The organism is Pantoea sp. B566 (assembly GCF_024793925.1).
GTDB lineage: Bacteria > Pseudomonadota > Gammaproteobacteria > Enterobacterales > Enterobacteriaceae > Pantoea > Pantoea ananatis.
Genome location: NZ_JANUQL010000002.1, coordinates 173,015 through 230,685, shown reverse-complemented (window position 1 = coordinate 230,685; position 57,671 = coordinate 173,015). Strand labels below are relative to the sequence as shown.

Genomic DNA, 57,671 nt, shown 5'->3' with positions numbered 1-57,671 from the left:
GGCGGCGCTACAAAAAGATCGTGAAAACCTGTTTTTCATTGATATTCAGGCGCGAGGTGCTTATCCCGCCTACGCTGCGCGCCTTTTCCGCGAAAAAGGGATTCAGATTGAAATGGCAGACGGTGATGCGGATATACTCAAGCATACCGTCGATTTCGTGTCGTTCAGCTATTATGCATCCCGATGTGCTTCGGCCGAGATGAATGACAACAATAGCAGCGCGGCAAACGTGGTGAAATCCCTCACCAACCCGCATATTCAGCGGAGTGAATGGGGCTGGGGCATCGATCCGCTTGGCCTGCGCATAACCATGAATATGATGTATGACCGTTATCAGAAGCCGCTTTTCCTGGTCGAGAATGGCCTGGGCGCACGCGATGAGTTAACGGAGAAAGGCGAAATTATTGACGATTATCGTATCAGCTACCTGCGCGAACATATCCGGGCGATGGCCGATGCGATCGGAGACGGTATTCATGTTATCGGCTATACCACATGGGGCTGTATCGATTTGATTGCCGCATCAACCGGCGAAATGAGCAAACGTTACGGGTTCGTTTATGTGGATCGTGACGATCGTGGAGAAGGCACGCTGGCCCGGCGGCGGAAAAAGTCCTTCTGGTGGTATAAAAAGGTGATAGAAAGTAACGGCAGGGATTTGGATTAATCGCACAGCGCGCTTCAGCCTCTTAACCGACTGAAGCGCTGCTGGCAAAACCCCCTGAAGCAGGCTGTCCTGCTTTTCAGGCGACACTGACTGTCGCCTTCAGGGCATTTACTTCTGCAGCAACCAGTGTTCGATATCGCTGGCCGGGAGCGGCTTCGAAAAGAAGTAACCCTGTATCTGGTCACAACCGTATTGCTTCAGCAAACTCAACGTGGCTTCAGTTTCAACGCCTTCTGCCAGTACCGTATAGTTCAGCTCTTTCAACATCATGATAATACTCCGCACGATGATTCTTGATGCATGATCGCCATCCATTCGGCCAATTAAAGACATATCGACCTTAATGACATCTAGCGGTATTTCCTGCAGATAACTGATATTACTGTAGCCCGTACCGAAGTCGTCCAGTGAAATAACAAATCCCTGAGCTTTAAGCGCCTCCAGCCCGTTAATGGCGATATCACTCTCCGTAATGAGCTCGTTTTCCAGACACTCAATGCCCAGTAGTGCTGTCGGCAAGGCTGCCGCCTGCATTTTACTGGCTAAGCCAGAAGCAAACTCTGGTCTGGAAAAGTCACGCTCGCTGACGTTCACGGATACCGGGATAAGTTCAAACTCGTTGTTCCATTGCTTAAGCTGAATAATGACGCGATCGATAACCCAGTCAGTGAGGACAGAAATCAGGTTGGTTTTAATGGCCAGCGGTATAAAGTCGGCCGGAAACAGTTCGCCTCTCTCCGGGTGGTGCCAGCGGATCAAAGCCTCAAGCCCTACGGTTTTTCCCGTTTTTAAACAGACCTTTGGCTGATAAGCGAGGTACAGGCCTTCATCTTTTTTAAGCGCCTGAGCCAGATCGTTCATAATCAAAAAATCTTCAGTGCGACGCGAATCATAAGCATGATCGAACGTCATGGCGCCCATGTTTTGATGGATACATTCGTGTAATGCACTAACCGCCTGGCGCACCACTTCATTCGCATCGATGTCGCGGGAAACAAACTCTGTCTCACCCGTATAAACATCAATATCAATCGTAATGTTATCCGCTAAATCTGCTTTAAGGCTGGTTAATACCTCAACGGTGCTTTGCGCATTATAACCACCAAGATAAGGTTGTATTAACGCAAACCGGCCGGGCGCAAATGAATACAGCATGTCATCTGACTGCAGTTGAAGACGAACACCGACCAGTCCGGCAATTTGTCTGAGCAGGTTTTCTACCGGCGCAATGCCAAAAGTACGGGATAACTCATACGCCTGTGGAATATCAAGACAGTCGATGAGGATCAGGCGAAAACGACGATCGGGATTATTGACGGCCAACTGCTGCATGTCGCGAATAAGTCGGGGCCGGTTGGGTAAAAGCGTGATCAGGTCCGTGAAACTGGCAAGATTCCAGGCATCCAGAAAAGAACTAACCAGTTTTGCCAGCGACTTTAAGGTGTCCAGTTGCTCATCACTAAACATATGAGGCTTTGTGTCGGTCACGCAAAGCGTGCCTAAAACCAGCCCTTCCAGATTAGATAACGACACGCCTGCATAAAACCGAATGTGCGGCTCACCCTCAACAAGTGGATGAAAGGTAAAGCGGTTATCCTGTAATGTGTCCTGCACAACGAGCTGTCCGTCACCGTCAATCACGTGACGACAAAGGGAAACTTCTCGTGCGGATTCTTTAAGATTGAAATTACGGGAAACCTTAATATATTGATTTTTATCATCAATAATAGAAATAAAACTGCCTGAAATGCCCAGTACCTGCGCGGCAAGATGAACAAACTTTTCCAGCACCTCATCCCTGGTGACATCAGGTGACAAAAGTGCTTTAACCGCTTTGAGACGATTTTCGTCATTGCCACTTTGATTATTGTGCACAACAGCCTCCCCTTGTGCGGGTGCAAAAACGCAGAAACTAATTTAGCCTAAATTTAAATATTTAGCGCCCTGTTAAAGGACGATTTATCGCAAACAAGGGCTATGCGAGACTGTATAACATGACCGGAACTTTTTTCTAAGATTTTTAACGAGAAACCGCGTCGTCCGCTATGTCGATAGCACACATGAGTGCAAGCCAAAGTGAAGCAATCGAATAAACGACCTGATTATTCCGGGCATATTTATCATTCACCTCATCAAAAGCGCAGCTGCCTGCCTGAATAACCGCAGGCTATAACATGAAAATGCGTTCAGCTGTTGCGCTTACCGCTCTTTCAGCAATATCTTCAGATCGTTTTGTGTAACGCGTTACCGCCTCATTCTCTGAGCCTGACGGGGCGGAAGCGAAAATGGCGGCTCATGCACAAGCGTAAAACGCGCGCTACCCTGTTGCTGAAGCCAACAACACCAACCGCGATCATATGGCTATAAATAGTCAAGATGTCGCAGGCCACCTGTCGCGTCTTTTCTGTCTGATTTATCGACGCATAAGGTAACGCCTGTCCTGCTGCCCTTTCCTTTCTTCTGCACCGCTGTCAACAGGCCTTCGAAATCTGTCCTTCCCGTAGTAAGCTACGCCCTACAGCCAATATGGGTCATGTCCATTGAGCGTTGAGCGTTGAGCGTTGAGCGTTGAGCGTTGAGCAATGACGAAAGCTGACGGTAACCCGTTTGACTATAATTAACAGATTTAAAACCCCTGCCAGATGGCTTCGTTTATGGGCTGGGTGTTCAGGAATGGAAGTATGCTGACTGAAGAACAGTTGAATCACATTGTCACCCACCCCGACGACGTTTCTCATCAGGTTGTGGCAATGGCAAAAGAGTTACTGGCCTACCGGGCCGCTTTCGCGCGGCCCTATGCAGTCATAGAACCTTTGGGGATGACCTACATCGGCGATGAAAATGCAGCCATGGTCTGGCACCCAAAACATGGTGAAGACGGCGATACACGCTTGTATCTCAAACCCCTGATAGACGAGTAACGCTCGCTGGCGGGATAACGGTTGCGTGACCCAGGCGCGTATTTTATCAGCCGGTTCAGCGATGTCGTGTTCTGGCGCCAACCCTGGTACCTGCCTGACGCATTTATCCTGTCGCAAACCCTTAATCCTTTCTCAGCCGCGCGCTCCTCTGGGCAAATCTTGATGCCATGCCCGGGCAATAATCTGTGCCACGCGGTTAACGCGCTGTTCCGCCACGCACTCATCCGCACCCGATGGGTCTGCAACACCGCCATAGGCAACGGCGTGTTACACGGGTTCCGCGATCGTCAGCGCAGGGAGTGGGTTTGACAGCAACCTTTGCCGGATCTCATTATCCAGGTTGGCATCGGTGACAATATCCGTAAGCTCCTTCAAATGCACCACGTTGAACAGCGACCATGCGCCATATTTTGAGCTGTCTGCCAGTAAAATTCGGCGCTGGGCGTTCCTGATCAGGTCCCGTTTGAGCGCGGCCTTTTCTTCTGTAGGCGACGTCACGCCCTTAACCCCATCCCATCCGTTACCGCTCAGGAAGGCAATGTCCGGATGAATATTATTAAGCAGTTTTCGCCCGTGGTCACCAATGCACGACTGGCTGCTTTCATCAATGCGACCGCCAATAATTGTCACTTCAATCTGTTTGAACTCAGACAAAAACAGCGCGATATGGAGATCGTTGGTGATCACACGCAAAGGCATATGGGTAATCTGTCGCGCCAGCTCAAACATGGTAGTACCGGCGTCCAGTATCACCGCATCACCGGCTTTGATAAAACTGGCCGCAACGCGGGCAATCGCGTGTTTCTCAGCCAGATTGCGCGACGACTTTTCCAGCGTCGTGGGCTGAGAAGGGATAAACCGGTTCAGGGTAACGCCGCCATGCGTGCGACTGACGACACCTTCGTGATCGAGTTTAATCAGATCGCGTCTTATGGTCGCAGGTGACGCACCGGTCACCGTAACAAGCTGTTCAACCGTGACCAGATTGTTGCCTTTAAGATAATTCATGATCGATTCTAAGCGACTGTTTTCTTTCATGTTATGTGTACCTGAACAGGTTTTTATTTTCCGTAATGCTGCCATGATCGCAAACTGTGCTTTTTGTGTCCAGGTAATCTCTGGAAAGGTGATTAACTCAGCTCACTGGTGAGTAATACCGCTTTATGCGCCCGCCTCCTGACCACCCTGCTCAGACTGTTCAGGTAAAATCGTTTTAATTTCTCTGACGAAAAGTGGAGACATTAAATATTGTCGCGGAGTACGAGGAATCGTTATTCATCCCTTTCGCAACACCACACCAGCACTCTTGCTGGCTGCCTGACGATTAACAATGACTCGCGATAGAAGATAGCGGATCGGTAAAAATGGCGATATTCAGGCTGAATTCAAAATGCGTAGCAGTAAAGAAGGATAATACAGGGCGGGGACGTAGAGCATAAGTGGAATAACAGCAGCGTTCCGTGCTGCCAGGAATAGATTACCGATAAACGTTCAGACTATGACGTTATAACGGCATGAGCATACTTACATGGCGTCACGATATTCTGGCCAGGCAACCGCATCGGACTGCCCCGAATCTGGCGACGCAAACAGACTGCCCTGAAAGTTGATCACGCCCGCGGCCTCCAGCCACATCCACTCTTCCGCTTTCACGATGCCTGCGGCAATTACCGTGATTTCTAATGCTGAACAGCATTTGATGATCGCCTGAACAACTGCCTGTTTCGGGCCGCTTCGATGAACATCCGTGGTGATACTGGAATCAATACGAATGCGATCGGGCTGAATGTGGGTCAGCAATGACAATCCCGCCGAGCCCGCACCGAAGTTATCAACGGACAGGCTGATACCGGCGGCTTTAAGCTCCCTGACAGCCACGGAAAAGGCTTCCAGCCGTGAAATAACTTCGGTTTCACTGACGCCAATGACCACCTGCTCCGGCACCAGACCTGAGGCGTTGATGGTTGCAACAATTTTGGCAACGGCGTCCGGCACGACCACCAGCGTCATAGGAAGCAGGCTGACATACAGGGTCATTTCATCCGGACAGGCCCTGCCTGCCATCTCGAAAGCTTTAATCACGGCATCAAGGTCGGCATCATGTAACTTTTTATCCGACCCATTGGGATCGCTGCCGCTGTGGCGCGTATCCGTAATCGCCTCAATAGCCGTCACCTGCCTGGCAAGGGGATCAACAACCGGTCGGAAGGTGATACCCGAAGGAGAGGATTTTGCCGCGCTTGAGGCAGGCGCTTCAGGAATGAATTCCCAGTATTCTGACGGTAATACCTCGTAGTAGTTTTCTTTTTCACGCGCTTCTACGAAGGTACGCAGGAACTGCAGCGCTCTGTCAGCATAGGTTAGCTGATATTTGGAGGTGCCTTTATCGAGAACCGCCTGAAGTACGGTTGAACGATCGTGTTCACGCAAATCGAACAACTCCATTCCGGCGTTACCGAAGCGACGAGATGGCGCGTAGTCACGCATCAGTTCTACCACGTTGTGATGTCGGCGATCGGCACAGATACGTTGGTAAATAGCAAGAACGCCCTCTTCCGGGCCTTCCAGCAACTGGAAGAAATGTGTGCCATTAAACAACAAAATGCCTGTCACTTCATGGGAAGCATTAAGTATGCTGGCATCATCCACCATTCCTGGAAGCGTCTTAACAGGAACGTCATCCGAAATGTGGCTGCGATAAATAATGGTAATCAGCAAAGGGCAGCTCCAACGTCGTCGTGATTGTAGAAGATAGCTTATCAGTTATTGTCCAAACATGCAGGTATCGGTTCGCGAACAGGCACAATAATTTACATTAATATACTACGGTGACGACGCTTCATCGCGGCACGATCCGGATTAATCTTGTGGCGTCGTGAAACCTATTCATTAAGGTTATTTATTTAAAAATGCCTATTCACCGTAAAGATCCCGACATAGCTTATTGGTTGACTTTAACGCCTCGTTACCGCCCGCCATTGAGACAAGATAATGCCTTGTATTAGCTTACATTGCAGACGTAACCATTGAGTGCCATCCCGTCAGGCGGCGTAATGCACAACGCATAAATGACATAAGACCCGGTATGTATACATTAAAAAAAACGAACAATACCTGAAATTTAATTTAGGGCTGAATGATAAAATAAAAGTGAATCGTTTGATTAAAATGGCCGCACTATTATTTATAATATTTCAGCATCAAACTTCTTAACCAAAAAACAACGCCAAAAAAAAGGATACAATTTGCATTAAGTAAAAAGACATGAAAACTTTATAATTCCTACCCTCACTCTCCACAAGAAATAAATTAATTGCTTTTGCCTTTTATATTGATTGGGTTTTATTTCCAGCATTTGTCGTACACTCTTTTTTTGCAGTTCTATTCAGCAAACGGGCAGGAGCGGGAATGTCTATGGAATACACTAAAAAGGAACCTCACCGCACCAGTGAAAAAAATGCACTCAGCATTTCCGATCGCGGCCGGGATGAAGGTCTGAAGAAATTTCTGCGTCTGGCCAGCCAGCTGCTGGGCACCCATGGAAGTTATATTACCGTCCTGACCGATGAACAGCATATTGTTCGCGCCAGTTATAATATTGAGCTGCAAGATTCATCTCGCGAGCAGGCCTTGTGCCGGCACGTGGTCGAAGGCGGCGCAACGGTCGTTGTCACGGATACCTGCCGTGATGCACGTTTTGCTCATCATCCGTTAATAACGCATGCGCCTTTCATCCGCTTTTATGTCGGCACGCCGCTAAAAAACAAAAATGGCCTGATGCTGGGGACGCTGTGCGTAACGGATACGGTACCGCGCCCTTTCGACAACCAGCAAAAAAATATCTTTGAATCCCTGGCAGCGTTAGTTGTCGCATTCCTTGACGCCTGGCACTCTGCGGCTTTTGTCGAACCGGTTACTGGCCTGGCGAATCGGGAACGTCTTGTTCGTGATATACAGCTCCTTGCTAATCTGAACGACACGGCTTCTCGCCGTCTGGTGCTGATTGACTGTATCGATATGTCACGCGCGTTCGAATTATCCCGATCGTTAGGTATGGCATCGCTGGAGTCGTTGCTTAAAGATGTGGCGACGCTTCTGCCTTTACGCCTTCGACCAATCAGTGGCGGCCTGCTTTATACTATCGCCACCGGGCGTTTTGCGATTTTAACCCATACTGACAGCCACATCAGTGCGCGCTGGGTGGTCGAGCGTCTGAATGGAATCAGTGCTGATGTCGGTGATGGTCTGACTATGGCCCTGACCACCTGCGTCGGGCAAACAGATTTTGTTGCCGGTGATGCCCCCGCCCATGAGGTTCTCCGACGAGCAGTCAATGCGCTGGAATATGAGAGTGACCAAAAGGTCTCGCCGTTTCGTCTTGATGAATTGAGCGATTCAGGCCGTGCGCCAGATTTTACCCTGATGAGTGAACTGGCAGAAGCCTTACGACACAATCACGGTTTATATTTAGTTTTCCAGCCCAAGGTATGCCTGAAAAGCGGCAAACCTGTGGGCCTTGAAGCACAGATGCGCTGGCACCATCCGTTGCGCGGCGACCTGCCGGCAGATAATTTTGTCACGCTGGCTGAGGGAACAGAGCTGGACAAACAGCTCACAGCCTGGCTGGTCGACCGCGCTATTTGCCGCCTTAAGCGTCTCCGGCATCACCCTATTCAGTTACCTGTAACGATAAGTCTTCACGAGCGAGATGTTGCTGACGTCGCTTTTGCAGAAAAGCTGGCGGAGAAAATGCTAAAGGCAGGGCTGCCGGTCTCACTGCTCATCATCAAGATAGTGAAAACGGAGCATATCATTGACAGTCCGGCCGCCATGCTGGGGCTGGAAATGCTCAGACGTCTGGGATTCAGTATGTCGTGGGAGGATGCCGCTAAAGGCTATAGCAAAATACGCTACCTTCGCCAAAGCCCGCCTGTCATCATCAAGCTTAATAACGTCCTGGCAAACGCGATCAATGCAAAAATCACTTCACGTCTGATAGCGCACAGTATTTTTAGCACCTTAAAAGAGTTTAATACGATCGTCTTAGCGGATGAAACCGGCTTTCCCGCTGCGACGTCACCCCTTGCCGCTCCCCCGCAAGATAATGATGTCGCATATGAATATTTCAATATCAAGCCCATGGCCGAAACTGAACTGGATGCCTGGCTGCGTTGGAAGTTACCTGGCGAGCCTTCCGGACACTAACGGTTTACCCTTCTGAACGGATTGCGAGGAGAGGTCTGGCCGATTGTTTATTTCTTTGCCAAATAACGTTTATTGTCACGCGCCTGGATACGCGCTTCCACGGGCGAGGGAAAAATATAATTATACAGGTCACGATACAGGCTCAAATGCTTGATCACGCCTTCACGAATGGTTTTTGTCATATCATTCACTAAAAAGTCACAGGCAGTCTGAAAACTTCCCATTTTAAAAAAGGCTTTATCAAAAACCGTGACTGTTCCTTCCCATTTCATCAGGTACTCATCTCGCGTCGCATCGTGGCTGGCAATAAACAGACCTTTATGGGATTTAACACCGTGGTTGCCAACATACGTCACCGGAGAATCATAACCGCGTTTGCTGCGCCAGCGGCAAAATTCATAAGGAACATCATAATGCGGCAAAATAAAATCGGGGCAGCGAAAGTGCGCGTCGCTTAATAAGCCATCGAGCGTGACAGAAAAATGCAAAAAATCCTGCATGAAATCGAACTGCCGCGTTTTAGTATATTCAACATGGATGTTGAAATTACCGGATAATACGTACCAGTAATTAGTAAATCCGTTGACCAGAATACAAAAAACCTGCCAGTCACTGAGACGACGATCCCCCGCTAACCCTCTGAAACGACTGATCATCAACCTTGATTTTGGATGCTGATACGCTTTAAGTAACGGATCATTCATACCTTTCAGTAACATCAGGCCCACTCCTTAGTAATTTGGCTTATCCTGCCATGTCGTTTTCATCCTGAAAAGGTGGCGTCTTCTGATTATGCGGCCTGAGGCACTGGCCTGACGCTTTCTCGCACGCATCGGCTGTTCCCACATGCTTTATCTCATCGTTTCAGGCACTTTCGGCAAACGCCAGTACGCGCTTGCTGCTGAGTGAAAAAGTGTAGAGGGCAGAAACACAATTTCAGAAAAGTTGCGGGTAATGGAGAGCGAGGCTGTGGAAGAAATCAGAAGGGAAAGAGCGCCAGTGCGCGTTGCTGATGAAACTGAATAAAATCATGTTTCAATGCGCGATAGATCTTCATATCGCCCTGGCAGGCACGTTGTGCGGCGTATTTGACCGCAGCATATTCATGGCGAATCGCGGGAAAGTGTCGCAAATAATCCCGGAACGCCAGGTGCCGTATGATATGCGGACTCCCCGGGAGAAAAGCATGAATCTGGTGGGTCCGCGCCTGAACACCTTTAGTAAAATAGCGTCTTCCCGGAATACCGTTTTCTCCGCGCGGTTGATAGCCTGCCTGTATTAGCCCAGACTCTGCTGTTGGCGCATCAGGATTCATCACTTCTGCCAGAATATCGATGACAGGTTTGGCTGATAACCCTTCAACAGCCGTACTGCCAATGTGGTGGATAGCCACAAGATGCTCACCCAATGCCGCCGCGATAACGGCAGCTTCGGTAGAAAAGTGATCCGTCCATTCGGGCCGGTATTCACGGATAATCAAAGGGAAACGACTCATTGATGCGCATCCGTTCTAGCGCCCTTTTTTCTTACGACCCGGCTGGGTAAAGCGCTTGCGTGACGCCGGTTTATCCTCTGACTTTTCGCCCTGTTTAACGGCATTTTTTGCCGGTTTCTTTGCCGCCGGACTCTTCTGTGGTGTTTTCTTCGCTGGCTTGTCTTCTGAAGAGGAATTTTCGAGTAACTTAAACAGTTCAACCCGTTCATCATCCGTGAGATCGCGCCATTCTCCTAAAGGGATCCCTTTAAGATTGACGTTCATGATGCGCGTGCGTTCAAGCTTAGTCACTTCATAGCCAAAGTGTTTGCACATGCGACGGATTTGCCGGTTAAGCCCCTGAACCAGCGTAATACGAAACACGTAAGGCGCTTCTTTCTTTACTTTGCATTTTTTGGTTACCGTACCCAACATGGGAACACCTGACGCCATGCCCGCGATGAATTCGTCGGTAACAGGCTTATCGACGGTCACCACATATTCCTTTTCGTGGTTGTTGCCGGCACGCAAAATTTTATTGACCAGATCGCCATGGTTGGTCAGGAAAATTAGGCCCTGAGAATCTTTATCAAGCCGACCAATAGGGAAAACGCGCTTGCTGTGATTGACAAAATCACTGATGTTATCGCGCTCGCCTTCTTCCATAGTGGTAATAATGCCGGTTGGCTTGTTCAGCGCAATCAGCACCAAATCATCTTCATCACGTGGCTCAATTAACTGACCATTCACTTTTACGACATCGCCTGCAAAGACCTGGGCACCTACCGCCGCGCGCTTGCCATTGATGAAAACGTTGCCTTGTTCGATAAAGCGATCGGCATCGCGGCGGGAGCATATTCCGCTCTCACTGATGTATTTATTGAGCCGTGTAGATGATTGGGTCAGCATGGTTCCTCCAAAAACGCGCACTATACCTTACCGAAACCCGCTTGCGAAGCGGGATCCGTCAAACTTTCTGAGCCGTTCACCCTCCCTCAGCCAGGTAACGATTTATCTCGTGGCGATGACCTCAGGACACAGGCCGGGGTATCCGTCAGTCCAGCGCCCGGGTTCATGAGCAAGCAAACCTTTATCGCGTCCCTGCGACAACATCCTCTTAAAAACGAGCGCTCAGGCCCAGGTTCCATGTGACGTCGCGATAATCACGGTCACCCACTACCGTCGAAACAGCGGCAAATGCGGTCACCGCCTCGCCCAAGGGCACATTGGCGCCAACGGCCATATCCACCCAGTCTTTATCCTGGCCTGCGCTGGTGCGCCGGAAGGTCGTGCGGGTAGATTTTAACCCCGCGCTCACGGCTGAGTCGGTGTCGCCAAACTGGTGGTTATAGCTGACCTGCGCCCAGGGGTTTATCCATAATCCTTGGGTGTCGATACGCCAGCCCGCTGCGCCAATCTGTGAGTGCCGCGTTTGATCGGAGAAACGCATGGCGCTGCTGCTGTCGCCCCGTTCCTGATAAGCATCTGCCTGCACGTAGTCCAGTGCATAGCTGGCTACCGGACCGGTAGTGATGACCTCGCCTAACGGTAAATCCCAGCCTGTCTGGACGCGCAGCCCCATCAGTTTACCCCCGCTGCTTCCCTGCTCCGTTCGCGTTGCAGGTCCAAGTTTTATCCGCCGTTCTATTGCGTCGTAATCCAGATCCGCATAGTGGACGTCGGCGTTAAGCCAGAGCCGATCCATCAGCTGCAGCTGGCTCCAGAGCGCAACCATATTGCCACGCAGTCGGTAATCATACCGATCAGAGGGATGCTGGCGTTGACTGGCGGTCGACAGCAACGCACCGGCCTGCCAGTTATCGCTCAGTTGATAACCGATGCCCACAGACAGGTTGGCGGTATCGGTGTCGCCATCATTGAAAACATCGTTTTTATTGCGGGCATGCTGACCGGCATAACCGCCAAATACGGTGAACTCACCGGCCTCAGCGGGTTGCTTGCGCTGCTGCTGAAGATGGCCATCCAGTGTGTTGTGCATGTCATGCAGCATGGCCAGCGGGGCCTGCGTCAGCACCGCAACCTGCGCGGGTGCATCCAGAATTGACTGAATGTAGTCGGCAATGATGGCATGTACCGCCGGACTGGGATGAAGGCGATCGGCGAACAGATAATTTTGCTGGGACGAAAAACCTGCTGTTGATGAGGTACAGTCAACGGAGGAGGTTCCGGGCGGACAGGCCATGCCTGCGGTATTACTCAATCCATAAACCGCGGGGTTGTCGATGACTTCACTAAAGAGCCCATTAATATCAACCCGGACGATATTTCCCTGGGTATTTGCCAGCGCGTTTTCCTCCAGCTGATTGTACCGCGCCGTCAAGGCTGCCGCCTGAGCGCTCAGCTGTTGCCAGGCGGCGAATAACTGCTGTGCAATCAGATCGCGAACCGCCGGGACACCGGAGAGTTGTCCGGCTGCCTGATTGAACGCAGCCTGAATAGCCTGCTGTCTGGCGGCACTGTTGGGCGTTGCGGCAGCATCCAGTGACTGAAAGGCAGCGGACACGGCTGCGGCACTAAACGGCTGAAGAATCGCCTCGATCAGCGCGGGCGTGGCGCCTACGTTAGGGATTGTCGGCACAATCACGGTGCCAGCGCCAGCATTGAGCAGCGCTTTCACCTGACTGGCGGCCGCACCGGCACTGTTGTCAATGAGGGTGGTTGCCAGCGGAGGAAGCGCAACGGCTGCGGCCAGGTCGTTACCGCCTATCCAGTGAATATATAATCCGTTGGGATCGGCCCGACCGTTGTTCGATGCGAGGTAACGCGCCACCTGATCCTGAGTATTAAACTGCGGATTAATAGCGGGTACGGCAACGGCCCCGCCTGCCGCGTAGTTGCTGCCGCCCTGGGAAGAAGGCTGGAGGGTAAGCCCTGCCTGCCGCGCAAGGATTTCGTCATACAGCGGATTGGTTGCAGAATTATAGGTAAACCGACCCACATTTCCGGTATCGCTCAGGCTGTCACCGAATACGGTAAGACTGTCCCATGCCATGGCCGGCAGCGGTGTTGTCAGGGCACTCACCGTGGCCAGCGCCACTAAGGATACAGGAAACCACACACGCGCTCTCTTCATCATTTGCTCCGCTCAGGGATGTAACAAGGATGGATAAATCGAAGAACAGCAAATAACATCACGGCTCAGTAATAGCCGTTGAGAGTAAAAGGCTCCAGGTGAAAGCTGGGGTGCGCTCGCAAAAACGAAAACTTTTTTTATAATTCCGAAAAGTGCCAGCCACAGCCGCACCTGAGCCCGGAGCGCGAAAAACGTGCCCGGCGAGGCCAGGACGGAGGCAATGTCGTCAACCCTGGCGGCCGTGGACAGGCCTCATCAGGTTGGAGCTGTGTGACACCCAACGAAGGCGCTATTTTTTAGCCGCAGGCTTAAGCCCGCGGTAAAGGTCCTGCAGTCTTTTCATGGTTTTCACGGTGCGGTCAGGCAGGGAGGAGGCAACCGACAAAATCATCATCTCCAGGCAAACCATTACGGTGCCATGGAGCGGAATTCGCCCCTTCTCTCCACCGCGTGGAACGTTGATTACCACATCCGCTTCGCGGGCAAAAAAGGAGTCAGTGGCATTCGTGAGTAAAATAATGGGCACGCCGAGTCTTTTGGCTTCACGCACCACGGTGCTTCCCTCACGGTGGGCAGACTTCTGCGCCATCATGATCAGCACATCGCCGCGCTGCAAGGCCAGCATTTGCTCCGCCAGCGCTATCCCTGCCCGATTAAGTGAAAATGACGCCAGGCCGATTCGGTTTAACAGACGGGCGCTGTAGTCCGCAAGGATGCCTGAGGCATTGATGCCAAAAATGGCAACCTGACGGGCTTCGATCATCAATCCGGTAGCCTCGGCCAGCGCCTGACGGTTTTGCTCAGAGGATAAAACATGGCAGGCATGAAGATGCCCCTGCAAAACAAAGTCTATTGACGAGGTGACATCACGCGTTACGTCATTGACCGTGGTTGTCATCTTCTCCTCTGACGACATGCCAGGGCCGAACCAGGCCTGCAGCACTTTTTTCAGATCGCGTAAGCCCGAAAACCCCAGCGCCTGGATTGCGCGGATAACGGTGGCGTCAGAGGTATGATTGGCGTCAGCAATATCCATCGCCGTGCTGTCAAGCACCGTTTCCCGGTTGCTATTGATGTAATGCGCGACAGCCAGAAGGCGTGGAGAGAGTTGATGCTCACGTGACCGGATACGCTCACCCACGATATCAACGCGGCTTTTAGTCTGCATTGCGATGATCGTCCGCCTTATCATTTTCACTAGTAAACATGTGATGTTATTCCCGCACGTATTGATCCTGAAGCGACATGAGTGCCGGAAACATGAATGCAGAAGGCCCCAATAAGCCGGATAAAGGATAATGTTTCTCATTTCCCGCCTGCAGATAATGGCCCTGCACAATGTAGTCAGCAAGCAATTTTATCGCACACAGGATCCTCCTCTTGGGACAGCTTACGCGTTCACTCGCCCAGCATGAATTAAAAAAATCATTAAATTCAATATATAAAGTCATTCACGCACCGCTTTTACTGCATGCCAGGTAACATTTCAGAATGTAGTGAAAACCCTCTCTTTTCTGTTTACTACTACATCAGCCAATGATTGAATGATTATCAATTACAAAAAAGCGTGGGCGAGGTGATGCGGTTATCTGCCCGTCGCTGAATAAATACACGCAATACACAGGGTTATTCCCTTTATTTCTGTCATTGATGATCAGCGAAAAAATAATGAAAAAACGTTCCAACGAGATTAAAAACCTGGGGATCCAGCAGGCAGTCATGCTGGCGATGTGTTCTGGCGCGTTGCTTGCCCCGGGTAAAGGCCTGGCGGCGGTCAGTGATAATACGGTGACGGTAACCAGTGACGCAGATCGTCACGATGGCTACACCATCCCCACCACCAGCGTGGCCAGCAAAGCCCCGGTGGCGCGTCTGGATGAGGCACAGTCTGTCAGTACCGTGACACAACAACAGCTTGATGACTACCAGGCCAGCAGCCTGAGTGATGCAATGCGTTTTGTCAGTGGCGTGTCTGAAGCAAACACCCTGGCAGGCACGGAAGATGGCTTTGTGCGGCGCGGTTTTGGGAGTAATTCTGATGGGTCTGTTTATCGCGACGGCATCCGCAGCAGCCAGGGACTCAATCTGGATGCCACCACGGAACGCGTCGAGGTGCTAAAGGGTTCGGCTTCGTTACTCTACGGTATTCAGAATCCCGGTGGGATCATCAACGTGATCAGCAAAAAGCCGCAATATTCCTGGCACTCAGCGGTCAGTGGCCGCTACGCAAGCGAAGGCGGCGGTGCCGGTACGCTGGATGTTACGGGCCCACTGGGCAACGGCGTTGCCTTCAGGCTCATCGCGGAAAAACAACGCCAGGATTACTGGCGTAACTTTGGCAGTGATGAACACTCGCTGCTGGCTCCCTCTCTTCAGTGGTATGGGGAGAAGGCCAGCCTGTTAATCAGTTACAGCGATTATCGTTATGATATTCCCTACGATCGCGGCACAGCGTTTATCAACGGCTCACCCCTCTCACTGCCCTACAAACAGCGGCTGGACGATAAAGCCAATCATGCCTGGGGACGCAATCAGGCGCTGAACGCCCATTATGACTGGCAGTTCAACGACAGCTGGAGCACGCGCCTGACGCTTGGCTGGAATCAGCGCCGTTATGACAATAATGAGGTGCGGGTAACGGCCATTGATCCTGCCAGCGGCGTTGTCACCCGGCGCGCGGATGCCAATCGCGGCTTTAATCAAAAAACCAAATACGTTTCCTGGGATGTTCTGGGCAATCCGGAACTTTTTGGCATGACGCATGCGCTGGTGTTTGGCACCGATTATGAAATGAACCAAACCTACCGGGCGCATCAGTATCAGGGCAAGAATGACAGGCGCTTCAACTATTTCAATCCGGTTTATGACATGCTGTCTCCCGTCACCGACAGCACGACAGAGAATACGGCGAATGCCAACAACTTAAACCGTATCCACAGCCGCTCGGTTTATGTCAAAGACAGTATTTCGCTGACATCCGACTGGATCGCCGTCGTGGGCGGGCGTTACCAACATTATGAGCAACGGGCTTCAAAAGGTTTTAACCCGGTCGTTCAGACACTGGATGATGAAGGGAATAAATTCCTGCCGCAGGCCGGGCTGATTTATAAAATCACGCCAGATATTTCGCTCTACACCAGCATAAGTAAATCCTTTACCCCGTCAACCGATGTTGATGATGCGGGCAATGTGAGTCAACCCGAACAGGGAACGACATGGGAAGCAGGGAGCAAATGGCAAATCACCCCTCGCCTTTTCGCCTCGGTCGCCTTCTACAACATTGATGAAAGGCAGATGTCGTTGAGCATTAACGGCACCACCCGCCCTATTAACAAGGCGCGGTCTCAAGGGGTTGAGCTTGAGGTTAATGGTGAAGTGGCGCCCGACTGGGACATCAGTGCCAATTACAGTTATGACAATGCCGAAATCGTCGATGACAGAATTAATCCGGCCAACAACGGCCATCGCCTACAGAATGCACCTGAAAATGCCGGGGCGCTTTACCTCAGTCATAACCTGGTGATAAGCAGTTTACCCGGTGATTTTCGTGTAGGTGGTGGCGCACGCTATGTTGGCAGTCGCGCCGGCGATCCGGATAACAGCTTCTCTTTGCCGGATTACGTTGTCGCTGACGGCTTTATTGCCTGGAACAATCAGCTACTGGGTAAAAAAACGCAGTTAAGACTGAATCTTAATAACCTGTTTAACAAACACTACTACACGTCGAGCGGCGGTAACCTGCGCGTACGTGAAGGTGAAACCCGTAACCTGATGGTGCAAGCCCGTGTTGAATTCTAATCCCTGCAAAACAATCTGGCGGCTCCTGCTCCTGCTGCTCTCCATGACAGTCAGCAGCGTCGCCTGGGGCAAGACGATTACTGATATTAATGGCGATCGGGTTGATATTCCCGATCGTCCTCAGCGTATTGTTCTTGGCGAAAGCAGAATGTTGTACACCTTCGCCATGCTGGAACCCGGCAATCCGTTCAAAAGGCTGGTCGGCTGGCCACAGGATCTGAAGAAGTATGACCGGCAAACATGGAATATTTTCGCGCACAAATTTCCAGAGATGCTCAACATACCGTCGTTAGGTTTTGATGGAATAAATGATATTAATCCTGAACAGGTGATTGCGTTAAAACCAGACGTGGTGATCCTGCCCGAGCTCGCCCGCAGCAGTGACGCCGGGCAACGGCTGGAAAAGGCGTTGAACGCGGCGAACATTCCCGTGGTTAAAATCGATTTGCGGGTCCATTTACTGCAAAACACCACGCGGAGTGTTGCCATCCTTGGGGATGTACTGGATCAGCCACAGCGTGCATCGGCGTTCAACCAGTTTTATCAGCAACATATGCAGGTTATTCAGCAGCGCCTTGCCCGTTATCAAGGCCCTAAACCTACCGTGCTGTTACAGCTCCACCTGGGCCGCCGCAATGAATGTTGCGTCACCGCTGTGAATGGCAGTCTCGGCGAGGTGTTGTCGCTGGCAGGGGGAGATAACATTGCCGGTAAAACCCTGGCTGGCGTTTTTGGCCGACTGAATGAAGAAGCCGTGATTGTCGCGCATCCGGATTTTTATTTTGCGACAGGTAGCGGAGACAGCGGCGATTCATCGGATCTGAAGATCGGTCCCGCCATCAGTTCGGCTGAAACACGCGCGTCCCTGATCCAGCTGACTGCGCAACAAAATGGCCTTAAGCAGCTTCAGGCCCTTCATAACGGTCATGCTGCCGCGCTGTGGCACAACTTTTATCTCAGCCCGTGGCACGTTGCGGCAGCGGAATTTTTTGCTAAAACCCTTTATCCGGATCGGTTTAAAGACGTTGATCCGGAACACACCCTGCAGCAGATATTCACCACGTTCCTGCCTGTTCCCTATTCAGGAACCTACTTTTATTCGCTGGAGAAAGCATCGCCTTAAAGCGCGGTCTGGCGGCAGACTGAACATCGCGCAGCCAGAACCGGCTGGTATAATATCAGTGTTGGTTTTTGACCCTTACGATATCGGCCATCACTGATAACGCTATCTCCGCAGGCGTTTTACTGCCAATGGCCAAACCTATCGGTGCCTGAATCCTGGCCAGCTCATCCTCAGCCAATCCGGCTATCGTCGTTAAGCGTGCCTTACGCTTAACGCTGTTTTTTACCGATCCCATGATGCCGATATAAAAAGCGTGCGTGTTGACCGCTTCCATCATGGTTAACTCATCAATACGGGGATCGTGTGTTAACGACACAATGGCAACAGCAGCATGGGCACCGTTTAACTCCAGCCAGCGCGCAGGATGCTGCGGCACAATCGTCACGTTGTCTTCACCCGAAAAATGACGCTCCAGTTCACTTAACATTGCCGAACGGTGCTCACAGACGCGCACATGAAAACCCAGAAACTGCCCAAGACGAATGCATTCAAACGCAACCGTGGAATACCCTGCCACCAACAGTTCAGGAATCGCGCCGACTGGCAACACGATGTCGGGGTCCTGATAGCTAAGCACGGGTAACGCGGCCGACGTTGCAACCCTCTCCCACGATGCGCGCTCGCCCACGGACAACTTTTTGATCATCCGGGTTTGGCCGATAAGCGCCTGATGCATCGCACTTAACAACGCGCCGCTGAGCATGTCAGGAAGCAGATGTTCCACCAGCACGTCCAGACGGCCGCCACAAGGCAACTGCACCCGGGTTTGCCGTCCGCCATCACCATATCGGACAACCTGGCTGCTTATCCGGTAATGCCCTTCCGCCAGACGTGCCAGGAAATCTTCTTCGATGCAGCCGCCAGAAAGCGAGCCACAGCAATCACCGCAGGCGTTAATCGCCATCATTGTCCCCGGCGCGCGTGGGGACGAACCCCAGGTGCGAAGCACGGTGCACAGCCAAATCGCCTGTCCCGCCTGATGCCAGTTCAAGGCCGTTTCGATAACCCGCTGATCCAGCGTAATCATGAGCTGCTCCTTACTCGCAGTAGGTCTTCCGGGTAATCAATATCCTCCAGGCAGCCCCGATCGCTGAGCGGCACATAGCGGATTTGCTGGTTTAACAGCAAATGTTGTGCCCCCGTATCGCCTGAAAGCTGTTGCAGCGCGGGAAAAAATGCTCGCTGGAAACCAACCGGATGGCCTGGCTGTCCTTTGACCCACGGGCGTACAAGCGGTGAAGCATGCAACGCCTGCTCCACCGCCTGATAGCTGTCAGTCGTGACAAAAGGCATATCGCCGAGCGCGATAATGACGGCATCATAGTCCAGGCAGGCGCTGACGCCTGCTGCTATGGAATCTCCCAGCCCCTGACTGACACAGAAAACAGCACGCACGTTGTCCAGCAGCACATGAATAGCCTTATTTTCCGGGCGCGTCACAACAATGATATCCATACCGCTTGCCCTTGCCTGTTCCAGCGAATGCCGGAGGACGGCTTTTCCTTGCAGTACCGCCAGCAGTTTATGCTGGCCGCTTGCCTGTCGAAACCGGCGGCTCATCCCCGCCGCCGTGAGCACAATCGCCGTCTTCACATCCGCCTTCCCGGCAACCTCGCTACCCATATTTAAAGGATTTTATCCAGCGTGATGGGTAAATCCCTGACGCGCTTACCGGTCGCGTGATAAACCGCATTGCTGATAGCCGCAGCCACGCCCACGATGCCCAGTTCACCGACCGTTTTCCCGCCCATGCTCGTGGCCTGATAATCAGGTTCACCGACATCAATGGTGGTGATCTCGGGAATATCCGCATTCACTGGAATCAGATAATCGGCAAGATTATTGTTAATCACCCGACCATTACGCGGATCGATAATGCCACCTTCGAGTAATGCCTGACCTACCCCCATGATCATGCCGCCCACCCACTGACTTCGGGCGAGTTTGGGATTATAAAGTCGGCCACTGTCGAAGGCCGCGACCATACGTTTCAACCGTATGGTGCCAAAGTCTTCGTCCACCCGCACCTCAACAAACTGTGCGCTCCAGCTGTGGGCCGAGACCGCATCCGGTCGGCTCATTTCATTCAGGCTACCAGTAACGCTGTCCCGTTCCTGCGCAGACATGTTCGGTGAAAACGTGCCGCCTTCAACGCTGAGCCCATTAAGGTTAGCCAGCTTAAGCAGCGCCCCCAAATCAATGGCCTGAGACGGTTTAGCCGTGAGATGGATGCCACCCTGGGCCAGAGTGAGTTGGTCATGCGAAATGCCGGCAAGAGGGGAACCTGAGGTCTGACTGGCCAACGCCAGTAAACGGGCGCGCAGCTTTTTCGCGGTATCGTCTACGGCAGCGGTCAGATTCCCTGCCAGCTGGGAGCCGCCCGCAACGCCAGCCCGGGGCAGTTGCGTATCGCCTAATTCAACATCAATGCGCTGTGAATCAACGCCCAGAATGTCTGCGGCGGTTTGCGCCAGTATTGTGTAAGTACCGGTACCAATATCCGCTCCTGCGCACTGCACAACGAACTGACCTTGCGGAGAAAGCAGGATTTTAGCTTCCGCAGGCATGGTGTTGACCGGGTAGGTCCCCGAGGCCATTCCCCAGCCAATCAGTTCGCGTCCTTCACGCATCGATCGGGGCGCCATGACGCGTTTATCCCAACCAAACGCCTCAGCCCCTTTTTGGTAGGCCTCTTTAAGCCGACGTGAACTCCAGGGAAGATCTTTTTGGTAATCACGATCGGCCCAGTTAAGTAGCCGAAAAGCCAGGGGATCAAGATCCAGTGCGTAAGCCATCTCATCCATCGCCACTTCAAGACCGAACGCGCTGGGGTTTTCACCCGGTGCGCGCATCCAGCCAGGCGTCACCGTATTAATAGGTCTGACCTGATGTTGGGCAGAGAGGTTTTCGATGGCATACATGCGGCCAGTGACCTTGCTGCAGTTTTCGGCGAACACGTCAATAAGTGATGTCTCACTAAAACTGCGCAGGATAACGGACTGAATCTTTCCTTCCCGCGTCGCCCCCATTTCCAGCTGTTGTGAGGTTGCCGGACGTCCGCCCAAACCCGTGAAGGTTTGCGGTCGCGTCAGTGACACACGAACCGGACGATTGAGCGCGCGCGAGGCCACACAGGCCAGCGCAACATGTGTGTAAGGCACGGGCTTAGAACCGAAGCCGCCCCCCACATAGGGCGAAATGATACGCACCTGTTTGGGTGAGATGCCCATCCATTCCGCAATTTCGACCTGGGCGCCCATCACCCACTGGCTGGGTTCCCAGACGGTCATATGATCGTTCTCCCATTGTGCAATACAGCCATGGGGTTCCATGGGCATATTGTATTCACGCGGGGTCGTGTAGCGCTGATTGATGCGGACTTCAGACTGGTTCATGGCGCTCTGCGCATCACCCATCTCAATATCCTGAGGTGGGAGCGGCTTGGGTTCCACCCCTTCATCTGTCGGTGATATCAGCGCAGGCGTGGTGTCATAGTCAATCTCTACCAACGAAGCTGCGTAAGTTGCCTGTTCGAAGGTTTCGGCCACCACCAGGCCAATGTTCTGACCGTTGTGAATAATCACGTCATCCTGGATCGGCGTGTAGGTTGTCTGCGCGGCGCCCCCGTCAGCGATTGCCGTCGGCTGATGAATTTTCAGTGAATTGAGATGCGTATAAACGGCAATAACACCCGCTGCGCTTTCTGCTTTAGTGGTATCCATGTGTCTGATGCGACCGCTGGCGACGGTGGACTGGATGACCACGCCGTGCACAGCATTCTCGGGTGTATGTTCGATCGCGTAACGCGCTTTTCCTGTCACTTTAACCTCACCATCACCCCGGGTGCGCGGCGTTCCCAGTCCTGACAGGCTTGCGGGTGCGCGGCGATAGCGTTCGTTGTGATCGCCTATGGAATCCACGGCGTTCCCACTGTGAAGCAGGTCGTTTTGGTCATGGGTCATACAATTTCTCCTGCCGCCATCAAGGCGCGTGCGATTACCCGCGGTGTAAGCTGTATTTTATGCGCATTCCCGGAGAGCGCCTGAGTTTCCTGGTTAATCAGCTCTGCAGCCTCATACAGCGTTTGGTGCTCAAAAGGCTGTCCTGTCAGTGCCTGTTCAATGCGGCGCGCGCGCCAGGGTTTTGTTGCCACACCACCTAAAGCAATATGGACCGTTTCGATCATTCCCTGATTAAGCGTGAGTCCAACGGCTGCACTGGCGCTGGCGAATTCGTAGGAGGTGCGATCGCGGACTTTTAAATAGTGAGACTGCTTAAGCGCCGGGGAGCATGGGATCTCAATGGCTACGATGATTTCATCCGCCAGCAACGCATGTTCTTGATGGGGTGTATCACCTGGCAGAAGAAAGAAATCTTCAATCTGAATGCGTCGGCTCTGCTGCTGGCTGTTTTGCACCACAACCGTTGCATCGAATGCCGTCAGAGCGACCGCCATGTCGCCGGGATAAACCGCCACACAGTGGTCGCTGTTTCCCAGAATAGCGTGGTTGGTATTCACACCATGCCGCGCAGCGCAGCCGGAGCCAGGCACGCGTTTATTGCACGCAGAGAAGGTGGCCGGATCGCGATAATACGCGCAGCGTGTGCGCTGGCATAAATTGCCGCCGATGGTAGCCATGTTGCGAATCTGAGGCGACGCCGCCTGCCATAAGCTGCCGTACAAAGCCGGCGCCTCGCGTTCACAGGCCGGATGATTCGCCAGCTCACTCATAGTGACCAGAGCGCCAATGGTGATGTTATCCTGACCAAAATCAATCGCAGACAGGTTGGGTAATCCAGCGATATCAGTGAGCCGGGACGGCGTAAAGACACCACATTTCATTAAATCGAGTTGTGTCGTCCCACCCGCGATAAGATGATTTTGGGGATGTTGTTTGGCGCCAGCAGCATCCTCAACGGACTGCGCAACCTGCCAGTGAAATTCATTCATCGTGCCTCCTCCGCCATTTCCGCCGCGGCCTGTTTAATGGCATCAAGAATGAAAGGATAAGCACCGCAGCGGCAGAGGTTGCCACTCATATATTCCCGAATTTCGTCGTCAGAACCGGTATGGCCTTCTTTGATGCAGGCCACCGCAGACATAATCTGACCTGGCGTACAGTAGCCGCACTGGAAACCATCATGCTCAATAAAACAGCGTTGCACCGGGTGCAGTTCACCCGAGGACTGTTCCAGACCTTCAATTGTGGTCACGGCTTTACCTTGCGTCTGCACGGCCAGTGTCAGACAACTCAGTACCCGCTGCTCGTTTACCAGTACGGTACAGGCACCGCACTGCCCCTGATCGCACCCTTTCTTGGTACCGGTCAGGTTAAGATGATCGCGCAGCGCATCTAATAAGGTTACGCGAGGATCGATGCTGATCTGTCGGGTCTGACCATTGACCTGCATCGTTAACGGTATTGTTTCTGACATTGTCTTTTTCCCATGGTTGCAGGGCCGGTTAGGTGATCGGTTACTTATACATAACGGGCGAGATAAGAACGGGGAAAGCCGGATAACCCTGATGTTTACATGCGTATGTACGTCATTAGGTTTAGCACTTATTTTCAGGGTAAGAGGTAAAAAGACGACGATTGCGTTAATTAACACGGCTGGTCGCCCTGTTCATTCAGGCGACCAGCACAGTAATCAGCAGGAGGATTTAGACAGGCGAGAAAGTTTATAGTGAGTGGTGATAAAGCTGACGATAAAGACCAGAGCGAAAAGCACCACAATAGTTGGTGCGGGAGCACTGTCAATAAAAAATGAGAGATAAACGCCGCAGAGTGAGACAACCAGCGAAACAAACGTCGCCAGTATCAACGCATGGGAAAACCGATCCGTCAGCAAAACGGCAATCGCTCCGGGTGCAATAAGCAATGAAATCGATAAAATAATCCCTACTGCCTTAAGCGTTGCCACAATGGTCAGAGACACCATACACAACAGGCTATAATGCAGCCAGCGCACCGAAAGCCCGCACACCTGAGCCTGTTGAGGATCAAAGCTGAACAGCATGAAATCGCGCCATTTCAGACCGACGACAGCGACAATCACAGCGGCAATGCCTAACGTCTGAAAAATATCGCTTTGGCTGATCCCCAGCATATCGCCGAATAAAATATGGTCAAGGTGGATCTCCGGTTTCAGGGCGATGTACAAAATCAGGCCAACCGCAAACATCCCGGAAAAAACAATACCCAGAACCGTGTCCTGCTTGATTCTGCTGTTCTCTTTAAGGTAGCCACTGGCGACAGCACAAAACAAACCGGCACTGAATGCGCCCACTGCCAGAGGTAATGCCATCATCCACGCCAGCACTATGCCTGGAAAGACAGCATGACTCATCGCATCACCCATCAACGCCCAGCCCTTCAGGACCAAAAAGACTGACAGCAGCGCACAAGGCACGGCAACCACCGCCGCGATGAGTAAAGCATGATTCATAAAACCAAACTGAAAAGGTTCCAGCCACATCATCTTGTCTCCCGCACAGCATGCGCCTGGGCACGACGACGATTCGCCAGCACACCGTGCTTAGGCGCAAAGATGAAGGCCAGTAAAAACAGTAACGTTTGCGCAACGACAATAATGCCGCCCGTTGCGCCATCGAGATAATAACTTGCCCACGCGCCCATGAAGCTCGTGATGCTGCCAATGGCAACCGCGATGGCAAGTAGCCGGGGAAAGCGATCGGTCAGCAACCACGCCGTTGCGCCTGGCGTGACAACCAGACAGATAACCAGAAACGCGCCCACGGTTTGTAACGCAGCCACGGTCGAAACGGCCAACAAACTGAAAAATAAGATCTTAAGACGCACCGGATTTAAACCAACGGCGCGAGCATGGTTTTCATCGAAAAAGGTGACCATTAAATCTTTCCATTTGAAAAACAAAATGGCGACAGAAGTCAGTCCGATAATAAGCAGCTGAATGATATCGGAAGGCGCAATAGCCAGAATATTGCCCAGCACGATAGTCTGAATATTTACCGAAGTGGGATTGAGGGAAACCATAAACAGCCCAAGGCCGAAGAACGAAGAAAAAATCAGGCCGATGATGGTATCTTCTTTCAGCCGCGTGCGCTGGTTGAGCAACAGCATGCTCCCTGCCGCTAAGCCCCCTGATAAAAAAGCGCCCAACGCAAACGGCAGTCCGAGCATATAAGCGCCCGCGACACCGGGAACAATAGAGTGTGACAGCGCATCACCAATAAGCGACCAACCCTTTAACATCAGATAACAGGACAGAAAGGCACACAGCCCGCCGACCATGGCTGAAATCCACGTGGCGTTCAACATATATTGATAACCAAAAGGTTCAAGGAGCGCGGTCATCGTTTACCCCATGATGAATCCGTGTCCGTGGATGCATTAACCGGCCGTTCATTATCGGAGATAACCTGCGTGATACCGCCCTCATTCATGACATGGCGCAGTACGCCACTGAATGTGCGCTCCAGATTCTGCTGCGTAAACGTCGTCGCCGTGGGGCCGCTGGCAAGAACCGTGCCTTTAACCATGACGGTGTAATCACAAAACTCGGTCACGGAGCCAAGATTATGGGTCGAAACCAGCATAGTTTTTCCTTCCTCCTTTAGCTCACGCAACAAGCTAATGATTTTGGCCTCGGTATGAACATCAACGCCGGTGAAGGGTTCATCCAGTAAAATCACCTCGCCCTGTTGCGCAATGGCCCGCGCAAGGAAAACGCGTTTCTTCTGACCCCCGGAAAGCTCACCGATTTGGCGATGGCGAAAATCCAGCATGTCAACGCGTGCCAGCGCGTCAGTCACCCGATCGCGATCCTGCCGTTTAGGGATACGCATCAGGCCCATATGTCCATAGCGCCCCATCATAACCACATCATCCACCAGAACCGGAAAAGACCAGTCAACCTCCTCGGCCTGCGGCACATAGGCGACCAGGCTACGGCGAAGCGCCTTACGCGTTGGCAATCCCAGTACGCTGATATGGCCCGATCGCGCAGGCACAAATCCCATAAGCGCTTTGAAAAGCGTAGATTTACCCGAACCATTTACCCCGACGAGTGCAGCAATTGACCCTGCTGGCACGCTAAAGCTGGCGTTGTGCAACGCTGTATGCCCGTTACGGTAGGTTACCGAGAGGTCCGAAACGACAATTGTGGGGTTCATGGTGTTTTCATCCCGTCCTGAATGCCGTTTACCAGCGTTTGGGTGGTAACTTTCAACAGGTCAAGATACGTTGGCACAGGCCCGTTGACCGCGCTTAATGAGTCAACGTATAACACACCGCCATAATGTGCGTGCGTTTCGCGCGCGACCTGGCGTGCAGGTTTATCGGAGACGGTGCTTTCACTGAAGATGACGGGAATGGCATTCTTTTTCATCTGATCGATGACGTTCCGAACCTGCTGTGGCGTTCCCTGCTGATCGGCATTGATTGGCCAGAGATAAAGTTCTTTAAGCCCTAAATCACGTGCCAGATAGGAAAAAGCGCCTTCGCTGGTCACTATCCAGCGTTTGTTTTCTGGTATGGCGGCGAGTTGCTTACGAACAGGTTCGAGTGCTGCAACGATCTTTTGCTTATAGGCGGCTGCGTTCTGCTGATAGGTGCTGGCATTGGCCGGATCGTGCTTTACAAGCGCATCACGAATATTATCCACATAGATCAGTGCGTTATCCGGTGACATCCATGCGTGAGGATTGGGTTTGCCATTATAAGGTCCTTCCCCTATTCCTATTGGAGAGACGCCCGTTGAAACAACAACTTCAGGAACGCCTTTGAGATGTTGATAAAAACGTTGAAACCACAATTCCAGATTCAAACCATTAGCCATCACCAACTGTGCACCCTGTGCACGTTTAATATCGCCCGGGGTCGGTTGATACTCATGAATTTCGGCACCAGGTTTGGTGATTGACGTGACCTCAGCCGCCTCCCCTGCCACATTTTTTGCCATGTCAGCAATAACGGTGAAGGTGGTGACGACCTTTAATTTATCAGCCGCATAGCTGTTGAGGCTAACAAAAACACTTAACATCATGCCAAGTGTTGAAACCGATAATTTACTCACCATGTTCGTCATCCTGAGATTAATGAAAAAAGCGCCAATAATTTAGCCCGTGCTAAATTTTATAGCACAGGCTATAAAATTCACACAGAAACACTTTGTGAAGTTTTTTAATGAAATGAATGGAAGTTCTAAGTTTTGTAATGCAGAGTGGCTAATTAGTTATTCTGAAAGTAAAAGTCCAGCAGTGTAGCGCCATCGAATAATGAAGAAACCGTCCTGATGCAGGTCCATAAAGTGGATGGATCAACGCTGAGCGCGCGCAGGGCAAAACAGGAACGCTATTCTTTGCTAAAATAAACTTGTCGTATGAAAGGCAAAGGAGGTCATTTTGTTACTTTCCCAGCAGCACCTGACAAACACGATCATCGGCGAAGCCGCTCTGAACCTGATCGCCATCAATCAGGACGTCAGTGTGGAGTCTCTTGTCGATGAGCTTAAAGTAATGACCCGGTCTGAAGTGGATGAAGCCAGGCTGTCACAACTTGATGATGCAACCAAATGGCTGATGGGTTTCAGGCAAATTGGTTCGCGCCTGACTTCAGGCAGAGGCTGGTCTGCACGCAAATCAGCGTTTTCAGGATCTTCAGACAACGACGGCGATGACATTGTCATAAAATAGTTCTATGCTCATTTTTTACGCATTGTGTTAACTTTTAAGCTTAATTTTGGCACAATGCTTGATAACATCCGCCCTACTTCACACCTCTGTAACTCTCTGTTTTTAATCAATTAGCATTTTTTGCACAAAAAACTCCCGTTAAGAACATCAAAATTCTGTACAAGTTTTTGAAAGATGTATAACTTTCGCTCTATGGCAAAGTACATTTTAACCACCTGAGGATAATCGTATGCGTCAGAACGGACATGCACCGGATAATACCAGCGACATCGCCCGTTACTTCAGCCAGGCAAATTTGCCCTCTCAGCAGGAAACGCTGGGTGAGATTGTTGTTGAGCTACTGCGCGCAGGCCAAACACTTTCACGCAAAGCAATTTGCAGTAAATTGCTCCATCGTCTTGACGGTTGTGATGCCACAGAGCAGCAAAGTCATTACCAGGAGCTGATTGGATTACTGTTTAGTCGCGAAAGCTAATATAAATTTAACGCTTTAAAATTAATTCGTTACCTGAAGTAATTTCTGATCGGGCAGTACCATGTTTACTCACAGGGATAGTACTGCCCACAGCTGACGCGGGAAGGTTAGCTGTCCCCCGTCATCGTAGCCGGAGCGTGGCTACAAATTCGTAATCAGAGAAGCCAGTATGTACAGAAGTGAAGAAGAAAAAATAACGGATGTCATGATTGGTGAGGCCGTTCTGATCTTACTGAAATCAGAAAGTCCGATATCCAGCAATGCACTTATTGCTCAACTTGAAGCAATGGCAAGTGAAACCGAGGACGCAACCAGGCTGAAAGCCATCAAAGTTGCGATTGTTGAAGTACAAAAAGGCATGGCCACAGCGAATAGTCGCCGCCGGGTGGATCTTCCCGAGCGCGATAAACACCGTTTGAACAACGACGGCCCACCAGAAGGCTCTAAAAAACACTGACGCTGGCGTCTAAGATTTAAGCTGTGCCAGCGAGAGAAAAGATGGGCATCAAAGTGTGTTATGCCTGGTAACCCTTACTACTTAATGACCTTGTCGGCTGACTCCTTAAGACGCAACTGACGATTCTTAGAGAATGATAACTATGCAACAGAGCACATCAGATTTAGCCATCATCGAGTTTTTTCGCAGTGAGGGAGAGCATCTTGCTCAGGAGACTGAGCTGCTTGGCAGAGTTATCAGAAATATTGTCAGTGACGAAAAACGCGTAACCAATAAAGCGATCATCCTGTACCTCATCGCAGAACTCGAATCGACGGATGATGAGTTCCACATCGAACTGTTACGCAGAACTCTTGAAATCGTGGTAGGACGTACGCCAGACGATGCAGGTGTGTAGTTTCGCATCTGACATCTGTGGTGAGGGCGTTTATCCTAAGTCAGCGTGAGTTTGTTGACCTGCAACGCAGCCAGATTGCAGGTCACTCTTAATGCATTTTGCGTGAGAAAAAATGGATTGCGCGCTGGCAAAGTACTTTAAATCTTTTGTCTCGGCTGTCCTGACTTAAACGAAACAATGCATCTGTGATCTGGTGAAACTGCACGGGCTCACCTACCTTCAGAAGTTCACTCACCACCGCCCCAATCAGCGCACGAATGTCGTTGTCTTCATGGTTATTCACATAACCTCCAACCGGTGTATGTATATACAGACTAACACTTTTGTGGTCAGGAAAACAAAGCCAGCAGAGGAAATAAACCTTAAGCGAAGCGGTAGAATCTACTTATATTATTGATTTAGTTATACAATAATTTTATTTTTCCACGACCAATCTAGTGAAATGGTAATTCTTTTCTAAATCGGATAAAACGTAAATTTCTATTACTTTTTGTCAGTTTTATGGACTTGTTCACCGGTCATATTCTGGAAGTTAATCCCTCTATTTAATTTGCTATACCACTTTTAAAATACAGTCTTAAATTAATTATTCCTGCTAGTAATGGCGGCACCTGAAATAAAATCTCACGAAACCGCCATTTATAAAAATCAACTAGTAAAGCTTTTTTGCATTATACAATGTAATAACAATCGCGCCAGCTGCAAGGGCGATGAGGAAAATTCCCAGTCCAATCATAGCGTTAAATGCATAGGTTTTAAACAGTAATAGTCCGACAATGCACCCCGTTAAAAAAGATAATACCGTTGTTAAATGTGTATAGAGCTGCTTCTGGGCAAATCGTCTGTCGCAAGGTTCTGCCCGGGATATAAAAGATGATAAATAGGAACCTAATGCAATGCCTGCGTCAGTTAGCGTACCGGTAATATGGGTTGATCTGACACGGCCGTTCGACAGTTGCGTAGAAGTTGCATTATGTAAGCCCATCAGGAAGCCCAGCATCAACAATACTTCACCGTTGTAGCTGGGTGAATAAAACCATTTTTCGAAGAGTGACGCTGCCGTCAGTGCAAACCCTTCAGCCAGAATGATCAGGCAGAAGATGGTTCTGATTTTCCGTCTTTCGCCGGCAATAATGAACAATCTCGCGGTAGTACAACCGATCACAAACGCAGAAATCAGACCCGCAAGGAAAACCAGACTATCAAAGTCAGAAGTGAAAACTTCGTTAGAGATCTGAGAAGTATTACCGCTCATGTGTGACGGAAAAAAACCAAACGCGCCTAAAGCCATTGCGTTGAGTATCCCGGCAGTCGTTGCCAGTGCCAGAGCCAGATATCTATCCTCGGTATGTGAACGTATTTTCTTCTTCTTTATCAGCACGCGGTTCCCCTATAAATGTGCATAAATATCAGTCTGGATCCTGAGGCTCCAGACAACTAATAGTAGTATGTTTTTAAAAACTCAGCGGTGAATACAGATAAGTCTGGGTCTGTAACCTGTTAATTGTATTGATTTTTATAGTTTCATTGACTGATTTCATAAAACGTCAATGCCGGTCATATTTTTTATGCTGCTTATGACGAGGGCTGGTGCCTGGCGTAACCCGATAGCCTAATCCAGGCAGAGGATTTAACTAATAGCGCTATTTATGGCAGGATATGCGACCGGACTGATGCCCCTGTTGGCCAGTGAGAAGAATGACTCTGGATGGATAGATGACAGTACTAAAACCCGCTTTTCTTATCCCTGCCGCCCTTGTCGTTGGGTTCCTGGGGTGGTGGCTGACACCTCATTATGACGCTGAAGATGAAAACTACTACATTTCAGTGCTCTGCGCCGTACCTCAGCAAAATGAGCAACAGCTGCAGAAAGACATGAAAAACGTTATAGAAGGCAGTAATTCAGACTATGCGTTGCAAAAAATACATTTTGTTCCTGGCCTGGCCGCTCGGGTGATCGACAACTGGAAAAGTCTGACTCAAGAACAGCAGCAGCAGGCAGCACTTAGCAATCATGCGTGCTCGCAGCTGCTAATGACCAACAAGTAATATATTGGGAGTTAAGCAATATGATGCCTGTACGGAAAAACTATGCTTCGCTTGGGGAAGTCACTGCCCCCTATGTCCATGCCGTCAGCCACAATCAAACACTCTATGTCTCAGGCTTAACGGCGTTTGGCACGCCTGCAAACCAGGGGGATATCGCGGCGCAGGCTGAAGTGATTTTTGATCAGCTGGAAAGCATAGCGGCGGCTGAAAACACCTCTCTGCAGCAACTCATTAAGGTCACCCTCTTTGTAACCTCTTTTAAAGATATTGATGCACTCCGCAACGTGCTGTTTAAACGTTATGGTGATTATTTACCTGCGAGCGCATTGGTACAGGTTAGTGCTCTGTTCTCACCTGACTTGCTGATTGAGATCGACGCAATCCTGGGTCTTTGAACATTTATAAACCTCATTTTCTGGGTTATGAAAAGGCCAGAAATTGAGGTAACGCAATGATGTTCGAGACAGTACTTAATCCAGCGCAACTCACTGGCAATGGGAGCAAAGTTTCATTTCGCGCAAAGCCGTTCAAACCACGCAGAGCGACCTGAACCTTTACCGGCTGTTATCGACGGATATATCAGATGACGACAGATGTTTTCAGGCCTGGCATCTATTCCGGCAAAAAAGACACAACAAATTCTGATCATAGGGCATGATTAACATCTGATTATGATCGTCTTTCCCTTCTCTCATCCTTGACCCAACGTTTTATACTTCAGTTGCCGCACCGTCAGATGGCATTGAACGAACAGGTTTATGCGTAAGTGGCACAGTGCTGAAAGGCTATAAATGCCCCCGACGTTAGTGATGCTGAGTAATCTGGTGGAAGTTCTGGAATCGTTGAGTAACAAAGCCCCCTACCCTTTACTTACCTGAAGCTCAGTGCTGGCTAATAGCCACTGACCATTATTGCCTTGAAACGCGCATGATACATGAATTGTCACTGAACTCTCATCTCTCCATCTCCACCCATTACCGCTTTCACTCTGCGGTCATGCTGGCAAAGACATTTTCGTCTTGAGAGATACGTATGTTGTCGAATCGCCGCTTGTGCCTTGTCTTCGTGAACGCTTACGCCAGTCGCACTCCACGCCGGGCTGAACAGTTTCAGTTAACGAGGAAGGCTGCGCGCTTTTCGGCTTGAATGCTGAACCAGTGGCTATCTGCTCATAAAAAGAAATCGTGTAAGACTCCCATTTACACAAGGCTGATATACGTGCCGCAAATTGCCATTAGGTGCATAAGATAAATTTCAGCCTGAAATCGCCAACATTTAGGTGTTACTGATTACAGTGAACGTTTAAGTGGCATTCACTGTAATCAGTGAAAGAGGAAATAAAAACCAGCCAGAGGATGAATGATTTTTTTGAACGTCAAAAACACAGGCAAACCTGTATATTATGTTAAATAATCGGGCACGGTCGCAAATTTTCGCCCCTGAAATCGTTGATGTCCTGAGAAGACAGCGACGTATTTTTCCTTCGATTTGGCTAAAACACGTTAATACCGTCACGTGGATTTCCCTTCGTGGCGAGTCGTCATTTTTCTGCTTTAAAGCGATTTTAAGCCTGTTAAAGACAGTTGTCCCCAACCCGCCATCATATGAAGAATACTTTTAACCCGGGTGAGCAACGCATCTTAACCGTTCACTGTACACTGCAACCCAGATACCTATGTAAAGCCTGGATGATGCGATCAAAAAACCCTGCCTAAATGGCCACTCGCCAGCGAGGCTTGCCTGTTTTCATAATGACTGCTTTCAACAATTTCATGCAGCAAACCCATTGATAAGTATGAATTTCAGCCTGAAATCGCCAAACAGGTCATTTGCGGTTGCTGATTACAGTGGTTGTGATTCGCTGTAATCAGTATCGAAAGTCATTCCCGTGATTGAAGCGGGATGTAGCCTCAGCAGGATGAAATAAACAAAACTCAGCCAACATGAGCATGTTATGAGTGAAGACCAGAACAGTTAATCTCAAAAGAATCTCGTTGCCGATTCACTGTAATCAGTTTTTCATCATGGATGGGAATGTGACAGTGCCACACACAGTCGATAATCAAGCCTATGACCTACGTTTACAGATTACAGTGAACGTCGGGTTGGCCTGAATGCAGTTTGTAGTATTTAGTAAAAACATCATGCCAACGCCAGAAGCCGTTAGCTTTCGCCCGGGCATCACTGTTCTGTAAGGAATGGCGTTTTCTCCTCCTGCAGGCACTGATGCGAATTTGATAAAATGCTGTACAGCATCAGGCTTTTACTTTCATTAGCGCCTAACAGAACGCTTTCGCTCTCCAGCCTTGTCTGTTACTGATTCGAATAATACCTGGGCTGAAACGGGTTTTGTATGATGACTGCACCGACTTCAGCTTGTCGCTGTGCATTCTGTCGTCGTGTCAGCGCTCGTTTTCATTAAATCGTTGTTTTATCAACGTGAGGGCAATTGCCAGGTGTGAATCTGTTCCGATTAAACGAAAGGCCAGAGTCATGATGCAAACTGCGACATGTTTTTTAGCATCGGGGCATGAAACCAACTCCATGTGCTTAACTTACTTACTCCTGAAACGCCTATCAGTAAGGCGAAAGATTGGCGCATGTCTCTGTCATTAAGGCTTTCTCAACTTATCCACTTTTTCTGTGGATAACTAAGGGATATTTTCTGTATATCAATTTAACCAGAGTTTGACCGGGACGTTCGTCTTCAAAAAAATAACAAAGCAAAACCCTGACGCATTGACTTCTCTCAGAAACCGAGGGATTACTTTTTATCTCTGACTGAATTTCAGGCTGAAATCGCCATCATAAAAACAATATTTTTCATGAAGATAGGGTTGAAAAAAGCGTCGCTTTCGCCCTGACACCGATAATCCACACACTGCTAAATCTCTTATTGCAATCACAGCAACACCGCTAATTGAGATGCCGTCGAAAAATTGCTGTATCCGTCTCTGTTTGTGTAAATATCGCGCAGACTGCATCCAATAAAAATCATCGACGTGATTTGCCCCCACAGCATTGAGCACAATAGACCGTTAGCCATGTCGATTGGGTTACCTTCTCTGTTAGCATTTTCCCAGCCCACTGCTAACCTCGCTGACGTCAGATAAATCACTCAGGAATGAGGCTGAAACGCTTATAGTCCTTCCGCCAGTCGTTAATGTTTTTTTTGGGTGAACACTTTCGCTTAACCCGAGCTTAATCTGACACGCCTTTAGAAAACTACCATTTAAGCTTTCGATAACCCCATAGGTATTTGATCGCCCGGCTGAATAAGCCGAAGCTTAACGCCATGCGCAAAGGTCCACTGGTTCAGTGCCCGCCAGGTAAACGCTGGTGCAGAGTCTGGTCTGATCTGGTCTGGTCTGGTCTGGTCTGGTCTTAACGTTACCGGATAGCCATGAAATAGCACAATACTGTCCAGAATACGTGTGACCTGCATACCAGATATACCTGAGGTAAGAGAAACTGACAGGTATTCATTGGTAAAATAATCAACGCAGATATAACACTTTATTCTGCGTCAGGATGCCTGTGCGTCCATGACGAAATACGGTGACCACGACAGACCAGGAGCAGCAAGACGGAGCAGAGGAAGGCGTTCTGTAATCCGTACTCTACGACCTCGCCTGCAATTAACACCCGGGCCGCTGAGATGGTAAAGGCATCACAAGTACTTGTGATTAACATGCAGGCCTTCTCGTTGCCGTAGTTTCCCGCTATACGGCGCTAACCGAAACGCCGTCGCTCAGGTGGCAGCGCAATCGAGCGCCCTGAAAAATTCGCATCTGCCACCGGAGGCTGCTTCTCATGGCAGCAAGTCGACAGGAACAAATCAGCATACGTGCACGCACGAGGTCGTGACAGACTCATCACTTCACACCTCACTGCAACCGCTTCCCGCTTGCGATCTGTCGTCAGTATTATCGGCTCAACCACCTGTAATGCATCTTCACTCAGGCATCACTTCTGCAAGTCACTTCCTGAGACGGGCTCTCTCTTCTTCAGACGTTTTACTTCAGGGAGTGCAAAGCCATTAAATGTCTTACGCCAGGCGCAAAAGTTTGTGTCAGAAATAATATGCTTATGGGAGGAAGTGCCAGCCTCGGCTATGCAAGCGATACTGATGATCTGTTCGTACAAAATCTGTCTTCATTGGGATGTCCTCGCGTTGTTATAACATCATGTTGTGGCCAGCAACGGGGAGCAGGTCAGTCGAATCAAAAATCCTTTAGCACCGAGGCAGACAACCACATTAAAACCACAGGCGGCAGGCGGCAGGCGGCAGGCGGCAGGCGGGAAATATAGCGAATTTCATTTTGGGAAAGTAAATTAAAAAATTTAAAAAACAGTATCTTAGAGATAAATTTCAGGCTATTTATTTGGCGATTTCAGCCTGAAATTCGCTATAGCGATATCGAATATTACAGGGATAAAGGAAATATGAGGGAATAAAAAACCAGACAATCAGTTTGCCTGGTTTGATATGTTTCATCGGGTCATATACTTCTTTAATGTCTCAGCAATGACCTTATCAAGCTCGTCCTGGAGTTCTTTCGACTGGCGGTTAAACTCATAGCTAAACATTCTTCCTCGCGTTTTTTTGCGCGCAAATCGATCCTTATCAGCAAAGGACCAGAGAGCCACCGCTGTGGTTTTATCTTTCTCAGGTTCTTTAACAAGCGTCTGGCTACCCTGACGAATCAACCTCAGAATCGTGTTTTTTAACTCGTCCTCAGCCAAACCATCACGAGCCCTGACAACATCGATTTCAGCCGAGATAGCGTTTATCAATGCCTCGACGGTTTGCCCGGTCTCACTCAGTTTATCCGCAGCCTGAAGCAAGGCTTTATAATCAGGATAAGTCAGCTCTGACTGATTAGGAAAAAGAGAGATCAAATCAGCGGGAACGCTGGCAGCTTGTAAAGCACGGGTGACCTTGGCTTGCGACAGACCCTGATTTTCAGCAATCTCTTTTTGGGATAAGCCGCCGTCTTTGAGCGCCAGTAATCGCATCCCGACTTCACGCAAATTATGCTCACGAGCCGTCTGAATATCCTGCGCAAGCCTGCGTGCCTCATCCGGAGTGATGACCGCATCGGTCACAAGAATATCCAGACCGGTTTTACAATAAAGTGCTGCCGCGCGACGTCGTGAGCCGTCCAGTATCTCTATACGTTCGCCCTGCATCACACCAATGGCAGGGAAAAACTGCTGAAGCTTAATCGTGCGGATAATATCCCGCAGTGAGTCAGGCGTAAGACCAGACTGATCGCGACCATTCGTTTCCATGGTCACAAAGGTTTTGCTTTCTATCTCATTCGCAGGAATGTGTTCAAAACGGAATACGGCACGTTTTCCTGTGGCAAGAACAAACGTCTGCGAAGGGTTATCAGAGAGTTTTTCTGTGTTTAACGGTGTCTGGCTGAAGGTTCTGCCGATCGTTATTCTTTTCGCACTCATAAAAACCTCAGTTCAGGCGGATAAATTCAATGCGGTCAAAAACCGCTTTAGCGAAGTCTTCGGCGGCAGAACGAGCGTTTTTCAGCGCCTCACTGCTACCTACATAGGTTGACGGGTTAGCCGATATAACCGTGTCAAACGACTCACCGCAACGCTCAAAACCATCCAGACGGGGCAGGGTTGCGTCCAGCATGTCGCCGCCGAAAATTTCTTTAGCAAGGCTGTGGCAAAGTTTATGGTCTGCTTTGTTAGAGAGCTTTGACATAAACCCGATATTGCCCTGGAGACGGCATACGGCTCCCGACTCTTCAATAATGCCAATCAGCTCTGGTAAACGAGTCAGGTATTTGAGGGTAGAGTGGAAATCAACCTGTGCCGGTGGGACTGGAGTCATCAGGAGATCGGATGCGGCGATCGCATTCTTTAAAAATGCATCCAGATGTGGGCCACTGTCGATGAAGATGAAGTCGTAATCTTTTTTAAGCTTAGACACGACATTATCATATAACACCGAATGAATGTTTTGCCCTGGCAAATGAGTGGCACACAGCTGATCCCAACTTGATGCAATAAATGCGTCATCTATTGATGCAGGTAATACGTCCACACCAGGAATAATGGATGAAACGATAAATTCACTTACCAGCTCATCCCGTGTGACGTTTTGTAGCATCGCCTGAGCGGCAGTCGCCTCCACGAGCCCGACAGAACGCTCGTGATTCAAAAACATCGTGGCAGAAGACTGTGGGTCGAGATCAATCACAAGGATGCGCAGGTCTTCATATAAAAGGTGAGGGTGAGCCCGAAGAGCGTGAGCCAGAGAAACAGTAGAAACCGTCTTGGAAACGCCACCTTTAAGATTTCCCACAAATAAGGTAAAGGCTTCAGTGTGACGATCGCGATATTTCGGCACGCCGCGATGATGATAGATATCAATAATGTTCTGAATGGACATGGCGTACTTCACCGAGCTACCGGCGGCGCGCTTATCGAACTGATAACCACTCTCTTCCATTTCGTTTACGGCATAATCAACGCTGGCGCGGGTCAGTTTTGGCAGTTTAGCCAGAGCCGCCTTGGCATAAATTTGGTAGTAGCTGTTTTCCTGCAACTCAAGCTTTTGTGCCTGAATTTGTTCAGTAAGGCTCAATAACATGCGTTCGGAACGCTGAGCAACTTTCATGACCTGACTATCATCGTTAGCCATACTTACTCCAAATGTGTAGGATTTATGAATTTATACCTAAATCCTGCACACAAGGCAACAAGTTATCATATCAACGCAATACTGTGTTAAATGTAGGACTCCTGATTTCTGTGACTTTGTTCGCACAATTCACTGTGATGAGCGGGACACATCTTGAGCTCGCGCACTTGAAATACCGCCAATTCATCTTTACAGCCTTAACCTTGACGCTTGATCCAGCACACGATAAAGCTGACAAATTCTATCCCCTGTAAAAGCTGGTAAGAAAAGGCATCAATAACAGTGTCGAACGTTCACTGTAATCAGTGAATGAATGCATTCGAATTTTTGCAGACCTGAAGGAGGTCAATTCAGTTCCAATACGTGTTAACCGTAAGCAGGAGGGCCAGGCCAATATGCTGATTTAAGCGCATGTCTGGAGCACAGATTCATGCCGGTTGGCAGCGGTAAGATCGCTAAACTGAAAGATTCACTATAGTCAGCAAAAGATTCACTGTAATCAGTAACGAGGGATGGGTGCATCATGAGTTCTGGCCGATGTGTGACCCTGCTGTGAAGCCGGTAGACAAAAGGGTACTGAGTTGAACGCACTGGCAACTGGCAACTGGCAACTGGCAACTGGCAACTGGCAGGGTGTCATATCCCGTTTTTCAACGAAAGAAAAGGGGAGTCATTTCACAGGGCGCCAACAGAGGATTCACTATAATCAGCAAGTGCAGCGCTCAGTATATTCACTGTAATCAGTAAAAGTTATGGGTAACTTTAGGCATTCACTGTAGTCAGTAACCTTCCGCTTTCATTTTGATGGCCCCTTTACGAGGAGTCATCAGGCTGGCCTTTCCCACAGCCAGACTCTAACTTAAACGCAGAACGGCTATGGGACTGAGTTTCAAACATTCACTGTAATCAGTAAATACACATCCAGCCAAACACCTCATACGGGGTTGAATGCTAAACAACTCAATCGACTTCCACCAGCCCCAGCATGGTCAGAGCATTCACTGTAATCAGTATACTTCGTAAGTCCTGACCCGCGGGTCAGTGACCAGAATCAGGCCACGTCTCATCATGGGCGGGCTTACGGGTGAGAGGGGATTCACTGTAGTCAGTAAAACATTCACTGTAATCAGTAAAAGAAGGAAAGGAATTCGGTTGGCTGCAAACGGAACCTGGCCGCGTCAGATGGGATGTTCACTATAATCAGCAAACGTGATTTTCATTTAACCTGCCAGTATCTCAACATTCACTGTAATGAGCTAAGTGTTCACTGTAGTCAGCTGACTTCGTGACAAATGCTGAAGCTTCATCCCAAACGGCACACATCATTCACTGTAATCAGCACTGGCTTAACCCTGTCACTTTTTTTTTAGCGGAAAAGCACCCAATTGGAACAGGAAAGGCAGGGCAAATAGCCAGCAAAACAGAGGTAAAAAAAGACACTATTAAACAATGGGTTAACTCTAACATTCACTGTATTCTGTAAATAACAAAGCTCAGTAAATTCACTATAAACAGTATGACGACGCGGAGGTTTGCTTTCGAGCCGACATTCACTGTAATCAGTAAAAGCGGTTTAAACGCACGGAGAAAGGTGATCTAAAAAAGGTTAGTAAGTGCAAGCTAACTTATAAGCTATTGATAAAAATGCACTTAAAAAAGGGACGGCGAAAGTAGAGATATGGACCAGCTCACTTCTACTGATTACAGTGAACACGACTGATTACAGTGAATGGCCAGCCAACTGCCTGGAGAATTCAGACGAAAGTGATAGGCATACGTGTCACTTTTTAGCAAAAGTGACACTGCAACGCGAGGAGTACTGATTACAGTGAACGTTAGGATCAGTCTTCAAAATCGATGTCATCGAGCGTATCGATTCCTTCCAGGTTACTGATTCCATCGAGTTTCGGTGTTCTGCTGTGAATGATGAAAAATACGGAGCGGCCTCGTTTGACTTCAGAGTAATCAAGGTAGCCAATCTCTTTAAGCTGTTCCATCGCGCGCCGTACCACGTGATTCTGTGTGGTAATCTTTGAGCCAAGATTGAGCCGCATACGTAAGCGGGCAAGAGAGATAGGCGCAGGGTTGGTCGGCAGGCTCTCCAGGAACGTATAAAGCGCCTGAGCCGATTCTTTACGCTTAAGGCGTGAGATAGCCCTCAGCTGCAGTAAAACCTTGTGGTCGAAGTTATACAGCTCAAAGAGCTTGGGATCAGCCTGTATGCGGACAATGTCTTTTTCACGATCGTAATAAGCTGACTGTACCAGATGCGTATGATAGGCCTTACCGTTACCTTCAAAAGAGAGAGTGTTCGTCGCAATACGGCGTAACGAAGCGTCGAGTCGCTTACGCAATGCGGCAGAGGAGTTGGCGGAGGGAATACCGCACATCTTCACGAAATCAATAAAAGGCAGGGTTACCGTATCACCCTGTGTAGGGTAACGGGAAAAAGACTGAATAATACCGGCCCAGGTCTTAAAGTCATTATCCATATCCAGTCTGGCACCGGTGATGGTAATCTTTTCATAACCTTCCGCTTTAACCAGAGAGAGGTTTTTAAGCTCTTTGGTGGCATCGGTTGAAGCCATAGCACCAGAAATGCCCCGCGCTGTGGATTTAAGCGTGGGAACAAAGAGTCCCAGACGCATTAAGGCCACGGGCTGAACGGTATTATTTTTGTTGGGATGAAGCTGAATAACTTCACCACTGTTTTTGGTCACAGACAGAAAAGGCTCTAGTAACGCTTTGTTTTCACTATCTTTATCTGCCATTGGATAAGATCTTCATTCTGTGGATAAAAAGGATCGTTTTCTGATTACAGTGAACATTAGCACTGATTATAGTGAACATTCTACTGTGTATAGTGAATAAAGTACTGATTACAGTGAATACTTTACTGATTACAGTGAATGCAAACACCCTCTCAGCCCTTGTGTGGTGCGGCCTGCGACGATCGGGGATCTCTTTGGATCTATAAGGGATCTCTTTATGATCGTTATATAGGAACTATTCACTGTATAAGTGGATAACTTGCCTGAAACACATATGGCATTCACATTATTCAGCCGTCTGTCCGGATCCGTTCTGCCAAAATAGTTACGTGCTGCTCGTCGTGTTCGCCTGAGCGAAACCTGGCGTGATAAAGCTAGCACTTCATTTTTTATAAACAACTTGCTCAGCATTATTCATTTTTCATCAGCATTATCCCGGCGTATGGTGACAACATCACTTATTGAAAAGGATCGAAACCATGACTGACTTTGCCGTGTCACGTAATCCAACCACGGGCGACATTCTCGCCAGCTATCCCATGCAGAACGCATCTGAACTGGAACAGGCATTAAGCACCAGCGCGGCTGCGTTTAAAAAATGGCGAAAAAGCAGCATGGCATCACGCGTAACGGTGCTTCGCCAGCTCGGTCATCAGCTTCGTGAACGCGAGCCTGAACTGACACGCATGATTACCTTAGAGATGGGTAAACCCGTGGCGCAGGCGAGAGCGGAGATCCTGAAATGCGCCAATCTGTGTGACTGGTATGCAGAATTTGGACCTGCGATGCTGGAAGACCAGCCATCACAGGTACCTGATGCGTGGCAGTCCTTTCGCCCAATAGGCGTAATACTGGCCGTCATGCCGTGGAATTTCCCCTTCTGGCAGGTTCTGCGCGGCGCCGTAGGCATGCTGCTGGCGGGTAACACCTATCTGCTTAAACACGCGCCCAACGTCATGGGAAGCGCAACGCTGATGGCTGAGTTATTTGATGCAACCGACCTGCCAAAGGGCGGTTTTAATCTGATTAACGTTGATAACGAAGGTGTCTCAACCGCTATCAAAGATGATCGTATTGCTGCAGTCGCAGTAACAGGCAGTGTTCGGGCTGGTGCAGCGATCGCAGCACAGGCGGGCGCAGCGTTGAAAAAGACCGTGCTGGAACTGGGCGGATCAGATCCTTTCATCGTGCTGGCTGATGCAGACCTCGATGAAGCGGTGAAATCTGCGGTGACAGGCCGTTATCAGAATACCGGACAGGTCTGTATGGCGGCTAAACGGTTCATCATTGAGGCATCCATCGCAGAGGCATTTGAGGCCCGTTTTGTAGAGGCTGTCAAAGCGCTTAAAATCGGCGATCCTTTGAATGAGGACACCTATATCGGACCAATGGCCCGCGCCGATCTGCGTGATGAGCTGGATCAGCAGGTACAAGCCAGCCTGCGTGAGGGTGCCCGGTTGGTGTTAGGCGGTGAGAAAATAGCAGGGCAGGGCAACTATTACGCCCCCACCATCCTTTCAGACGTCACCAGCGAAATGACCGCCTTCCGGCAAGAGCTGTTTGGTCCGGTAGCGGCGATTGCCGTGGCCCGGGATGCGGAGCACGCTCTGGAAATCGCTAATAACAGCGAGTTTGGGCTGAGCGCGACCGTCTGGACAGGCGATGAGCATATGGCTGCCCGGATGAGCGAAGAGCTGGAAGTGGGCGCTGTGTTTATTAATGGCAATGGCGCTTCAGATCCGCGCGTCACCATTGGTGGTGTGAAAAAGAGTGGCTATGGCCGCGAACTGTCACATTTTGGTGTGCATGAGTTCTGTAATGTGCAGACGATTTGGAAAAACCGTCGGTAATCCACGTTCTGGCTTCTGGCGACAACAACAATAAAACAGGCGCATGACAATGCGCCTGTTTCTTATCACTTTCAGCCTTCATGCAGAACAGACAAACGGGTTTTCTATTGCGAGTCAGAGGATGCACTCAGGATATAACGATCAGGAATCAGCATCACCAAACCAGCCCGGCATGGGATCCGGAAGCGTTACCCAGTATTCGGGGCCCTGAGCCATTTCCAGCGGCGTTAACAGCGCAGCGTCAAGCGCGCTGCGCACCTGATCTTCATCCATTTCAATGCCGATAAAAACCAGTTCCTGTCGGGCATCGCCAATCCCATCCAGCCAGTTCTCAGCAATAAAATTCAGAGACTCGCTGTCTCTGGGCCATTTGTCCCGCGGAATGCTGGCCCACCAGCTCCCGGCATAACCATGCTGTGCGACCGCACCGGCCTGTGACCACATCGCCGCATATTCCGGACGGCTGGCCAGCCAGAAATAGCCTTTCGAGCGAATGACGCCATCAAGCTGGTGGTTAACAGCATGCCAGAAACGTTCTGGATGAAAAGGGCGCCTGGCACGGTAAACAAAACTGCGAATACCATACTCTTCTGTTTCAGGCTGATGCTCGCCGCGCAGCTCTTTCAGCCAACCCGGTGCCTGTGCAGCCTGATCAAAGTCAAACAGACCGGTATCCAGTACCTGATCAAGGGGAACGTTACCAAAGTGGCTGGTGATGATACGCGCTCGTGGATTCAGCGAATGTAACATCGCTTTAAGCGTCCGTTGCTCATCCTCCGTGATGAGGTCAGTCTTATTAACCACCAGCACATCACAGAATTCGATTTGATCGACCAGAAGATCGACGACAGATCGCTCATCTTCTGCCCCAAGAGATTCTCCTCGTGCCTGAAGCGAGTCGACCGAACGGTAATCCTGAAGGAAGTTATACCCATCTACGACGGTGACCATGGTATCTAACCGCGCAATAGTGGATAAACTCTCCCCGTCCTCATCGGCGAAGGTGAAGGTTTCTGCAACCGGAAGCGGCTCAGAGATGCCGGTCGATTCTATGACAAGATGATCAAAGCGGCCTTCCTGCGCCAGCCGTTTGACCTCCAGTAACAGGTCTTCACGAAGGGTGCAGCATATGCAGCCATTGCTCATTTCCACCAGCTTTTCGTCGGTACGAGAGAGTTCAGCTCCGCCATTACGCACCAACGCCGCATCAATGTTGACTTCAGACATATCGTTAACAATCACTGCAATGCGTCGACCCTCGCGATTATTAAGAATGTGATTTAGCAGTGTCGTTTTACCTGCGCCGAGAAATCCTGACAGTACAGAAACAGGCAAGCGGGGATCGGGTGAGTCCGGTAAGGAATGAAGCGCCATGAGAGATCCTTAAAATCAGTGTCATTTAATATGTTATAACATAACAAAATGGCGGTGATTTTCAACACTGTTTGTCAGGAATAGCAAAACACAGGATCGTGAAACTGCTGAGTGACTATCCCGTTTTCGACTCGACATGTTCAGATGGGTTTTGCTTTGGGTTGATATGTTATAACATAATATTTCTGGGTAACATTATGTGGTTAAAAGACATATTATGAAACAACTTAAGCACCTCCTTCACAGCACGCTTGCGTGCCTGTTATTTGCCTCCTTGAGTGCCGGTGCTGCCGAAACAAAACCGGTCCGTATTGCCGCCCCATTTGAAATTAAGGGTGCCGATCCCGCTCTTTCGGGTGATATTTTACTCCGCATGGATGTGGTGGAAACGCTGGTGGAGACGGATGCTAAAGGAGCCCCTGTTCCAGCGCTGGCTGAGAGCTGGCAGGCTTCTCCGGATGGTCTGCAATGGCGCTTTACACTGCGTCCAGGCGCCCATTTTCACGACGGTTCCCCTGTTACTGCTGAAAGCGTGGTGAAATCACTTAACATCGCCCGCGGTAAGCCGGGCTTGCTGGATAAGGCACCGATAACGTCGATTGTGGGTGAAGATCGACAGGTCACCATCACACTCAGTGAACCTTTTACACCGCTACTGGCGGTGCTGGCAGAAAGTCGTTCACAAATTCTGGCGCTGGCATCATGGGATAGCACGAACGCTGTCACGCGGATCATTGGCAGCGGTCCGTTTCAGCTGGTAAGTTTCCAGCCGCCTCAGGCGCTGAGCGTAAAGCGATTTGAGGGTTACTGGGGGGAAAAACCGGCCATCGCTGGCGCTGAATTTTTATCTGCGGGACGCGCTGAAACACGCGCACTGCTGGCTGAAAGCGGAGACGCCGATTATGTTTTTAACCTTGATGCCGCCAGTCGGCAGCGCCTGTCACATAAAAGATCTCTGCAGCTGCTTACCGTTTCCGTTCCGCGAACGGTGATGCTCAAACTGAATCTGGCACATCCCTTTCTCAGCGACCACACCACGCGTGAGGCGTTAAGCCTGGCGATTAACCGGAGTGCGCTTGCTAATGCGGTTTTGCGCTATCCGGGGGCGGCGACACAGATGTTCCCGCCTTCGATGGCCGAGTGGCACAATCCGGCATTGCCCACGCTGGATTACTCACCACAGCGTGCAACAGCATTGCTTACGCAGTCAGGCTGGAAAGCCGGTCAGGATGGGATACTGATCCGTAATGGACAGCGTTTTACGCTCACGCTGCTGACCTATCCGGACCGTCCTGAACTGCCGCTCATCGCGATGGTGATCCAACAGCAGCTGCGTCAGATCGGAATCGATGTCGTCATTAATTCAACTAACTCCAGTGAAATCCCCGCTCGTCATCACGACGGGAGCCTGCAGATGGCGCTTTTCGCCCGTAATTTTGCCTTAACGCCCGATCCCACCGGTACGCTGCTTCAGGATTATGGCCCTCAAGGCGGTGACTGGGGAGCAATGAACTGGCACGACAAGGCCTTTAACGAGGCGCTCGGTACGCTATCGCAGAGTCATGATCCTGCGGTGCGACAAAAGGCCAGAGAGGTCATTACTACGGCTTTCCAGCGCGATTTGCCGGTTATTCCCATCGCCTGGTATCAGCAGTCAGCGGCAGTTAATGCCAGCCTCACCTCGGTCACGCTGGATCCGTTTGAACGCCATTTTGGCCTGCGTGATATGCAATGGGTGAAATGATGCTTAAACAACTCAGCTGGCGCCTTTGTCAGGCCGCCTTCGTCATTCTCGCGGTCGGGATCTTAACGTTTGTTCTGGTACAGGCATTACCGGGTGATATGGCCTGGCGTATCGCATCGGGACGTTATGGTTATGATAGGGTCGATCTGGCAGCGGTAGCCCAGGTAAAACAGCAACTGGCGGATATGACCGCCCAGGGAAGTGCGCTGGGGCAGTGGATGTGGGATCTGCTGCGCTTCAACTTTGGCCGTTCACTGGTATCGGGTGAGCCTGTCAGTGGCGAACTGGTCTGGCAATTGAAACAAACGTTCGCCCTTGCCGGCTTTTCTCTGTTACTGACCCTGCTGCTGATTATTCCACTCGGGATTTGGGCAGGCTGTCATCCCGGCCGTTTCCTGGACCGGGCCATTAACGGCGCTGCCGCCATTCTCAAATCGGTTCCGCATTTTGCTCTTGGCCTGCTGCTTATCGTTTTGTTTGCGCTGCGTCTGGACTGGCTGCCCAGTGCCGGGCAGGGGAACTGGCGACATTTCATCCTGCCGTCAGTGACGCTGGCGCTGCCGCTAAGTGCCGTGGGCGCTCGGGTCGTACGTGAGGCGACATTCCAGGCTGTAACGGCCAGCTGGTATCGCTGGGGGGCACAAAAGGGTCTCTCTCAACCGCGTCTTTTCTGGCGTCACGCCCTGCGTAATCTCAGCGTTCCGGTCGTGACCTGGATCGGCATGCAGTTCGTCTGGCTGGTGGAAGGCGTGGTGGTGGTGGAAACGCTGTTTGCCTGGCCAGGCATTGGCCATGCGCTGGTCCATGCGATTTTTGCCCGGGACGTGCCCGTGATACAGGCCAGCGCAATGGTACTGGGGCTGACGTTTGTCACCCTGAACATGCTGGTCGATGGTTTGTGCTATGTGTTGGATCCAAGGGGGAAACGCATATGACCTTTCGTCAAAAAACAGGTCTGGCAATTATTCTGGCGTTGCTCGCGTTTGCCTGGCTGGTGCCGCTATTCGGGGCTGGGGATCCTGTGCAGCAGGACCTGTTGCAGATGTTACAGCTTCCCTCTGGGCAGGCCTGGTTGGGCTATGACCATCTTGGCCGCTCAATGCTGGCCCGGTTAAGTGCGGCACTCAGGTTATCACTGGGCCTGGCAGCGATATGCGTTATCACGGCACTGATAATGGGCACGCTGGCGGGGATCATGAGTGCCTGGCGCGGCGGTTGGGTGGACAAGGTGTGCAACGCATTAGCGGATATGTGCCTTGCGCTTCCCGGTCTGCTGCTGGTGCTGTTGTTAGCGGCTATCTCACCTGACTCGCCAGAAATGTTGTGGCTGGGGATTTCACTGGTGCTGTGGGTCGAGTTTTTCCGCGTGACGCGAGCCACCCTGCGACCCGTTGTTACGTCTCCCGCCGTCCAGTCCTCTTCACTGCTCGGTTTCTCGATACGCTATCTGTTTCGCAGACACTTATGGCCAGCCATGGCGCCCTTGTTGCTGACGTTAACGGTCTATGCGTTTAGCAGTGCCGTTATGGCGGTGTCCGCATTGGGATTCATCAGCGTGGGGGTTCGCCCACCGACACCAGAACTGGGGCTGATGATGACAGAACTTTTTCCCTATGCCTGGGAAGCGCCCTGGCTTCTACTCCAGCCCGTGCTGGTGCTTTTTTTGTTACTGACTGGCATGAATTTATTAGTGAATAAGGATCGGATATGACGGGCATAGTAATTAAACAGGTCGCCGTTTACGCCGAAGACTGCATCGTCGAGCCCGTGAGCATGGTCATTCAGCCGGGCAAACCCATGACGCTGGTGGGCGAAACCGGATCGGGAAAAAGTCTGTTCGCCCAGGCCATCATGGGGGCGTTACCAGAAGGACTCCGTGCCACAGGCACGGTTGAGATTGACGGACAACGTTATGATCTCCAAACCGATCTGGCCCGTCTTCGCGCTCAGTGGGGGCATCGCATCGCGTCTTTGCCCCAGGAACCCGGGCTGGCGCTCGATCCAACAATGCATGTCAGCGCTCAGGTCGCGGAAGGTTACCGGTACGTGCGGGGCTTAGCCAGGAGGGATGCACAACAGGCCGCGGCACAGGCACTCGACCAACTGGGGCTTGCGCATGCCTCTGCGCGTTTTCCCTGGCAGCTTTCAGGGGGAATGGCCCAGCGGGTTTGCTTTGCGGCTGCTCGCGCGGGGGGCGCGACGCTGCTGATTGCAGACGAGCCGACTAAAGGGCTGGACGTCGCGCGGCGGGATGAAATGGGTAACCTGTTAAATACGGCGGTGGCTCAGGGTGAAACCTTGCTGACGATCACGCACGACATTGCACTGGCCCGGCAGTTAGGTGGTGAGGTCATGGTGATGCATAAAGGCAAAGTCGTTGAGCAGGGCAGCGCCGGGCAGGTGTTATACCGTCCACAAGCGCCTTACACCCAACTGCTGTTGGCGGCCGATCCTGAGGCCTGGGCGCCAGGCTCGCGCGTACCCTGTGATGAAACCATCGTGTTACAGACAGAGGGCCTTTCTCTGAAACGGTCAGGGAAGCAACTGTTTCACAATGCCTCGCTAATCTTCCGGGCCGGCGAAATCGTGGGGCTTTACGGCGAAAGCGGCTGCGGTAAAAGTAGCCTGGGGGATACGCTATGCGGTTTGATAACGCCCGATGCGGGCAAGGTCGTGCGTCCAGGGGCTGCCAGTAGGTTACGTTATCAAAAACTTTATCAGGATCCCTCAGCCATATTTCCACCTGATATCGCGATGGTCAGGGTTATCGATGATGTGCTGCGGCTGCACCACGCCACGGTGAAGCGACGTGATGAACTGATGGCACAACTGGGATTAGCGCACGCGTTGCTGAACCGTCCGGCTTCGGGTTTGTCAGGCGGCGAGCTTCAGCGCTTTTCACTGCTCAGGGTGATGTTACTGGACCCTGTGTTTTTATTTGCGGATGAGCCGACGTCGCGCCTGGATCCTGTCGTTCAGCAGCAGACGCTGGCGTTGATTAGCGAACTGGCCACACAGCAACGCTGCGCCATTTTGCTGGTCAGCCACGATCTCGCCTTACTGGAGAAAAGCGCGCATCGTGTTATCTCACTGGCTTCCCTCAGCCAGAGCGCCGCAATAGCCCAGGAAGTCTGTGTTTAACCGAAGGCAGGGAAACCTGCCTTCACACATGCTCCATGACCAGCACAGCCAGCGTATCTGGCTCAAGCGCACGAAAAATATGCTCAGTGTCGCCCGGGTAGCTGATGTAATCGCCTACCTCAAGCTCAACGGGTGAATCAACCGGTCCAACCTCTGCGCGCCCTTGCGTCAAAATTAAATGTTCGATGGTATTCGGTGAATGCGGCTGTGAGCAGCGTTCGCTGCCGGGCTGTATGTGCAGCAGATAGATATCCCGTCGTGCGCCCGGTGGACAGGTAGCCAGTAAGACGGCTTTGTAATCAGCCTGCTCAGCAGCCACCGTGGGGCCTTCTCCGCGGCGAATAACCTGTAACCGATTCGTTTCCGGCTCCATCAGGCGTGCAAATGGAATATTGAGCGCGACACAGAGCGACCACAACGTCTCAATACCCGGATTGCCGTTACCGGCTTCAAGCTGAGACAGGGTCGATTTTGCAATCCCCGCCCGGCGAGCAACTTCAGCCAGCGTCAGGCCGGCACGCTGGCGTTCTCTTACTAAACCTCGGGCAATGATATCAATGGGCGTGCTCATCACTTTTCCTGTTCGTTAAAATGAACGTATCGTTCGTCTTGTAATACATATCCGATGTTCATTATAATGGATTTATCGTTCGTTATGGGATTCGATGTTGATGCTGGCAAAAAAATTCACGCTGGATAAAGGCGTTATAAAAGCAATTTTTCTGGTCTGTATCGCAGATGGCATTGTCGGCCTGTCTTACGGGTCGCTCGCCACTGCTGATGGCTTTCCGTTTTGGGTACCGCTGGCGTTATCAACGCTGGTGCTGGCTGGCGCATCGGAATTCTTATTTATTGGCATCGTTGCCGGCGGTGGCAGTCCGTTAACCGCGGCGGCGGCAGGTTTGCTGGTCAACGCCCGCCATCTTCCCTTTGGCATTGCGGTTAAAGACTTAGTGGGCAGAGGCTGGCGGGGGGCGCTCGGCTGTCACATTATGAACGATGAAAGTGTGGTGTTCGGCATCTCTCAGCCGCAGCTGGCTCAACGCCGCAGTGCGTTTTGGCTGTGCGGCATCGGTATCGGATTGATCTGGCCGTTCACCGTCATGCTCGGGGCCGCGATTGGCCAGTTTATCCCGAATATTTCCGTTATCGGTCTGGATGCGGTTTTTCCCGCCATTCTTATCGCACTCATCTTCCCGGCGTTACGCAAACCCCGAACCCGCATTCCTGCGGCTACCGGCGCCGTGCTGTCGCTGGCGGTCACGCCATTTGTTCCAGCAGGGATGCCTGTTCTGTTTTCGTTGTTAGGGCTGCTTACGTGGAGATCGCGTAAATGAATCATCCGATGATAATTGCAGGCATTGCCTTGCTGGCTGCCGGAACCTATGCCATTCGTTATGCGGGCGTCAAACTGGGTAACCGGTTGCCTGTCAGTGAGCGCACGCAAAATGTGTTATCCGATGCGGCCACGGTACTGTTACTGGCCGTTGCAGCCACCACCACGTTGTTCGAAGGTCAGCATTTTGCCGGGATGGCAAGGCTGCTGGGCGTGTCGTTTGCCATTTTTCTCGCCTGGCGCAGGGCGCCGCTGATCGTCATCATTTTTGGCGCAGCCTGTATGACCGCTCTGCTGCGTTACCTGAATGTGCCTTAGTCGCTAACGACAAATTGCTGCATCAGCCTTGACGTAAGGCGCGGCTTAAAATAAAACTAGAACCCGTCAGGGGAGTCTCGCCAAAGAGACTGAGAGGCTAATAGCGCAATGCGCGGCTTAGCGACCCTTAGAACCTGACCCAGTTGATACTGGCGTAGGAAGACGGGTATCTTTGCCCCAGGCAGATACTTGCCGCAGAGTCTGCTTTTGCCGGGCTCATGCTTTTTCCCTTCTTGTATCACGGGTCTCTGACTGTTAACAGAGAGGCCAAAGTGAAAATCCTGTTTCTGATGTTACCCTGTCAGGTTGGCTGGCAATGAGCCGCTGGTCAGTGCTCGGCAGCGGCGTGTCCGGATTGTGTATCGCCACGCTACTGGCGGAGCAAGGTGAACCTGTCGAAATCATTACCTTACCGGACTGCCGCGCGGCATCGCACTGGGCTGGCGGTATGCTGGCGCCCTGGTGCGAAGCGGAAAGTGCGCCACAGCAGGTCGTTGACTGGGGTCAGTATGCTGCGGCATGGTGGTCGGCCCGGGTCAGCGGCGTGGAACAGCAGGGTACCCTGGTGATTGCGCCCCCGCGCGACAGTGCTGAGTTAACGCGTTTCGCTAACATGACCTCATCACATCAGTGGGTGACGCCGGCAGAGATTGAACCTGCGCTGGAAGACCGTTTTGCCCGTGGCTTGTTCTTTGCCGCAGAAGGTCATCTTGATCCCCGGCTGGCAATGCAACAATTACAAACGCGTTTACTGAATGCGGGTGTCCGGTTTCACCCGGGTAAACCCAGCGGGAAAATTATCGATTGCCGGGGTATTCATGCCCGGCAATCCCAACCCGAATTGCGTGCCGTGCGCGGTGAAATGGTTATTCTCCACACCGACGAAATAACGTTTTCCCGTCCTGTTCGCCTGCTGCACCCGCGTTTTCCCTGTTATCTGGTGCCCAGGGCACAGGGGCATTTTATGCTGGGCGCGACCATGGTCGAAAGCCAGGATGACAGCCCAATCAGCGCGCGCGCTATGATGGAACTGTTAAGCGCAGCCTACAGCATCCATCCCGCCCTCGCCGAAGCACGAATTATTGAAAGCGGCACAGGTCTGCGTCCGGCTTACCGCCACAATCTGCCCGAAGTGCGTTACGAAAATGGCATTTTTTCTATTAACGGCATGTACCGTCACGGCTTCCTGCTGGCCCCGATGATGGCCGAGAAGCTTATGCAACAACTGACGTCCGAGGGAGTGCGATGAAAATAGAACTGAACGGCCTTGCTATTGAAACCGAAGCCCACACGCTGGCTGAATTACTCGTGGAACAACATATCGATGCTGGCTGTGTCGCCAGTGCCGTGAACGGCGAATTTGTTCCCCGGGAGCGCTATTCCTCAGAGCCGCTTGTGGCGGGTTGTCGTCTTGAAGTGTTATCGCCGATGCAGGGAGGCTAACGATGTTTTATGACTTTAGCGGACAGTCACGTTTTTTACTGGGCACTGCAGGTTATCCCTCGCCGGATATTCTGCAACAGGCCGTTGGCGCATCCGGCGCCGAGATTATTACGGTGAGTCTGCGTCGTGAAGGAAGCCAGGGTGGAGCCTTTCGCGATCTCCTGAAAACCTTAAATAAACGCGTTTTACCCAATACCGCAGGCTGCCACACGGTGAAAGAAGCCGTGACGACTGCGCATATGGCGCGGGAATTGTTTGCCACGTCCTGGATCAAGCTTGAGGTGATCGGTCATGCCGATACCTTACAGCCCGATCCCTTTGCCCTCGTCGAAGCAGCACGTATTTTGTGTGCAGAGGGTTTCCACGTTTTCCCTTACACCACAGAAGATCTGATTGTGGGCGAGAAACTGCTGGACGCGGGCTGTGAAGTGCTGATGCCGTGGGGGGCGCCCATCGGCTCAGGCCAGGGATTACGCAATATCGAGGGCTTACGCACGATGCGTGCCTGGTTTAAGGACGTTCCACTCATTATTGATGCCGGGATCGGTGCGCCGAGCCAGGCGGCTCAGGCGATGGAATTGGGGTTTGATGCTGTGCTGTTGAATACCGCCGTGGCGAAATCCAGCGATCCGGTTGGTATGGCTGGCGCATTTGCGCGCGCCATTGAAGCGGGATATCAGGCACGTCAGGCTGGCATGATGGAGCGTCGCGACATGGCTGCCGCCTCTACGCCCGTTTTCGGCCTGGCGCAATTTCGCTAAGGAGCAGAGATGGCACGTTATCAACGACAGACAATGCTGCCAGAAGTGGGCGAGCAGGGGCAGCAGGCTTTGTCCGCTGCCCGCGTCTTAGTGGTTGGCGCGGGTGGACTGGCTTCCACGTTATTACCGCTCCTGGCGGGCGCTGGCATCGGTTATATCCGGCTCTATGACGACGACGTCGTGGCGCTGCATAACCTGCATCGTCAGACGCTATTTACGACTGCCGATATTGGCGAGCCAAAGGTGTTTTGCGCCCAACGTGCGCTGGCACAGCGTAATCCTGATACGGTGGTTGAAGCACATCCCGTAGCGTTACAGGCAAGTCGTATTGAAGAAGCACTGGTGGATATTGATTTAGTTATCGACGCTGCGGATAACTTCGCGGTGACTTATCTGCTTTCCGACAGCTGCTTTGCCCGTAACCTACCGCTGGTTTGCGCTTCGGTGCTGGGGCGACAGGGTTATGCAGGCAGTTTTTGCGGCGGCGCGCCCAGCTATCGCGCACTGTTTCCACAATTACCCAAAGCCTCAGGTAACTGCAACACCGCAGGCGTGCTGGGACCGGCGGTTGCCACCCTTGGCGCCTTACAGGCGCAGATGGCGCTCAGCATTCTGCTGCACCTTTCGCCCTCACCACTGGGCTGTATGATCAACTGTGATTTTGTCTCGTGGCAACTGCGTCAGTTCCGGTTTGATAATGCGCCTGAGCCCGAAAAGGCCGGCATCCCGTTTATCGATCCTGCTTTGCTGACCCCCGATGACTGCGTGGTGGATCTACGGGGGACAGAGGAAGCACCTGTCAGTGTCAGCCAGTATGCACAGCGGATATTGCCACAGCACATTGCCGGCTGGCAGCCGCCCGCGGATAAACGCATTGTTCTGGTCTGTGCCAGCGGCATGCGTGCTGCTCAGGCCGCGTTGGCCCTGGAGGCGCGTGGCTGCCAGCGGCTGGCGATTATTGCAGATCGGTAATACAGGCGGCTGATTACGTCTGGGCATCGCGGTTGGCCTGATAAATATCGGGCCGGGTGATTGTCCAGGCATAGTCGGGTTTGTTTACCGGCTGGTAGCCAAATTTTTGATATAACCAGGGCGCGGTTGAGGTGAAGAGCAACAGCCGGCGCAATGTGTTAACCACGGGATGTGACTGACAGCATTCGATCAGCCATCCGCCCAGTCCTTTGCCCTGGCATTCTTCAAGTACATATACATCGCACAGGTACGCAAAGGTCGCGTAATCAGTAATGAATCGCGCAAAGCCAATCTGCTGCTGCTGATGAAAAAGCCCAAAATTCAGGCTGTTTTCAATTGACCGCGCGACCGTGGCGTAATCAATTCCCGCTGCCCAACTTGAACGGGTGAGGTAACGGTGTATTGCCCCGATATCCATCTGCGACTTATCCGTCGTAACGGCATACTCGCCGTTATGCCAGTGCTGAACAGGTGCCATCATTTTTCCCGTATTCCTTGTTTAAGTATGAGAGTCGGTGGCGAAAGACCTGTCAGGCGATAAGAGTGCGTACGGCAATGCCGATAAGCAGTAATCCACCACCGATATTGACGTAGCGTTTCAGCGCGACAGGATTGATTTTTTGGGCCGAGAAGACCAGCGCCTGGCTGAAGAGCGCTAACCACAGGCTCATCACGACAATGTGCACTGTTGCCAGCGTCAGAAAGGCATCAATACCGGCCCTGTCGCCAACAAACTGTGAAACCACCGTCAGGTAAAACAGGATAGCTTTGGGGTTAGCGACATTAGCCAGCCACGCACCTTTAACGGTAATTGCGCTACCCGTTGTCTTGAGCACGAATGCCCTGGTCCTGATGCCAGTGATAAATAAAAGGCCGCCCAGCCAGAACAGGTAAAGTACGCCAGCCATTTTTAACAGGGCAAACAGCGCGGGGGACGCAACCAGCACTGTCGACAGGCCCAGACCGATCAGCAAAGCATGCGTATAAATACCCAGCGCGGTACCAAGCAGCGTTTTCACCAGCCCCCTGCGGCCAGCCGTAAGCGCGCTGTTCATCGCCAGCGTGAAACTCGCGCCGGGAGAAAGGGCAATCGGTAGAAGCGCAGGCAGAAACCCTGTCAGGTTAATCTCCATCCGCCACCGGCTTGTGGGAGCGCTTCAAGGCGCACATCAAATTCGTTAAAAAATTATGCCGGATTATAAAAAGCACACAGCTTATTGCCGGTTGGATCCCGCAGATAGGCGACGCATCTTCCATCCGTTTCTCTGACATGAGGCGGTGTTTCAGCCGAAGTGCCGCCGTTTTCGAGACCTTTTTGATACCAGTTGAAAACGTCTTCAGAGGAGGCCATGGTAAAGCCAATGGTACCCCCGTTGGCAAAGGTCGCGGGCTGGCCATTAATGGGCTGAGTGATAATAAAACGCTGGTGATTTTTAACGTAAAAAGGGCGCCCCAGGGCATCAATGCCCTGATCTTCGCAACGGATCACAGCAAAAACAGCATCGTAGAATTTTTTAGCTTGCTCAATATTATCCGTACCAACAACCATATGGCTAAACATATATAACTCCTTTTTAACATTGATGGCGATATACTTAGCACACCCGCTATGTGTGAGGAAGTGCTGATGAATGACCATCCCGTTTTAGAGGTTGTCAGGTTATGCGACCGGGCGATATCAGCCGGTAATTATGATGCCCTGATGAAACACTATGCTGCCGATGCCAGCCTGGTTGTGAAGCCCGGAATGACCGTTACGGGTCGCGTAGCCATTCGTCGCGCCTTTGAAGCGATTGCAAATTATTTTCAGCATCAGCTGGTGGTAGAGCAGGGCAGGATGGAGGTCATTGAGGGCGCAGGCACCGCGCTGGTGATTATGGAAACTGTGCTGCGCTATCCCGATGGGCAGGGACAGTCCGTAGAAAGCACCCGCCGTGCCACCTATGTATTTCGGCTGGAAAGCGATAACCAGTGGCGCTGCACCGTGGATAACTCCTATGGCACTTCGCTACTGGATCCTTTACTGAGTGAGCAGGGCTGATTATGGTATGCACTGCGCGATTTAGGCCGTTAATCCGGACAGCGTGCGGATTAACGGCTGATTCAGATGATTTCAACAAGTTGAAAGGTCTCAAATATCAGTTCCATTTCAGTGCTAAATCCACCGTTACGCTGAAAAAAGCGTTGATGTTCACGCTGCCAGTACTCAAGGCTCAGGTCACCTTCGCCTTCCATCATGGCCATCTCCGGCGTAACGCGATCGAAGCGTGTTACAAACAGCCCCGTCGTCCTGATGACGCAAACCGGATTATCCGCGCCGTTTAAGATGATGCTATAGCCGCCGGGTTGCGGTTTCACGTCATCTTCATACCAGCCTTGCAGAGAACTGCAGGTGGCGATTTTTTTGCCGGTAAGGACCAACGTGGCCAGTTCATTGGCCAGATCGGGTGAATCGCCAAACGACCAGGCCAGTGCGTCAGGGTATTTCGTTTTAATCTGTTCAAGCGTCATCGTCATATTAAGTCCTTTTACAGCAGGGCCTGAATGGCTGCTTTTGGGCAGCAAGTCTGTCAGGCCAGAATACGTTTTGCCCACTCATCAACCGTATCACCACTGCCGATATCGGGCTGCACCAGGCCATTAATCATAAAGGTGGGTGAAACATGAATACCGTTCTGGCGGGCATATTTACAGTGCCATTTGATCAGGTTTTGCAAATCAGGCCGGTCAAATGCCGCATAAGCATCGACGCCGCTGTACTCCCTGAGTCTGGCGAGAAGCTGATTAGGCGTAACGTCTCGGTTTGGACCACGACAATGGTCTGTAAACTCAAAGGCTTCCCGATGATCGGCAACGGCCTGCAGAACCGCTTTAGCCGCCGCTTTACTTTCTACCGATGCCGCGAGGATGTAGCGCACGATTACGCCAGAGTACATGTGCCAGGGCTGCGACTGAAGATGAATTTTGAGTGTCATTTTATCTTCACCAACCTGCTCTAACAGCGCATCGAATTTGTTAAACGCGCGTACAGAGAAAGGGCAGGTGGGTTCGATAAAAACCTCAAACACCTGTGGACCTTGTCCCCAGACAAGAGGTTCAGCCTGTAGCTTGTCATTGTTCATAGCAACTCCCGTTACGATGGTTAAAATTCTGCTTCACTGACTGTGACAAACTTACGCTTATTCTGCCAGGTGATCCTGCCAGCAGCCGTGAATGCAGACTGATAAGGATTAGTCTTATTTCTCATCTTTCATACCAAACCGAACTAAAATTATCCCTTCAGCGGTTCCGCTTGTCGTGCAACCTGTTTAAAATTTCAAGATTGTTAAATCATGATATTAAACACTATTTTGTCAAGCTAAGGCACAAAGCGGCAAGTTCATCTGAGATAAAAACCGCTAGAGTACCGGGTTCATCAACCTGCAAACCGGGTGTACTGGCGTTATATTGCCTGACCCAGTCATTAAGGATTTTCGAATGTCGCACTTTCGTCCTGTTGCGCTGGAACACGCAAGCCGTTTGCTGAACCACGGACCGACTATATTAATAACCAGTCGGGATAGTCAGTCACAGCGTCGCAACATCATGGCCGCAGCCTGGTCCGTTCCCGTCGAATTTTCGCCGCCGCGGGTAGCGATTATTGTGGATAAATCGACCTGGTCACGTGAGCTGATTGAAGCCAGTGGTGCATTTGGTATTTGTGTCCCTGCCGCGCAATTTGTCGATCTGGCTTATGCCGTTGGCAGCACGACCGGGCGCGACCAGGATAAATTTGCGGCTTTTGATATTCAGGCCAGCGAGAGTCAACACTTCGGTGTGCCTCTGTTGGAAGAGAGTTGTGTTGCGTGGATGGAATGCTGTCTGTTACCTGAAACCGAAGCGCAGCAGGCGTACGACACGCTGTTTGGTGAAGTGGTCACCGCTGCGGCAGACAATCGGGTTTTTTACG

General features: G+C 51.1%; 53 protein-coding genes, 1 pseudogene and 1 riboswitch (2 of these 55 running past the window's edge). Of the genes and pseudogenes, 24 read left to right on the top strand and 30 right to left on the bottom strand.

Translation table 11 applies throughout. The features are described from left to right. On the top strand, positions 1-667 hold the end of the coding sequence (locus tag NYE92_RS01055) for a 6-phospho-beta-glucosidase (protein ID WP_259018392.1). 764 nt of this gene lie to the left of the window's left edge; only the last 667 of its 1,431 coding nucleotides appear in the window; its start codon lies beyond the left edge, outside the window; the stop codon is at positions 665-667. Between the two features lie 108 nt (positions 668-775). Here the strand turns inward: NYE92_RS01055 and NYE92_RS01050 are convergent, their stop codons facing one another. Further along, positions 776-2,542 carry a sensor domain-containing phosphodiesterase gene (locus NYE92_RS01050; RefSeq protein WP_259018390.1) on the bottom strand — a complete coding sequence of 589 codons (1,767 nt, stop codon included), beginning with the start codon at positions 2,540-2,542 and terminating at the stop codon, positions 776-778. A gap of 806 nt (positions 2,543-3,348) precedes the next feature. Between NYE92_RS01050 and NYE92_RS01045 the strand changes: the two genes are divergently transcribed. Then, on the top strand, positions 3,349-3,588 hold the full coding sequence (locus NYE92_RS01045; protein ID WP_014598192.1) for a hypothetical protein: 240 nt from the start codon (positions 3,349-3,351) through the stop codon (positions 3,586-3,588). 267 nt (positions 3,589-3,855) lie between these two features. Here NYE92_RS01045 and NYE92_RS01040 read toward each other — a convergent pair whose 3' ends face one another. Both NYE92_RS01040 and NYE92_RS01035 read right to left on the bottom strand, forming a co-directional pair. Then, positions 3,856-4,626, bottom strand: a complete 771-nt coding sequence (locus NYE92_RS01040) for a DeoR/GlpR family DNA-binding transcription regulator (protein WP_014333036.1) — start codon at positions 4,624-4,626, stop codon at positions 3,856-3,858. Positions 4,627-5,112: 486 nt separating this feature from the next. Further along, positions 5,113-6,306 carry a diguanylate phosphodiesterase gene (locus NYE92_RS01035; RefSeq protein WP_259018389.1) on the bottom strand — a complete coding sequence of 398 codons (1,194 nt, stop codon included), beginning with the start codon at positions 6,304-6,306 and terminating at the stop codon, positions 5,113-5,115. Between the two features lie 690 nt (positions 6,307-6,996). Here NYE92_RS01035 and NYE92_RS01030 point away from each other — a divergent pair. Continuing rightward, entirely contained in the window at positions 6,997-8,793 is a 1,797-nt protein-coding gene (locus NYE92_RS01030; RefSeq protein WP_259018388.1) for an EAL domain-containing protein, read from the top strand. A gap of 47 nt (positions 8,794-8,840) precedes the next feature. Here the strand turns inward: NYE92_RS01030 and NYE92_RS01025 are convergent, their stop codons facing one another. From NYE92_RS01025 to NYE92_RS01005, 5 genes are all read right to left on the bottom strand, one after another. Continuing rightward, entirely contained in the window at positions 8,841-9,512 is a 672-nt protein-coding gene (locus NYE92_RS01025; RefSeq protein ID WP_259018387.1) for a hypothetical protein, read from the bottom strand. Between the two features lie 260 nt (positions 9,513-9,772). Then, on the bottom strand, positions 9,773-10,288 hold the full coding sequence (locus NYE92_RS01020; protein WP_210448541.1) for a GrpB family protein: 516 nt from the start codon (positions 10,286-10,288) through the stop codon (positions 9,773-9,775). 15 nt (positions 10,289-10,303) lie between these two features. Continuing rightward, on the bottom strand, positions 10,304-11,176 hold the full coding sequence (gene rluF / locus NYE92_RS01015) for a 23S rRNA pseudouridine(2604) synthase RluF (RefSeq protein WP_014598194.1): 873 nt from the start codon (positions 11,174-11,176) through the stop codon (positions 10,304-10,306). 208 nt (positions 11,177-11,384) lie between these two features. Then, on the bottom strand, positions 11,385-13,361 hold the full coding sequence (locus NYE92_RS01010) for an autotransporter outer membrane beta-barrel domain-containing protein (protein ID WP_259018434.1): 1,977 nt from the start codon (positions 13,359-13,361) through the stop codon (positions 11,385-11,387). Between the two features lie 289 nt (positions 13,362-13,650). Next, positions 13,651-14,529: a MurR/RpiR family transcriptional regulator gene (locus tag NYE92_RS01005; protein ID WP_014598196.1), complete on the bottom strand. Its 879-nt coding sequence runs from the start codon at positions 14,527-14,529 to the stop codon at positions 13,651-13,653. A 500-nt stretch (positions 14,530-15,029) separates the two neighbouring features. Between NYE92_RS01005 and NYE92_RS01000 the strand changes: the two genes are divergently transcribed. Then, a complete protein-coding gene (locus NYE92_RS01000) occupies positions 15,030-17,159 on the top strand; it encodes a TonB-dependent siderophore receptor (protein ID WP_210452129.1) in 2,130 nt (709 codons plus the stop codon). Further along, a complete protein-coding gene (locus NYE92_RS00995) occupies positions 17,146-18,282 on the top strand; it encodes an ABC transporter substrate-binding protein (protein ID WP_259018386.1) in 1,137 nt (378 codons plus the stop codon). The genes NYE92_RS01000 and NYE92_RS00995 overlap by 14 nt, the downstream gene beginning before the upstream one ends. A gap of 55 nt (positions 18,283-18,337) precedes the next feature. On the opposite strand, the gene NYE92_RS00990 is transcribed toward NYE92_RS00995, so the two are convergent. The 9 genes from NYE92_RS00990 to NYE92_RS00950 all read right to left on the bottom strand — a co-directional run bounded on the left by NYE92_RS00990 (position 18,338) and on the right by NYE92_RS00950 (position 27,312). Further along, on the bottom strand, positions 18,338-19,309 hold the full coding sequence (locus NYE92_RS00990; protein WP_259018385.1) for an XdhC family protein: 972 nt from the start codon (positions 19,307-19,309) through the stop codon (positions 18,338-18,340). Then, positions 19,306-19,905, bottom strand: a complete 600-nt coding sequence (locus tag NYE92_RS00985) for a nucleotidyltransferase family protein (protein ID WP_309600919.1) — start codon at positions 19,903-19,905, stop codon at positions 19,306-19,308. The genes NYE92_RS00990 and NYE92_RS00985 overlap by 4 nt, the downstream gene beginning before the upstream one ends. A gap of 2 nt (positions 19,906-19,907) precedes the next feature. After that, a complete protein-coding gene (locus NYE92_RS00980; RefSeq protein WP_259018383.1) occupies positions 19,908-22,244 on the bottom strand; it encodes a xanthine dehydrogenase family protein molybdopterin-binding subunit in 2,337 nt (778 codons plus the stop codon). Then, positions 22,241-23,233 carry a xanthine dehydrogenase family protein subunit M gene (locus NYE92_RS00975; protein ID WP_105082615.1) on the bottom strand — a complete coding sequence of 331 codons (993 nt, stop codon included), beginning with the start codon at positions 23,231-23,233 and terminating at the stop codon, positions 22,241-22,243. The genes NYE92_RS00980 and NYE92_RS00975 overlap by 4 nt, the downstream gene beginning before the upstream one ends. Further along, complete coding sequence (locus tag NYE92_RS00970; RefSeq protein WP_024471490.1) at positions 23,230-23,718, bottom strand: (2Fe-2S)-binding protein; 489 nt, start codon at positions 23,716-23,718, stop codon at positions 23,230-23,232. Before NYE92_RS00970 ends, NYE92_RS00975 begins: the two co-directional genes overlap by 4 nt. Positions 23,719-23,934: 216 nt before the next feature. Then, positions 23,935-24,762: a metal ABC transporter permease gene (locus NYE92_RS00965; protein WP_019106861.1), complete on the bottom strand. Its 828-nt coding sequence runs from the start codon at positions 24,760-24,762 to the stop codon at positions 23,935-23,937. After that, positions 24,762-25,622: an iron/manganese ABC transporter permease subunit SitC gene (gene sitC, locus NYE92_RS00960; RefSeq protein ID WP_259018382.1), complete on the bottom strand. Its 861-nt coding sequence runs from the start codon at positions 25,620-25,622 to the stop codon at positions 24,762-24,764. The genes NYE92_RS00965 and sitC overlap by 1 nt, the downstream gene beginning before the upstream one ends. Then, on the bottom strand, positions 25,619-26,440 hold the full coding sequence (locus tag NYE92_RS00955) for a manganese/iron ABC transporter ATP-binding protein (protein ID WP_133344981.1): 822 nt from the start codon (positions 26,438-26,440) through the stop codon (positions 25,619-25,621). The genes sitC and NYE92_RS00955 overlap by 4 nt, the downstream gene beginning before the upstream one ends. Beyond that, entirely contained in the window at positions 26,437-27,312 is an 876-nt protein-coding gene (locus tag NYE92_RS00950) for a metal ABC transporter substrate-binding protein (protein WP_237734462.1), read from the bottom strand. The genes NYE92_RS00955 and NYE92_RS00950 overlap by 4 nt, the downstream gene beginning before the upstream one ends. A gap of 358 nt (positions 27,313-27,670) precedes the next feature. On the opposite strand from NYE92_RS00950, the gene NYE92_RS00945 reads away from it, so the two are divergent. The 4 genes from NYE92_RS00945 to NYE92_RS00930 all read left to right on the top strand — a co-directional run bounded on the left by NYE92_RS00945 (position 27,671) and on the right by NYE92_RS00930 (position 29,290). Beyond that, the gene (locus NYE92_RS00945; RefSeq protein ID WP_013028032.1) at positions 27,671-27,961 is read left to right on the top strand and encodes a hypothetical protein; all 291 of its coding nucleotides are present in this window, start codon (positions 27,671-27,673) and stop codon (positions 27,959-27,961) included. A gap of 229 nt (positions 27,962-28,190) precedes the next feature. Beyond that, positions 28,191-28,436 carry a regulatory protein YcgZ gene (ycgZ, locus tag NYE92_RS00940; protein WP_019105874.1) on the top strand — a complete coding sequence of 82 codons (246 nt, stop codon included), beginning with the start codon at positions 28,191-28,193 and terminating at the stop codon, positions 28,434-28,436. A gap of 169 nt (positions 28,437-28,605) precedes the next feature. Beyond that, positions 28,606-28,893, top strand: coding sequence for a hypothetical protein (locus tag NYE92_RS00935; RefSeq protein WP_013028030.1), 288 nt, complete (start codon positions 28,606-28,608; stop codon positions 28,891-28,893). A 142-nt stretch (positions 28,894-29,035) separates the two neighbouring features. After that, entirely contained in the window at positions 29,036-29,290 is a 255-nt protein-coding gene (locus NYE92_RS00930) for a biofilm/acid-resistance regulator YmgB/AriR (RefSeq protein WP_014604571.1), read from the top strand. Positions 29,291-29,378: 88 nt separating this feature from the next. On the opposite strand, the gene NYE92_RS00925 is transcribed toward NYE92_RS00930, so the two are convergent. Next, positions 29,379-29,573, bottom strand: coding sequence for a hypothetical protein (locus NYE92_RS00925; RefSeq protein ID WP_013028028.1), 195 nt, complete (start codon positions 29,571-29,573; stop codon positions 29,379-29,381). 369 nt (positions 29,574-29,942) lie between these two features. Next, positions 29,943-30,671, bottom strand: coding sequence for a YoaK family protein (locus NYE92_RS00920; protein ID WP_014598206.1), 729 nt, complete (start codon positions 30,669-30,671; stop codon positions 29,943-29,945). 335 nt (positions 30,672-31,006) lie between these two features. Between NYE92_RS00920 and NYE92_RS00915 the strand changes: the two genes are divergently transcribed. Both NYE92_RS00915 and NYE92_RS00910 read left to right on the top strand, forming a co-directional pair. Then, positions 31,007-31,339, top strand: coding sequence for a hypothetical protein (locus NYE92_RS00915; protein WP_013028026.1), 333 nt, complete (start codon positions 31,007-31,009; stop codon positions 31,337-31,339). A 20-nt stretch (positions 31,340-31,359) separates the two neighbouring features. Continuing rightward, positions 31,360-31,734, top strand: coding sequence for a RidA family protein (locus tag NYE92_RS00910; protein ID WP_014604569.1), 375 nt, complete (start codon positions 31,360-31,362; stop codon positions 31,732-31,734). Positions 31,735-34,376: 2,642 nt separating this feature from the next. On the opposite strand, the pseudogene NYE92_RS00905 reads toward NYE92_RS00910, so the two are convergent. The 4 genes and pseudogenes from NYE92_RS00905 to NYE92_RS00890 form a co-directional block, all read right to left on the bottom strand. Continuing rightward, positions 34,377-35,488, bottom strand: a pseudogene (locus tag NYE92_RS00905) (integrase core domain-containing protein); the annotation flags it as partial. A gap of 345 nt (positions 35,489-35,833) precedes the next feature. Further along, positions 35,834-36,805, bottom strand: a complete 972-nt coding sequence (locus NYE92_RS00900) for a ParB family protein (protein WP_013028021.1) — start codon at positions 36,803-36,805, stop codon at positions 35,834-35,836. Between the two features lie 7 nt (positions 36,806-36,812). Further along, a complete protein-coding gene (locus NYE92_RS00895; protein WP_013028020.1) occupies positions 36,813-38,012 on the bottom strand; it encodes an AAA family ATPase in 1,200 nt (399 codons plus the stop codon). 1,841 nt (positions 38,013-39,853) lie between these two features. Continuing rightward, positions 39,854-40,783 (bottom strand): RepB family plasmid replication initiator protein, encoded by a 930-nt coding sequence (locus NYE92_RS00890; protein ID WP_013028019.1) that lies wholly within the window; start codon positions 40,781-40,783, stop codon positions 39,854-39,856. A gap of 479 nt (positions 40,784-41,262) precedes the next feature. Here NYE92_RS00890 and NYE92_RS00885 point away from each other — a divergent pair, with 479 nt between their 5' ends. Then, positions 41,263-42,633 carry an aldehyde dehydrogenase family protein gene (locus NYE92_RS00885; RefSeq protein ID WP_259018381.1) on the top strand — a complete coding sequence of 457 codons (1,371 nt, stop codon included), beginning with the start codon at positions 41,263-41,265 and terminating at the stop codon, positions 42,631-42,633. A gap of 141 nt (positions 42,634-42,774) precedes the next feature. Here NYE92_RS00885 and zigA read toward each other — a convergent pair whose 3' ends face one another. Then, the gene (gene zigA, locus NYE92_RS00880; protein ID WP_013028017.1) at positions 42,775-44,007 is read right to left on the bottom strand and encodes a zinc metallochaperone GTPase ZigA; all 1,233 of its coding nucleotides are present in this window, start codon (positions 44,005-44,007) and stop codon (positions 42,775-42,777) included. A gap of 217 nt (positions 44,008-44,224) precedes the next feature. Between zigA and NYE92_RS00875 the strand changes: the two genes are divergently transcribed. Genes NYE92_RS00875 through NYE92_RS00860 form a run of 4 tightly spaced genes read left to right on the top strand, consistent with a single transcriptional unit; the run spans position 44,225 to position 48,892 of the window. Continuing rightward, positions 44,225-45,751 carry an ABC transporter substrate-binding protein gene (locus NYE92_RS00875; RefSeq protein ID WP_029571305.1) on the top strand — a complete coding sequence of 509 codons (1,527 nt, stop codon included), beginning with the start codon at positions 44,225-44,227 and terminating at the stop codon, positions 45,749-45,751. Beyond that, positions 45,751-46,686, top strand: coding sequence for an ABC transporter permease (locus NYE92_RS00870; RefSeq protein ID WP_259018431.1), 936 nt, complete (start codon positions 45,751-45,753; stop codon positions 46,684-46,686). The genes NYE92_RS00875 and NYE92_RS00870 overlap by 1 nt, the downstream gene beginning before the upstream one ends. Beyond that, the gene (locus tag NYE92_RS00865; RefSeq protein WP_022622827.1) at positions 46,683-47,462 is read left to right on the top strand and encodes an ABC transporter permease; all 780 of its coding nucleotides are present in this window, start codon (positions 46,683-46,685) and stop codon (positions 47,460-47,462) included. Before NYE92_RS00870 ends, NYE92_RS00865 begins: the two co-directional genes overlap by 4 nt. Next, entirely contained in the window at positions 47,459-48,892 is a 1,434-nt protein-coding gene (locus tag NYE92_RS00860; RefSeq protein ID WP_259018380.1) for an ABC transporter ATP-binding protein, read from the top strand. Before NYE92_RS00865 ends, NYE92_RS00860 begins: the two co-directional genes overlap by 4 nt. A gap of 22 nt (positions 48,893-48,914) precedes the next feature. On the opposite strand, the gene NYE92_RS00855 is transcribed toward NYE92_RS00860, so the two are convergent. Next, complete coding sequence (locus NYE92_RS00855; protein WP_014604694.1) at positions 48,915-49,463, bottom strand: helix-turn-helix domain-containing protein; 549 nt, start codon at positions 49,461-49,463, stop codon at positions 48,915-48,917. 94 nt (positions 49,464-49,557) lie between these two features. Between NYE92_RS00855 and NYE92_RS00850 the strand changes: the two genes are divergently transcribed. From NYE92_RS00850 to NYE92_RS00825, 6 genes are all read left to right on the top strand, one after another. Next, positions 49,558-50,229, top strand: coding sequence for an AzlC family ABC transporter permease (locus NYE92_RS00850; RefSeq protein ID WP_013028011.1), 672 nt, complete (start codon positions 49,558-49,560; stop codon positions 50,227-50,229). Further along, positions 50,226-50,546: an AzlD domain-containing protein gene (locus tag NYE92_RS00845; protein ID WP_116197832.1), complete on the top strand. Its 321-nt coding sequence runs from the start codon at positions 50,226-50,228 to the stop codon at positions 50,544-50,546. Before NYE92_RS00850 ends, NYE92_RS00845 begins: the two co-directional genes overlap by 4 nt. 58 nt (positions 50,547-50,604) lie before the next feature. Beyond that, positions 50,605-50,724: riboswitch (TPP riboswitch) on the top strand. 138 nt (positions 50,725-50,862) lie between these two features. After that, the gene (locus tag NYE92_RS00840; RefSeq protein WP_013028009.1) at positions 50,863-51,795 is read left to right on the top strand and encodes an FAD-dependent oxidoreductase; all 933 of its coding nucleotides are present in this window, start codon (positions 50,863-50,865) and stop codon (positions 51,793-51,795) included. Beyond that, positions 51,792-51,989 (top strand): sulfur carrier protein ThiS, encoded by a 198-nt coding sequence (gene thiS / locus NYE92_RS00835; RefSeq protein WP_116197833.1) that lies wholly within the window; start codon positions 51,792-51,794, stop codon positions 51,987-51,989. Before NYE92_RS00840 ends, thiS begins: the two co-directional genes overlap by 4 nt. Positions 51,990-51,991: 2 nt before the next feature. After that, the gene (locus NYE92_RS00830) at positions 51,992-52,750 is read left to right on the top strand and encodes a thiazole synthase (protein WP_116197834.1); all 759 of its coding nucleotides are present in this window, start codon (positions 51,992-51,994) and stop codon (positions 52,748-52,750) included. Positions 52,751-52,759: 9 nt separating this feature from the next. Next, a complete protein-coding gene (locus NYE92_RS00825; protein ID WP_019105885.1) occupies positions 52,760-53,722 on the top strand; it encodes a HesA/MoeB/ThiF family protein in 963 nt (320 codons plus the stop codon). 13 nt (positions 53,723-53,735) lie between these two features. Here the strand turns inward: NYE92_RS00825 and NYE92_RS00820 are convergent, their stop codons facing one another. From NYE92_RS00820 to NYE92_RS00810, 3 genes are read right to left on the bottom strand one after another with little or no spacing between them, the layout of a single operon-like run. Continuing rightward, positions 53,736-54,203, bottom strand: a complete 468-nt coding sequence (locus NYE92_RS00820; RefSeq protein ID WP_014333264.1) for a GNAT family N-acetyltransferase — start codon at positions 54,201-54,203, stop codon at positions 53,736-53,738. Between the two features lie 49 nt (positions 54,204-54,252). After that, the gene (locus NYE92_RS00815; protein ID WP_041457914.1) at positions 54,253-54,855 is read right to left on the bottom strand and encodes a LysE family translocator; all 603 of its coding nucleotides are present in this window, start codon (positions 54,853-54,855) and stop codon (positions 54,253-54,255) included. A 53-nt stretch (positions 54,856-54,908) separates the two neighbouring features. After that, positions 54,909-55,283, bottom strand: a complete 375-nt coding sequence (locus NYE92_RS00810; protein ID WP_024471497.1) for a VOC family protein — start codon at positions 55,281-55,283, stop codon at positions 54,909-54,911. A 66-nt stretch (positions 55,284-55,349) separates the two neighbouring features. On the opposite strand from NYE92_RS00810, the gene NYE92_RS00805 reads away from it, so the two are divergent. Beyond that, positions 55,350-55,763: an SgcJ/EcaC family oxidoreductase gene (locus NYE92_RS00805; RefSeq protein ID WP_259018378.1), complete on the top strand. Its 414-nt coding sequence runs from the start codon at positions 55,350-55,352 to the stop codon at positions 55,761-55,763. Between the two features lie 62 nt (positions 55,764-55,825). Here the strand turns inward: NYE92_RS00805 and NYE92_RS00800 are convergent, their stop codons facing one another. Continuing rightward, entirely contained in the window at positions 55,826-56,239 is a 414-nt protein-coding gene (locus tag NYE92_RS00800; protein ID WP_042676316.1) for an ASCH domain-containing protein, read from the bottom strand. Between the two features lie 53 nt (positions 56,240-56,292). After that, the gene (locus tag NYE92_RS00795; protein ID WP_014598224.1) at positions 56,293-56,844 is read right to left on the bottom strand and encodes a thioredoxin domain-containing protein; all 552 of its coding nucleotides are present in this window, start codon (positions 56,842-56,844) and stop codon (positions 56,293-56,295) included. A gap of 355 nt (positions 56,845-57,199) precedes the next feature. Between NYE92_RS00795 and NYE92_RS00790 the strand changes: the two genes are divergently transcribed. After that, positions 57,200-57,671 carry the 5' portion of a flavin reductase family protein gene (locus NYE92_RS00790; protein ID WP_078829115.1) on the top strand. 113 nt of this gene lie beyond the right edge of the window, so the window shows 472 of its 585 coding nt (coding positions 1-472); the start codon lies at positions 57,200-57,202; its stop codon lies beyond the right edge, outside the window.

Bases quoted from the DNA above. Each gene is read 5' to 3' on its own strand.
- NYE92_RS01045 (WP_014598192.1), top strand. From the start codon at position 3,349: ATGCTGACTGAAGAACAGTTGAATCACATTGTCACCCACCCCGACGAC.
- NYE92_RS01040 (WP_014333036.1), bottom strand. From the start codon at position 4,626: ATGAAAGAAAACAGTCGCTTAGAATCGATCATGAATTATCTTAAAGGC.
- NYE92_RS01030 (WP_259018388.1), top strand. From the start codon at position 6,997: ATGTCTATGGAATACACTAAAAAGGAACCTCACCGCACCAGTGAAAAA.
- NYE92_RS01025 (WP_259018387.1), bottom strand. From the start codon at position 9,512: ATGTTACTGAAAGGTATGAATGATCCGTTACTTAAAGCGTATCAGCAT.
- NYE92_RS01020 (WP_210448541.1), bottom strand. From the start codon at position 10,288: ATGAGTCGTTTCCCTTTGATTATCCGTGAATACCGGCCCGAATGGACG.
- rluF (WP_014598194.1), bottom strand. From the start codon at position 11,176: ATGCTGACCCAATCATCTACACGGCTCAATAAATACATCAGTGAGAGC.
- NYE92_RS01010 (WP_259018434.1), bottom strand. From the start codon at position 13,361: ATGAAGAGAGCGCGTGTGTGGTTTCCTGTATCCTTAGTGGCGCTGGCC.
- NYE92_RS01005 (WP_014598196.1), bottom strand. From the start codon at position 14,529: ATGCAGACTAAAAGCCGCGTTGATATCGTGGGTGAGCGTATCCGGTCA.
- NYE92_RS01000 (WP_210452129.1), top strand. From the start codon at position 15,030: ATGAAAAAACGTTCCAACGAGATTAAAAACCTGGGGATCCAGCAGGCA.
- NYE92_RS00990 (WP_259018385.1), bottom strand. From the start codon at position 19,309: ATGATTACGCTGGATCAGCGGGTTATCGAAACGGCCTTGAACTGGCAT.
- NYE92_RS00985 (WP_309600919.1), bottom strand. From the start codon at position 19,905: ATGGGTAGCGAGGTTGCCGGGAAGGCGGATGTGAAGACGGCGATTGTG.
- NYE92_RS00980 (WP_259018383.1), bottom strand. From the start codon at position 22,244: ATGACCCATGACCAAAACGACCTGCTTCACAGTGGGAACGCCGTGGAT.
- NYE92_RS00975 (WP_105082615.1), bottom strand. From the start codon at position 23,233: ATGAATGAATTTCACTGGCAGGTTGCGCAGTCCGTTGAGGATGCTGCT.
- NYE92_RS00970 (WP_024471490.1), bottom strand. From the start codon at position 23,718: ATGTCAGAAACAATACCGTTAACGATGCAGGTCAATGGTCAGACCCGA.
- NYE92_RS00965 (WP_019106861.1), bottom strand. From the start codon at position 24,762: ATGTGGCTGGAACCTTTTCAGTTTGGTTTTATGAATCATGCTTTACTC.
- sitC (WP_259018382.1), bottom strand. From the start codon at position 25,622: ATGACCGCGCTCCTTGAACCTTTTGGTTATCAATATATGTTGAACGCC.
- NYE92_RS00955 (WP_133344981.1), bottom strand. From the start codon at position 26,440: ATGAACCCCACAATTGTCGTTTCGGACCTCTCGGTAACCTACCGTAAC.
- NYE92_RS00950 (WP_237734462.1), bottom strand. From the start codon at position 27,312: ATGATGTTAAGTGTTTTTGTTAGCCTCAACAGCTATGCGGCTGATAAA.
- ycgZ (WP_019105874.1), top strand. From the start codon at position 28,191: ATGCGTCAGAACGGACATGCACCGGATAATACCAGCGACATCGCCCGT.
- NYE92_RS00935 (WP_013028030.1), top strand. From the start codon at position 28,606: ATGTACAGAAGTGAAGAAGAAAAAATAACGGATGTCATGATTGGTGAG.
- NYE92_RS00930 (WP_014604571.1), top strand. From the start codon at position 29,036: ATGCAACAGAGCACATCAGATTTAGCCATCATCGAGTTTTTTCGCAGT.
- NYE92_RS00915 (WP_013028026.1), top strand. From the start codon at position 31,007: ATGACAGTACTAAAACCCGCTTTTCTTATCCCTGCCGCCCTTGTCGTT.
- NYE92_RS00910 (WP_014604569.1), top strand. From the start codon at position 31,360: ATGATGCCTGTACGGAAAAACTATGCTTCGCTTGGGGAAGTCACTGCC.
- NYE92_RS00900 (WP_013028021.1), bottom strand. From the start codon at position 36,805: ATGAGTGCGAAAAGAATAACGATCGGCAGAACCTTCAGCCAGACACCG.
- NYE92_RS00895 (WP_013028020.1), bottom strand. From the start codon at position 38,012: ATGGCTAACGATGATAGTCAGGTCATGAAAGTTGCTCAGCGTTCCGAA.
- NYE92_RS00890 (WP_013028019.1), bottom strand. From the start codon at position 40,783: ATGGCAGATAAAGATAGTGAAAACAAAGCGTTACTAGAGCCTTTTCTG.
- NYE92_RS00885 (WP_259018381.1), top strand. From the start codon at position 41,263: ATGACTGACTTTGCCGTGTCACGTAATCCAACCACGGGCGACATTCTC.
- zigA (WP_013028017.1), bottom strand. From the start codon at position 44,007: ATGGCGCTTCATTCCTTACCGGACTCACCCGATCCCCGCTTGCCTGTT.
- NYE92_RS00875 (WP_029571305.1), top strand. From the start codon at position 44,225: ATGAAACAACTTAAGCACCTCCTTCACAGCACGCTTGCGTGCCTGTTA.
- NYE92_RS00870 (WP_259018431.1), top strand. From the start codon at position 45,751: ATGCTTAAACAACTCAGCTGGCGCCTTTGTCAGGCCGCCTTCGTCATT.
- NYE92_RS00865 (WP_022622827.1), top strand. From the start codon at position 46,683: ATGACCTTTCGTCAAAAAACAGGTCTGGCAATTATTCTGGCGTTGCTC.
- NYE92_RS00860 (WP_259018380.1), top strand. From the start codon at position 47,459: ATGACGGGCATAGTAATTAAACAGGTCGCCGTTTACGCCGAAGACTGC.
- NYE92_RS00855 (WP_014604694.1), bottom strand. From the start codon at position 49,463: ATGAGCACGCCCATTGATATCATTGCCCGAGGTTTAGTAAGAGAACGC.
- NYE92_RS00850 (WP_013028011.1), top strand. From the start codon at position 49,558: ATGTTGATGCTGGCAAAAAAATTCACGCTGGATAAAGGCGTTATAAAA.
- NYE92_RS00845 (WP_116197832.1), top strand. From the start codon at position 50,226: ATGAATCATCCGATGATAATTGCAGGCATTGCCTTGCTGGCTGCCGGA.
- NYE92_RS00840 (WP_013028009.1), top strand. From the start codon at position 50,863: ATGAGCCGCTGGTCAGTGCTCGGCAGCGGCGTGTCCGGATTGTGTATC.
- thiS (WP_116197833.1), top strand. From the start codon at position 51,792: ATGAAAATAGAACTGAACGGCCTTGCTATTGAAACCGAAGCCCACACG.
- NYE92_RS00830 (WP_116197834.1), top strand. From the start codon at position 51,992: ATGTTTTATGACTTTAGCGGACAGTCACGTTTTTTACTGGGCACTGCA.
- NYE92_RS00825 (WP_019105885.1), top strand. From the start codon at position 52,760: ATGGCACGTTATCAACGACAGACAATGCTGCCAGAAGTGGGCGAGCAG.
- NYE92_RS00820 (WP_014333264.1), bottom strand. From the start codon at position 54,203: ATGATGGCACCTGTTCAGCACTGGCATAACGGCGAGTATGCCGTTACG.
- NYE92_RS00815 (WP_041457914.1), bottom strand. From the start codon at position 54,855: ATGGAGATTAACCTGACAGGGTTTCTGCCTGCGCTTCTACCGATTGCC.
- NYE92_RS00810 (WP_024471497.1), bottom strand. From the start codon at position 55,283: ATGTTTAGCCATATGGTTGTTGGTACGGATAATATTGAGCAAGCTAAA.
- NYE92_RS00805 (WP_259018378.1), top strand. From the start codon at position 55,350: ATGAATGACCATCCCGTTTTAGAGGTTGTCAGGTTATGCGACCGGGCG.
- NYE92_RS00800 (WP_042676316.1), bottom strand. From the start codon at position 56,239: ATGACGATGACGCTTGAACAGATTAAAACGAAATACCCTGACGCACTG.
- NYE92_RS00795 (WP_014598224.1), bottom strand. From the start codon at position 56,844: ATGAACAATGACAAGCTACAGGCTGAACCTCTTGTCTGGGGACAAGGT.